Origin of the sequence: Neisseria wadsworthii 9715 (genome assembly GCF_000227765.1) — a bacterium.
GTDB lineage: Bacteria > Pseudomonadota > Gammaproteobacteria > Burkholderiales > Neisseriaceae > Neisseria > Neisseria wadsworthii.
Window position 1 is genome coordinate 1109365 of the sequence record NZ_JH165159.1, and the last position, 56240, is coordinate 1165604.

Sequence of the window (56240 nt, forward strand, 5' to 3'; positions counted from 1 at the left end):
ATATCGGGTATCTGAGGGGAATAAAGGGAGTATTTGGAACGGAAAACAGCCGAAATCCTGTGTTTGGATTTCGGCTGTTGGGTAAAGAGGTTATTTTGCAAAGGTCTCAGGCATTATTTGATTTATAGGTAATCAACTTAACTTTTACTACGGCGTTGCTGCGCCTTGCCGTTTGGCAGCCTGTCATGACTGCTAATCTATGTTAGTTCTTTTATTTATGATAGTGGAGTAAAAGTGATAGAAATGCCTGTCTGAAAAACCGTTTTCAGACAGGCATTGTTGATTGTTTGTAAAAGTTTATTTGAAGAAATCACCAAAACCGGGCGGCAGGCCTTGTGTGAATGCGCCCATGGTTTTGCTGGTTAATTCTTCGGCCTGATCACCTGCTGCGTTAACCGCAGCCAAAACCAAATCTTCCAGCATTTCTTTGTCGTCTGCGGCCTCGGCGATTAAGTCGGGGCTGATGTCTATGCTTTTTACAACGTGGTTACATGTCATTACCACTTTGACCAAACCGTTGCCTGCCTCGCCGGTTACTTCTGTAACTGCCAGTTTAGCTTGGGCTTTTTTCATATTTTCCTGCATTTTTTGGGCTTGCTGCATCAAGCCGCCCAGACCTGCTTTTCCGAACATCGCGGGATACTCCTATTAGGTAAAAATTAATATTTCTGATTGTTAAACCAGTTTTGAAACGTAATGCCTGTCTGAAAACGGGCAACGCGGTTTCTGCGAAGCCAAAACATTTATTCAAACCCGACTTGCCTGCTTTCAGACAGGCATGTTTATTCTTCGATATTTTCCGCCAGCTCTATTGTGTCGGCTTTCCACTCGTGGCAATCGAGCAGGTTCATCAATTTCTGGCAGGCGGGGTCGCTTTCTAGAATCTGTTGCGCGCGTTGGCGGCCTTCAATTTGGAGCCTGTTTTTCCGCATGACGGGGGTTTCCCAGTTGCGGCTTTCTTCCCAAGCACAGGTTTGCAGCTTGAGTTCGGGCATATCGTAGGCTTCTGCCAATGCGTTGCGGATTTTGTCGAAAAAGCCTTTGCTTTTGGCTTCTTTGGCGGCATTCGCAGTGAGTGAGAGCGTGAGCACGCTGTTTTCCGCATCAAAATCTACCCACGCGGCATGATTGGTCAGCATTTGGGCAGCACCGAGCTTGCGGGAAAGACGGAATGAAATTTGTGCCCAGTTTTCTGCCGCAAACTCGGGCATGGGTACGAAAGCGGCTTCTTCTTCAGCTTCCGTGCCGGTTTCGTCTTCTTCGTCGTGATTCGGTTGCTCAAGCTGAGATGGTTCGGGCATGGGGAAATAATCCATGCTTTCGTCATCATAAGTTGGGTAGTCGGCCGGATAATCCGGATAGGGTTCGCCTGCCGAAGTTTCGTGTTCCGGCGCAATTTCTTCCCACGGCGGGCTGTATTCTTCGGCTTGGCTTGCCGTAACCGCTACGGCATGTTCAAAAATGGCATCAACCGGCACGGCTTCTGCAAAAGACGAAGCCTCTGTAATGCTTTCAAGGGGTGTTTCAGCCTGCTCTGATTCAGTGTGTTCTGCGGTGTACTCCGCTGTGCCGGATTCCGATGCGGTTTCTGCAATGTGTGCTGTGGTCGGCTCGTTGGCAGCAGGAGGCTGCTCGGGATAATCAGGCAGGACTAAGGGCTTTTTTGGTTCGGTTTCCTTTTCGACGGAGGGGGTGTGCAGCTCGGTGCTGCTGATTTGACCGTTGGTCGGGTTGCCTGCGGCGGCAAGCGGGGCGAACGCGAGCATGCGCAGTAAGGTCATTACGAAGCCTGCGTATTCGTCGGGCGCGAGGCTGAGATCGCGTTTGCCGTGAATGGCGCATTGGTAGTAAAGCTGGATTTGTTCGTCACCTAAATGCTCGGCTAATACTTGTAAAGTATCCCGCTCGGGGTCGTCTTGGCTGATGGCAGAGGATACGGTTTTGAAGAGGGCGATGCGTTGCAGCAATACGGCCAGTTCGCTCAAGGCGCTGTCGAATCCGATGGCGCGTGCCGCCATTTCCTGTGCTTTTTGCAGCAGGGCTTCCCCGTTTTGTGCGGCAATGCTTTGCAGCAGTTCGTAAAGGTAGCGTTTGTCGACTGCGCCTATCATGTGGCGCACGTCTTCTTCACTGACTTTGCCGGAACCCATTGCGATGGCTTGGTCAAGCAGGCTCAGAGCGTCGCGCATGGAGCCTGCAGCGGCGCGACCCAATAACTGGAGTGCGGCAGGTTCGGCAGGAATGTTTTCGGCTCGCAGAACATGGGCAAGATGGTCGGCGACTTGTTGCGGAGTCATATTGCGCAACACGAATTGCAGGCAGCGGCTCAACACGGTAACGGGCACTTTGTGCGGATCGGTGGTGGCGAGAATGAATTTCACATGCTCGGGCGGCTCTTCCAATGTTTTGAGCATGGCGTTGAAAGCCGATTTGGAGAGCATGTGCACTTCGTCGATGATATACACTTTGTATTTGCCGGAAGTGGGTGCGTATTGGGCGTTTTCGAGCACCTCGCGGATATTGTCGATACCGGTGTTGGATGCGGCGTCGATTTCCAATAAATCGACAAAGCGGCCGGAGTCGATTTGAGTGCAGCTTTGGCATTGGCCGCAAGGTTCGCCGTTGCTCGGGTTTTCGCAGTTAAGGCTTTTGGCAAGAATGCGTGCAATGGTGGTTTTGCCGACGCCGCGGGTGCCGGTGAGCAGATAGGCGTGATGCAGGCGGCCTTTATCGAGCGCATTTTGCAGGGCTTTGACAACGTGCTCTTGGCCGACTAAATCGGCAAAGGTTTTGGGGCGCCATTTTCGGGCAAGAACTTGATAAGCCATAAGCTTTCTTTTTAAAGATGCGGGTTGGGATAATTGAATGTTTTCAGACAGGCATGGCGTTTGATTTAACCCCTATGCCTGTCTGAAAAAACAAAGTTGCGCTATTTTAGCAGATATGGAAGGAGAACTTAATCATCAATCAAACCGGCTCAATATTTGGCGGAATTGTCAGATAGCAGATACTGTTCAGGTTTTTGCTGCGCACGGTGTAGAAATACGCAGCAGATAGCCGTGTTGCGGAGGTTTCAGCCGATTTATTAAAGAGGCTTATGCGCCATCTGGTTGATTTTTCAGCTGCCACACGTTTTCTACGCTCTGTTTGATCAAAACAAGGGCAGGGTCGTGTTCGTATTCGTCCAGATAAATGAAATTGAGTGGTAAGGTTTGGCGGAATTCTTCAATCACGCTAACCGGTTTGCCGGCATTGATTGCGTCCTGTGCTTTGTGGCTGGGCACCATCGCCACGCCGATGCCGTCGCTCACTAAGTCGACTATGGTTTGAGGATAGTCGCAGATAATCTGCCGCTTGGGCGAAAGGCGGTTGGCGCGCCAGAATTGCTGTAAGTGTTTATTACTGGCAGACACGCCCGACATTTCGATCCAGATATAGTTTTCGAGATTTTTGGGTAGGTTGTTGCGGATGTTTTCTACTTCTGCCGTGGGGCAAATGAGTGAATATTGAATGTTTTCAAGAAAAATGCTGCGCACGCTGCGTGTGTTGACCGGGCCGAGAAAGAAACCGCCGTGCAGCTGTTTGGACAATATGCGCTCCAGAATTTCACCGCTCATGCCATATTGGATGTGTAGTTGGATATCGGGCGCCGAATCGTTTAGCAGGCGGGTTAATTTGGATACGCGTTTGCTGCTGATGGGATGTATCAGACCGATTTGTGCATCTTGCGTGTAATGTTCGGCCAGTGTTTTGGCGAAGTTGTCAAGTCGGTGTTTGTGTTGCAGAAGGGATTCGGCTTCCGGCAGGAAAATTTCACCCGCGCGGGTTAAGCTCATGCCGTTGCTGGTGCGGTTGAATAAAGGCGTGCCCAAATAGGTTTCGATGGCTTTAATCTGGGCGGATACGGCGGGTTGGGAAAGAAACAGGCGCTCTGCGGCTTGGGTGAGGTTGCAGTGGTAGGCAACTGCTACAAACGATTTTAAATGGTTGATGTCCATATCGGTATTTCTCAATTCAGCAGATAAAGGTCGGAAACATAGTGTATTCCGGCCATTTTTATTATGTATACATTATTTTTTTAATATATTAACTGATTGGAGATAAATTTGGAAATTGTTTTAAAAACAGAAAATTATTGTTAGGTCATAAGAAAAACAGATGGACGGTATCAAAAAAGAAAATACAGCATCAGCTTATCTTTGAAGTATGGTTATGAAATTTTAATATTTAGGTTATGGATAACCCCGTCGTTGCGTGTGGTTAAGCCATAGCAAATGAACTTTGTTTCCTACTACGGCGTTGCTGCGCCTTATATCAAAAATAAGTTTATTTGTTAAAAGCAGTTCGACTATATTGGCGATTCGGTTTATCCGTTATGGATTATTTTAAAGGCTAGGAGGAGAAAATTAAGATGGACAAACAAACAGCACGCAGCGTGTTGGATGATCCTGAATTTCAAAAAATGGCCCGGCAAAAAGCTTTGCTCGGCTGGGGGTTTTCGGCGGTCATCCTGTTTATGTATCTGGCTTATATATGGGTGATAGGCAGTAATCCTGATTTGCTTAAAAGCCCTGTGTCTGCAGACGGTATTACCACTTGGGGCATTTATGTCGGCATCTTTGTGATTGTATTTTCATTTATCACGACAGGGATTTATGTGACGATTGCCAACGGTAAGTTTGAAAAAATGACTAAGCAGGTAATCGACAGTGTTATGGAGGATAAAGCATGAATTTTTCAGGCAAGACTCTGTGGTTTTCAGCTTTGTCGATGCTGGCATGTTCGGGTGCGTTTGCCGATGCCATCTCCGGAGAGGTGGAAAAGCAGCCCTTAAATATGCCGGCAATTATTATGTTTTTGATTTTTGTAGGTATGACTTTGGGCATCACGGTTTGGGCGTCGATGCAGAATAAATCTACAAAAGATTATTACACCGCCGGCGGCGGTATTTCAGGCTTTAAAAACGGCTTGGCGATTGCGGGCGACTATATGTCGGCAGCATCGTTTCTCGGTATTTCCGCAATGGTGTTCACTAGTGGCTACGATGGCCTGATTTATTCGACCGGCTTTTTGGTGGGTTGGCCGATTGTGTTGTTCTTGGTGGCCGAGCGTTTGCGCAATCTGGGTAAGTTTACCTTTTCCGATGTGGCGGCTTACCGCTTGGCACAAACGCCCGTGCGTCTGTTTGCCGCTTCCGGCTCGATTCTGGTGGTGATTTTTTATCTGATTGCCCAAATGGTGGGGGCGGGTAAGCTGATTCAGCTTCTCTTCGGCATGGATTATATTTATGCCGTGATTTTGGTGGGTGTGTTGATGGTTTGCTATGTGTTGTTCGGCGGTATGCTGGCTACGACATGGGTGCAGATCATTAAGGCTGTGCTGCTGCTTTCAGGTGCGACGTTTATGTCGTTTATGATTTTGAAGCACGCCGGTTTCAGCTTTGAAACCATGTTCCAGCAGGCTACTGCCATTCACGAAAAAGGTACGGATATTTTAGGTCCGGGCGGTTTGGTGAAAAATCCGGTGGATGCTTTGTCGCTCGGCTTGGCGTTGATGTTTGGTACGGCCGGTCTGCCGCACATTCTGATGCGCTTTTTCACCGTGCCTGATGCGAAGGAAGCGCGCAAATCCGTGTTTGTGGCAACCGGTTTCATCGGCTATTTCTACCTGCTCACTTTCATCATCGGCTTCGGTGCGATTATTTTTGTGTCTAAAGAAAATCCGCACTTCTTTACCGCCGTTTTGAAAGAAGGCAAAACAGTGTATGAGATGGTGGGCGGCACGAATATGGCGGCGATCCACCTTGCCGAAGCTTTGGGCGGTAATTTGTTCTTGGGCTTTATTTCTGCGGTGGCGTTTGCCACGATTTTGGCGGTGGTGGCCGGTTTGGCTTTATCCGGCGCTTCGGCTGTGAGCCACGATATTTATGCCTCGGTTGTGCGTAAAGGACAGGCCACTCAAGAAGAGGAAATGCGCGTGTCCAAACTGACCACGCTTACGCTGGGTGTATTGGCGATTGTGTTCGGCGTGATGTTTGAGAAACAAAACGTGGCATTTATGGTGGGCTTGGCGTTTGCCATTGCTGCATCGGCCAACTTCCCTGTGTTGATGCTTTCTATGTTCTGGAAAGGTTTGACCACTAAAGGCGCGGTAGCCGGCGGCTTTACCGGCTTGATTTTGGCTTTGGTGCTGATTGTGTTGGGGCCGACCGTATGGGTGAGCGTGCTGCACAATGAATCGGCTATTTTCCCGTATGCGAATCCTGCGCTCTTCAGTATTCCTGCTGCGTTTATTGTGGGCTGGTTGGTGTCGCTAATGGATAAATCGGAGCAGGCTAGAAAAGACAAAGAAGGCTTTGAAGCACAATATGTGCGTTCGATGACGGGTATCGGCGCGGCCGATGCTTCGGATCACTAATCGGACTTGCTATAAAAAACCATCCGCCCGGTTGCGGATGGTTTTTTTTCAGACAGGCATTGCGGGGCAGTCATAACTGCCGACGCATACTTTCAGACAGGCATAGTTTGAAGTACAATCCCGCTTCGCTAAAACCGAATCTAAAGGATAACCAAGCATGTATTTTGTCGACCGAACGGCCGTAGTGCTGAAGCCTACTGAAAAATTTCTAAGCTGGCTGAAATCTTCCGATCAGGATATGCCCGACTTGACCTTGGCGCAAATCCGCACCAACTGTTCGGTTTATCTGGTTCCCCAGTTTGACGAGCCGGAAGCCGTGGTTTCTTATTTCGACGAGCGCTATCAGGAAATTTTTGAAGCCGAAATTTCCGGCTGGGACATTGAAAAAAGCAAATGGCCGCAAGATATGAGCCTGCAAGCCTTTTGGGAATTTTTCGAGGTGGAAATCCATGATATGGTGTTGGACATGGATGATTCAGACATCAGCGTCAGCCCCGTGTTTGACAATATGATGTAAACCCGATGCAGGCTTTTCAAGTCAAACTCAAACCGTCAAAGCGCGGTATGCTGCTGGCGGCGGCGTTGCATATTTATGCTTTTGTGTTGTGCTTCACTGCATTTTACGGCTGGATGCGCTGGCTGGGTGCCGCGGCATTGGCAGTAAGCTTGGTGTGGGCATGGCGGGTGCAAAGCCTGAAAGGCAAGCAGAGTGTATCCGCCATCCATATCGATACTTCGGGCCGCGCCTCGCTTTCGCAATCGGATGCCCTGTTACGCCATGCAAGCCTGTCTGAAAGCAGCTTGATACACAGAAGAGGTTGTTTTCTGCGATGGCAGCTTGAGGGTAAGCGCATATCGCACGCCGTGTTGCCCGATATGACCGATGCCGAAAGCTACCGCCGCCTGATTGTGTGGGCGAAATTCGGCAGAAGCAAAGAAGATAAAGAAGATTAAGCGTTAACCCACTTATGCCTGTCTGAAAGTTTTTCAGACAGGCATTCAGCCAATATCATCAAAACCATGAAAAAAAATCTGAACGACTGGCTCTCCCATTTAGAAACCGCCCACAGCGCGGGTTTGATTGATATGGGCCTATCCCGTGCGGGCGAAGTGAAAAATACCATGCGCCTGAACCCGCAATGCCCGGTAATCGTTGTGGCGGGCACCAACGGCAAAGGTTCGGTGTGTGCATTTTTATCGCAGATATATAAAGAAGCCGGCTTCAAAACCGGCACACTGACCAGCCCGCATCTGTTGAAATTCAACGAGCGCATTTGTGTCAACACACAGCCTGTGTCAGATGAAGAAATTGTGGCCGCGTTTGAGCGTATTGAAGCCGCGCGTGGCGATATTTCCCTCACTTATTTTGAATTCAACACGCTGGCCGCCGTGGATATTTTCATGTGGAATCAAGTGGATGTGATGATATTGGAAGTCGGGCTGGGCGGCCGTTTGGATGCCGTGAACATATTTGACGCCGACGTGTCCGTGGTAACCAGCATTGATTTAGACCACCAATCTTTCCTTGGCAACACCATAGAGCAAGTTGCTTATGAAAAAGCCGGTGTGTTCCGCAGCGGCAAACCCGCCATCTGCGGTCAGAACCCGCCACCCGAATCGCTTAGAAAACATGCTGGAAGCATAGGTGCGGATTTATTGTTGATCGGAGAAGATTTCAGCTATACCAGGCTGGAAAACCAGCAATGGTCATACCGTTTTCACTCACAGCCTAATCCGCAGTTTTCAGACAGGCATACGCGCAACCGCAATGCCTTGCCGATTCCCGCCTTGCGCGGTGCATATCAAATCCATAACGCAGCCTGTGCGCTGACCGTTATCGAGTGCCTCAACCATCAATTGCCGATAGACATAGGCGCCATCAAACGCGGTTTGTTGATGGTACATAACCCCGGCCGTTTCCAAGTTTTACCCGGCAGGCCGCTGACCGTTTTGGATGTGGGCCATAACCCGCATGCAGCCCGTGCGCTGCGTCAAGGGCTGATGGCCTTGCCGTTTGCTCAAAACCGCACGGCTGTGCTCAGCATGTTGAACGACAAGGACATTGATTCGGTTTTGGAAATTTTGAAAGACCAGTTTGACGAATGGCATATCGCGCCGCTGCATCTGCCGCGCGGCATGACTTCCGAGCAGCTTGCCGAAAAACTGGCTGCTCACGATATAAGCAATGTAAAACAGTTTGAAAATATAGCAAAAGCTTATGATGCGGCTTTTGCGGCGGCTTCGGAAAATGATAGAATTGTCGTGTTCGGCTCCTTCCATACGGTTGCCGAAGTTATGGGAACACTATAATACACTTACAGGATTAAGCAATGCTGCCTAAGCACTTGGAATCATTGGAAGAATACGAAAATCTCAAGCGCAGAAACCGCCGCCGGTTAGCCGGTGCGTCGGCTATGGTGGTTGTGGTGGGTTTGATATTTGCCAAAACTTCAGGCAAAGATGAAGCAGAGCAAGCCGCCGCTTCAGCCCCCGTTGTTGCAGCATCCAAAAAAGTTACCCAATCCGAGCAGAAAAAAGACGAAGTATCCGAAGAAGCCGACATTAAGAAAGCAGAAGAGGAAGCCGCACGAAAGGCGGAAAAATCAGAAAAGGCAGAACAAACTTCAGCTGCTGAGAACAACAAGCAACGCGTAGTGTTTCTCAGCCCGGACGACACCAATCCCCCTCCCAAAGAAGAAACACTAGATGTTAAGCCTAAATCTAAAGATAACCGGATTTATGAGCTGGCCGAAAATCAGGAAAGTGTAGAAGTTTCGGATGAAGACGGCCATTCCCGAACCGTAACTCAAAAAGCAGCCCCGGCTGAAAAAATGGATCCCAAGCCGGAAGAGTTTGCACCGATTCCGATAGTGACTATTAAAAACACCAACAAAGAAGCGGTTGTCAAAGAGCGTGAACGTAAAGCCGCGGAAGAGAAAAAGGCTGCTCAGCTGAAAAGAGAAGCTGATGATGCTAAAAAAGCAGAAGCAGAAAGAAAATCCGAGGAAGCCAGAAAGGCGGCTGACGAGAAAAAAGCCGCCCAGTTGAAGAAAGAGGCGGAGGCGAAGAAAGCGGCGGAAGAACGGAAAGCCGCCCAGCAGAAAAAAGAAACAGAAGCCAAAAAAGCAGCGGATGAGAAAAAGGCCGCCCAGTTAAAGAAAGAAGCAGAAGCGAAGAAAGCGGCGGAAGAACGAAAAGCCGCCCAGCAGAAAAAAGAAGTGGAAGCCAAAAAAGCGGCGGATGAGAAAAAAGCCGCCCAGTTGAAGAAAGAAGCAGAAGCGAAGAAAGCGGCGGAAGAACGGAAAGCCGCCCAGCAGAAAAAAGAAGTGGAAGCCAAAAAAGCGGCGGATGAGAAAAAAGCCGCCCAGTTGAAGAAAGAAGCAGAAGCGAAGAAAGCGGCGGAAGAACGGAAAGCCGCCCAGCAGAAAAAAGAAACAGAAACCAAAAAAGCAGCGGAAGCAAAAAAAGCCGAAGATGCTAAAAAAGCTGCCCAGCAAAAGAAAGATGCAGAAACTAAAAAAGATTCCGGTAGGGCGGTAATTCAGGCAGGCGCGTTCCGCGATGAAGAAGCAGCCAAGAAAACGCTGCAAACCTTGCGCCAATCCGGCATGAGCGCTTCTATTAGTAAAGTAGAAACCAATAAAGGTACGGTTTACCGCGTGCGCAGTGGTTCTTTCCCTAACAAGGAAGCTGCGGACAATGCTTTGAACCGGTTGAGAAGTAAGGGTGTAAACGGTTCTGTGGTTAGTCAGGGTAAATAGTATTGTTATGGCAACTTTTGATATTCTTGCCGCCCTCGTGGTTTTTATATGCATTATTATTTCGATGATGCGCGGCGTAATTGCCGAAATTGCGGCTTTGATGACTTGGATAGTGTCGTTTATCGCCGCGCGTATGTTCGGTCAGGATTTTGCCGAAGCATTTCTCACATCAATCCAACCCCATGCATTAAGCGTGGCGGTTGGTTTTATTTTGGTATTTGCTGCGGCGTGGTTGGTGATGTATCTGCTGCGCTCTTTGCTGACTTCGATGGCGGGGTCGCTGGGTTTAGGCAGCGTGAACCGCTTACTGGGCGGGGTATTTGGCGCGTTAAAAGGGGTTTTGATTATTACCTTTGTGGTGTTGGTGTGCTCATTTACCGATTTGCCGAAAACCCATGATTGGCGAAGCTCGATCAGTGCGCCTTATTTTGAAACGCTGGCCTCCACTGCGTTGCCGGCGCTTTCAGACTATATGACGGAAAAATTGAAAAATCCGATGATTTAATTGTTTTGGAGATATAAACAAGATGTGTGGTGTGTTTGGGTTGGTGGCGCATGAACCTGTAAACCAGTCGCTGTATGACGGTTTGCAAATGTTGCAGCACAGGGGGCAGGACGCAGCGGGCATTGTCACGGTTCAAGGTAATATGTTTCACATGCACAAAGGCAAAGGCATGGTGCGGGATGTTTTCCGAACCCGCAATATGCGTGATTTGCGCGGCAATGCGGGTATTGCGCACGTGCGTTATCCTACTGCAGGCAGTGCGGGCAGCGGTGCCGAAGCGCAGCCTTTTTATGTAAGCTCGCCTTTCGGCATTGTTTTGGCGCATAACGGTAATCTGACCAATACCGACGAGCTGTATGAAAATGTGTGTAACAGACATCTGCGCCATATCAACACGCGTTCTGATTCGGAAGTGTTGCTCAATGTATTTGCCCATGAGCTGCGCCGCGAGGTAACTTCTTCTAATGATGTTCAATTGAGCGTGGATAATATTTTTAATGCCGTTTCCCAGCTTCACCGCTGTGTGCGGGGCGCCTATGGCGTGGTTGCGCTGATTGCGGGCTATGGTTTGGTGGCATTTCGCGATCCCAATGGCATCCGCCCCTTGGTTTTGGGTGCGCAAACCGATGAACAAACAGGCAAAACGGCTTATGCCGTGGCTTCGGAATCGGTTGCGTTTAACTGCTTGGCTTTTGACTTGGAGCGCGATATTGCACCGGGCGAGGCTGTGTTTATCACGTTTGACGGCCAGTTTTATTCACGTCAGTGTGCCGAAAATACCAAACTTTCTCCTTGTTTGTTTGAATACGTTTATTTTGCCCGCCCGGATTCGGTGATTGACGGTGTGTCGGTTTATCAGTCGAGGGTCAAAATGGGTGTGGCCTTGGCGGAAAAAGTGAAGCAGCATTTATCGGTAGATGATATTGATGTGGTAATGCCGATTCCTGATACCAGCCGCCCCAGTGCAATGGAGCTGGCGCATCACTTGGGCAAACCGTATCGTGAAGGTTTGATTAAAAACCGTTATATCGGCCGTACATTTATTATGCCCGGCCAGGCTACCCGCAAAAAATCCGTGCGCCAGAAGCTCAGCCCTATGGCTTCCGAATTTGAGGGTAAAAATGTTTTATTGGTTGACGATTCCATTGTGCGCGGCACCACCAGTCGGGAGATTGTTGAGATGGTGCGGGATGCCGGAGCGCGTAAAGTTTATTTTGCTTCGGCAGCGCCTGAAGTGCGCTACCCCAATGTTTACGGAATCGACATGCCGACCCGCGAGGAATTGATTGCCAATGGCCGCTCTGCCGAAGAAATCGCGCGGGAAATCGGTGCGGATGCCTGTGTATTTCAAGAATTGGTAGAATTGGAAAATTTGGTGCGTGAGTTAAACCCGGAAATAGAAGGTTTTGAAGACTCTTGCTTTAGCGGCTGCTATCCGACCGGCGATATCGACGAAGCCTATCTAAAACGCCTGTCTGAAGGCGAATCTACCGGCTCGGCGGCTTTTGTCCAACCGAGCTTGATTGACCATAACGTACGCGTAGATATCAGCTCGGATACGGATGAATAATGATTAACCAAATGTTTTAAACCTGTTTAACCGGTAATGCCTGTCTGAAAACGTTTTCAGACAGGCATTTTGTTGTTGAACGAGGCAAGCTGTACATATATGGTTAAGCCCGAGTATGAAGAACATACTATTTTTTTAGTTTATTTGCTATATGCCTTTTCCGCGCATTGATGCATTGTACGCATATTTCATTTATTACTTAACCAAGCGCCTTGAAATCGCCTGAAAATAAGCGCAAAATCGTTGCTCCATTCAAACAACAAGAACCAAGAATAAAGGAAATCAAGCATGAGTGAGCTTCACCCCCAAACTCTGGCAATACGGGGCGCTAAAGAGCAAACCGAATTCAACGAACACAACCAAGCCCTCTTTCTTACCAGCAGTTTTATGTGGCAGGATGCTGCTACCGCCGAAGCTTTGTTTTCAGGTAAGCAAAGCGGTTATACATACAGCCGCACGGCCAACCCGACCGTGAGCGCGTTCAATAAACGGATGGCTTATCTTGAGTGTGGGGAGCAAGCGGTTTCGATGGCTACGGGCATGGCTGCGATTCAGGCTGCTTTGTTGACCTTTCTCAACGCAGGCGACCATATGATTGCCAGCCGCAGCCTGTTCGGCACCACCATGGGTTTTATTATGAACCATGTTACGCGCTTCGGCATTGAAGTAACGCTGGTTTCGCCCACCGATGTGGCCGAATGGCAGGCCGCATTGAAGCCGAATACCAAAATCCTGTTTTTGGAAACGCCTTCCAATCCCTTGGGCGAAGTGGCCGATTTGGAAGCACTTGCCAAAGTGGCGCATGACGCAGGCGCGCTTTTGGTGGTGGATAACAGTTTGTGTACGCCCGCTTTGCAGCAGCCGCTGCGCTTCGGCGTTGATTTGTCGGTGGAATCGGCTACCAAAGGCATCGACGGCCAGGGCAGGGTGCAGGGCGGTGTGGTGGTAGGCAGCGCTGAATTGATGAAGCAGGTTCAGGTTTATATGAATGCCGCGGGCATTTCGATGTCGCCGTTTCATGCTTGGGTGCTGCTCAGCGGCTTGGAAACGCTGGCTGTGCGGATGAATGAGCAAAGCCGCAATGCTGCACAGATTGCCGATTGGCTCCGCGCGCAGCCGCAGGTGGAAAAAGTGTATTACGCCGGTTTTGCCGACCATCCGCAGGCCGAGCTGGTTAAGAAACAGCAGGCTTCTGGTGGGATTGTGATTGGTTTTGAGGTAAAAGACGCAGAAACTGCATGGAAAGTGATTGATTCTGCAAAAATCTTTTCCAGAACGGCAAACTTGGGCGATGTGCGCTCCACCATCTGCCATCCGTGGACGACCACGCACGGCAAAATGGCGCCGGAAGAAAAGCGCGAAGCCGGTATTGGAGAAGGCTTGGTGCGTTTGTCGGTGGGTTTGGAGCATCCCGACGATTTGATTAATGATTTGAAACAAGCATTGTCGTGATGCGGTTTTCAGACAGGCATAGCTGATATGCCTGTCTGAAAATATTCAAACACGCTTTATTAATCAACATCATGCCTGTCTGAAAGCTTTCATCATGTCTGCTGCTAAAAAATATACTTTGCTTACCATCGCCGCTATCTTCCTGATAGCCTGCTGCCTGCGCACGCCCATTGTGTCGATGGGGCCGCTGGTGAAAATGATTCAGGCAGACATGGGCAGCGGCAGCACCTTGATGGGGATTATCGGCACGGTGCCTGTGTTGGTGTTTGCTTTTTGTTCGCCGTTTGCCGCTCCGCTGGCGCGGTGTTTCGGTTTTGAAGAAGTGTTGATCGGCGCGCTTTTGGCTTTGGGCGCAGGGATTATGTTGCGTACGGCGGGCATGTCGCCGATATTGATGCTGGTGGGTACGCTGATTTTATCGGTGGGCATTGCGATGGGCAACGTGTTGGTTTCAGGCGTGATTAAACGCAGCCTGCCTTCGCATGTGGGACGCTTTACCGCGCTTTATAGTGTGACTATGAGCCTTACGGCGGCTTTGTCTGCGGCTGTTGCAGTGCCTGTGGCGCACCGCGTGGGCTGGCAGATGTCTTTAAATATGTGGGTGTTGCCGGTGATGCTGGCTTTGGCGGTGTGGCTGGTTTTGCGTGTGAAGCAGGGGCATATGCCGGTGGCGGGCGCGGCGGAGCAGGAGCAGGTGGTGTCGGTGTGGCGTAATAAGCTTGCTTGGGCAATCAGCATTTTGATGGGCATGCAATCGCTGCTGTATTACACGTTTTCCGCCTGGCTGCCCACCATTCTGGCCGACCGGGGCGTGGGCGCCGACGAAGCCGGCTATTATGCAATGTTGATGCAGATGGCGGCTTTGCCGGCGATTTTTTGCGTTACCACGTTTTCCATGAAGATGCGTAATCAGCGCTTGCTGGTGCTGTCGGTAACATTTTTGAGTTTAATCGGTATGGCGGGGCTTTGGCTGCTGCCTTATGCAACGGCTTTATGGGTGTTCTGCCTCGGCGCAGGTGTGGCGGGCACGTTTACTTTGTGTTTGCTTTTATTCGTGCAGCGCACTGATTCGGCGGCGGAAGCGGCCATGCTTTCGGGTATGGCGCAAACAGTCGGCTATCTGCTGGCGGCAACCGGGCCCGTGGGTGCGGGCTGGTTGTTTGATAAAACACAATCGTGGAATATGGCGCTGGCTGTTATGACCATGTTGATGCTGGTAAAATGTGCTTGCGGATGGTATTGCGCCCGCCCGGTTACTTTGCGTGAGGCAGCCGGAATCAAGAAAGGATAAAGATAATGACTGAAGCGGAATTCGCAACTTGGTCTTTGAGAATCGGCCTGACCGTGTTGGTGGGCTTCTTGGGTTTTATCGTGTGGGATTTGGGTAAAAAATCCAATGCGGGTAAATTCGGCATGTTTATGCTCTTTTTGGTATTGGGCTTGGGCGTGATCGGATTCTTGTTTAAAAACGTGTTGGTTGAGCTGATGTTGCTCAATAAATAAGCAAATGCCTGTCTGAAAAGCATTATTGTGTTTTCAGACAGGCATTTGCTTAACAAGGATTGGTTGCATGCTCCGATACATCATCCAGCGATTGCTGCTGCTGGTTCCCACGCTTTTGGGGATTTTGGCGATTACTTTCGCCATCATCCAATTTGTGCCCGGCGGCCCGGTTGACCAAATGGTTGACCGGCTGACCGGTGCGGGCATGATTAGCGAAGCCGCGCAGGGCAGCGGCGTGGGCATTAACCGCAGCGGCAACCGCCTCAACGCGGAAGACATGGCAAAGCTAAACGCGCTCTACGGTTTCGATAAGCCGCCTTTGCAGCGTTTTGGCGAAATGGTGGCGAAGTTTGCCCGCTTTGACTTGGGCGAAAGCTTTTTCCACCATCAAACCGTGTTGGAACTGGTGAAAGAAAAACTGCCCGTTTCCATGAGTTTGGGGCTGTGGACATTTTTCCTTACCTACCTGATTTCCGTGCCTTTGGGCATTATGCGCGCAGTAAAAGACGGCACGCGCTTCGATGCCTTGAGCGGTATCGTGATTTTGGTGGGCTACACTGTGCCCGCTTTTGTGTTGGGCTTGGTGCTGCTGGTGCTGTTTGGCGGCGGCAGCTTTTTCGCCTGGTTTCCGCAAGGCGGCTTAACCGGCAGCAATTGGGACGAACTGAGCACCGCAGGCAAAATCAAAGACTACCTCTGGCACATCACGCTGCCGATAGCCGCTTCGGTGGCCGGCAATCTGGCCGTGGTTACCGTGTTGACCAAAAACGTGTTTCTCGAAGAAATCCGCCGCCAATATGTGTACACCGCGCGCGCCAAAGGCCTGTCTGAAAAACATATTCTCACTAAACACATCTTCCGTAACGCCATGATTCCGCTGGTAACCGGCTTTCCCGCCGCATTTATCGGCGCATTTTTCACCGGCAGCCTGCTGATTGAAACCCTGTTTTCGCTCGACGGCCTCGGCCTGCTTTCCTACGAATCCGTGATGAAACGCGATTATCCCGTGGTAATGGGCACGCTCTACGTGTTTACCCTCATGGGGCTGCTGGCCAAGCTGCTTACCGACATTTCCTACTCATGGGTTGACCCGCGTATCCATTTCGGCGGCCGGAAATAGCCTTTCAGACAGGCATAGACCAAAACGGAGACTTATGCGAAACATCTTAGCCGCAAAAGCCTGGCAATCCTTTAAAAAACACAAGCGCGGCAGCATCAGCCTGATTATCCTGCTGCTGCTTTTTGCCGCCGCCTTGCTCGCACCCTTGTGGAGCAACGACAAACCCTTGTGGGTCAACTACGAAGGCCGCCATTACTTTCCCATTTTTAAAACCTATTACGACAAAGATTTCGGTGGCGACTTCGATACACCCGCCGATTATCTCGACCCGCTTATCAAACACAATATAACCAACGGCGGCAACCGCGCGGTTTATCCTGTTAACCCCTACGCCGCCAACACCTTAAACGATTTCGACACACTGCCCGACCCCGCGCCGCCGTCTGCCAACCACCTGCTGGGCACCGACGACCGCGGCCGCGACGTGTTGGCAAGATTGGTATACGGCTTCCGCGATTCCCTGCTGTTTGCTTTGGTGTTGACCGCGGTTACCACCACCATCGGCGTGTTGGCCGGCGCCGTGCAAGGCTATTTCGGCGGCAAAACCGATTTGTTGATGCAGCGTTTTATGGAAATCTGGGGCGGCATGCCCGAGCTTTATCTGCTGATTATTCTTTCATCATTTTTCAATCCCGGCCTGCTGGTGCTGCTGTTTCTGCTCTCCCTGTTCGGCTGGATGGGCTTATCCGATTATGTGCGCGCCGAATTTCTTAAAAACCGGCAAGCCGATTATGTTTCGGCCGCCAAAAGCATGGGCGTGCCCGACCGCACCATCATGTGGCGCCACATCCTGCCCAACAGCCTAACCCCCGTGCTTGCTTTCCTGCCTTTCCGCATCTCCGGCGGCGTGCTTGCCCTTACCAGCCTCGACTTCCTCGGCTTGGGTGTGCCCGCTTCGCAAGCGAGCTTGGGCGAACTGCTGGCTCAAGGCAAAGACAATCTTGACGCCTGGTGGATAGGCCTGTCTGCATTCGGCACCCTGACCGTGATGCTGCTTTTACTGGTAATGATAGGTGAAGGGCTGCGGCATGCATTTGATGTGAGGGCGAGGGGATGAATATTCTGCAAATTGAAAACCTAAACGCCTCTTTCCCCGGCAAACAAGTGCTGTACGACATCAATCTCAACGTCAAACAGGGCAGCAAAACGGCGGTTGTGGGCGAAAGCGGCAGCGGTAAAACGGTGTTGGCGCAGGGGATTATGCGTTTGAATCCGGATGTGTCGTTGAGCGGCAGCCTGAAATTTAACGGCGAAAACCTGCTTGATTGCAGCGAACGGCAGTTGCGGCGTTTGCGCGGGCGGGAAATCGGCATGGTGTTTCAGGAGCCGATGACGGCGCTGAACCCGGTGATGCGCGTGGGTGCGCAAATCGCCGAGGTGTTGACGTTGCATTTGGGATTGGATAAGAAACAGGCATGGGCGCGGGCGGTTGGGCTGCTTGCGGAAACAGGCATTCACGATCCCGAAGAAAAAGCGTTTGCTTACCCGTTTCAGCTTTCCGGCGGGCAGCGGCAACGGGCGATGATTGCAATGGCGGTGGCAGCGGAACCGAAGCTGCTGATTGCCGACGAGCCGACCACGGCGCTGGATGTGGCGGTGCAGGCGCAGATTTTGGATTTGCTCGGGCGCTTGCAGCAATCGAAAAATATGACGCTACTCTACATCAGCCATGATTTGAACTTGGTGCGCCGCTTTGCCGATAATGTGGTGGTGATGCAGCACGGGCGTGTGGTCGAGCAAGGCAGCGTGGCGGAAGTGTTTGCGCGGCCGCAGCATGAATATACGCAAATGTTGCTGAATGCCGTGCCCGAGCGCAGGGTGCAATGCCTGTCTGAAAACGCGGAAACGGTGATGGAGGCAGAGCAAGTCAGCGTGTCGGTCAGCGAGCGGGCGGGCTGGTTTAAAAAGCGGGAAAAAGTGTTGCTGCAACCGGTGTCGTTCACCTTGAAAAGCGGTGAAACGCTGGGCGTAATCGGCGAGAGCGGCAGCGGAAAAACCACGCTGGCCAAGGCTTTGGTACAGTTGATGCCTGCAAAAGGCAGCCTGAAAATCCGGGGCGAAGCTTGGCGGCCGGATTTGCGTCGCGAAACGCAGATGGTGTTTCAGGATCCGTTCGGCGCATTTAACCCGCGCATGAATGTGTTGGAAATAGTGTCCGAGGCTTTGAACGTGTACGAGCCTGCGTTGGATGCAGATCAGAAAAAGGTGCGGGTGCTTGAGGTGCTGCAAACGGTGGGTTTGCACGGCGATATTCTGGAGCGATACCCGCACGAGTTTTCCGGCGGGCAGCGCCAGCGGCTGGCAATCGCACGCGCGATTATTGTGCGCCCGAAAATTTTGGTGCTCGACGAGCCGACCAGTGCGCTTGATGTGCAATGGCAACAGCAGATTTTGAAGCTTTTGGGCGATTTGCAGCGGGAGCATGGTTTGAGCCTGATTATCATCAGCCATGATTTGGCGGTGATCAATGCTTTGTCGCACCGGGTGATGGTGTTGAAAGACGGTGCGGTGGTGGAACAGGGCGATTGCAGGGCGGTGTTTGCAAATCCTGATAACGACTATACGAAAAAACTATTAGCGCATAATAAGGCTTGAAATTTAAGCCAGGCGGCCTTATCCTCACAGATAGGTAAGTTTTAATTTACAGATATGGCTATGAAGTTTGATTTTTCATAGCCATCTATTCCAAAAGAAAAGGAAAAAATATGAGCAATTTAGTCGTACACGCTACCGATGCTTCTTTCGAGCAAGATGTTTTGAAATCAGATGTGCCGGTTTTGCTGGATTTTTGGGCGCCGTGGTGCGGCCCTTGCAGAATGATTGCGCCGATTTTGGACGAAGTGGCGGCTGAGTTTGAAGGCAAAGTGAAAGTGGTAAAAATCAATATTGACGACAACCAGCAAACGCCTGCGCAATTCGGCGTGCGCGGTATTCCGACGCTGATGGTGTTTAAAAACGGCCAAAGCGTTGCCACTAAAGTGGGCGCATTGGCCAAAGGCCAGTTGGTGGCGTTTGTGAATGCTTCTATCGGCTAATGTGAAATAGTGTTTCAAATGCCTGTCTGAAACTTTTCAGACAGGCATTTTTCTTGCCCGCCAACCTGCAAGCAGAAACACGGCTACGCCGGCCCACACCCATAAATAGCCGATGAAGCGGTTGAAATCGAAGCTTTCGCCAAACAAAGTCAGCCCGATTAAAAACTGCAAAGTCGGTGCGCCGTATTGCAAGATGCCGAGCAATGATAAAGGGATACGTTTGGCGCTGGCGGCGAAAAACAGCAGAGGTATGGTGGTAATGGCGCCGGAGCCGAGCAGAAGGGAGATTTGCAGGTTGTTGAGTTCACCGAAAACCAATGTGCCTTGCGTATGGCACCAAGCCAAATAAGCCAGCGCGAAAGGCACGATAAGCACAGTTTCCAAAGCCAAGCCGGGTAAGGCTTCCATGGGGGCGAGTTTGCGTATCAGGCCGTAGCCGCCGAAGCTGAAGGCAAGCAGCAGAGCCACCCACGGAATCTGCCCGGCAGGCAGCGCCAGCCAAAGAATGCCGATAAAGGCGAGCACAACGGCGGCTTTTTGGGCGCGGTTTAACGGCTCCTTAAAAATCAGGCCGCCGAGCAATACGTTGAACAAAGGGTTGATGAAATAGCCGAGGCTGGCATCCAGCACATGATGGTTGACAATCGCCCACAGGTAAACCAGCCAGTTGATGCCGATCAGAAAAGATGAAAGCATCAGCAGCCCCAAAACTTTGGGTTGCTTAAACGCGGCGCGCACGGCAGCAGTTTGCCTAAATATAAGCAACATGAGCAGGGCGAATATGGCCGACCAAACGATGCGTTGCGCTAAGATCTGATCGGCGCCTATGGCAGATTGGTTGAGCGGATACCAGTAAATCGGGAACAGCCCCCAGATGGAATAGCAGCCCAGCGCATACCATAAGCCTTTGCGTTCTTCGCCGGATGCGTGGAGGTTTTCTGTTGTGTGCATGTGGGTAATGAGGGTTGCAGGTTTAAAGGTAATGCCTGTCTGAAAAAGGCGGCGTGGTTTTCAGACAGGCATCGGATTACTGCTTATGCATTTGTTTTGCAGCAGTGATCATTCAATCCCTATATCCAAACACAGGGTTTCGCCGCAATAAGCTTTGCCGGCCTCATTAAGATGCGCAGGTTTGTAGGCGGCGAACGTGTAGGTGATGTCGGCCTGAAAAGTGTCGGCATCGGCTTCGGCCGTATCGCAGTTTAAGCCGGTAGGAATATCCAGCGCGATTTTAGTGCCCGGCATGGCGTTTAAGCTGCGGCAGGTTTCTGCCACGGCCTGCGGCAGCGAGCCGGTAAAACCGGTGCCGAAAATGCCGTCGATAATCAAGGCATAAGGCTTTTTCAGACAGGTATTGAGTTCGGCAAATTCGATGCCGTGCAGATTAAGCAGCTTTTGGCGGTTGGATTCTGCCAGCGGCGACAATTCGTTGCCCAACACAAACACAATGTCTGCCTGCCAGCCTGCCGCTTGCAAAATGCGGGCGATAACCAAGCCGTCTCCGCCGTTATTGCCTTTGCCGCACACAATCAGTGCGCGGCCGGCTTGGGGAAACCGCTTGAGTAAATCTCCCGCTGCCGCGCTACCGGCATTTTCCATAAGTTGTGCAAAACTGATGCCTTTATCCACGGCCATTTGCTCGTGTCGACGCATTTCTTCTGCTGTGTAAACTTTCATGGCATGTTCCTTAGCTGGGGGTGTTGGGAAACCGCGGTTTACCGCCTAGCCGCAGCGCATCAACTGATGCGTTCGATTTTCGCGCCTACTTTGCCGAGTTTGGTTTCGATGTGTTCGTAACCGCGGTCGAGGTGGTAGATGCGTTCGACAATGGTTTCTCCGTCGGCCACCAAGCCAGCCATCACCAAGCTGGCGGAAGCGCGCAGGTCGGTGGCCATTACGGTGGCGCCGGACAATTTTTCCACGCCTTTCACAATCGCGGTGTTGCCTTCGGCAGTGATGTTCGCGCCCATACGGTTCAACTCGGGCACGTGCATAAAGCGGTTTTCAAAAATGGTTTCCACCACTTTGCCGGTGCCTTCGGCGATGGCATTCATCACCATAAACTGTGCCTGCATGTCGGTGGGGAAACCGGGGTGCGGCACGGTGCGGATATCCACGGCTTTGGGGCGTTGCTGCATATCGATGGAAATCCAGTTGTCGCCCGCTTCGATAATCGCGCCGGCTTCCACCAGTTTGTCCAGCACCACTTCCATGGTTTTCGGTGCAGCGTTGCGCAACACGACTTTGCCGCCTGTCATGGCGACAGCGCACAGGAAGGTGCCGGCTTCGATGCGATCGGGCACAACGCTGTGTTCGCAGCCGTGCAGCTCTTTTACACCTTCAATAGTCATAATGGATGTGCCGATACCGCTGATTTTCGCACCCATTTTGACTAAGCATTCGGCCAAATCCACCACTTCAGGCTCGATGGCACAGTTTTCCAAAATGGTGGTGCCTTCGGCCAAAGTGGCGGCCATCAGCAGGTTTTCGGTGCCGCCCACGGTAACCACATCCATCACCACGCGCGCGCCTTTCAAGCGGCCTTTGGCTTTCACGTAGCCGTGTTCGATGGTGATTTCCGCGCCCATTGTTTCCAAGCCTTTCAAGTGTTGGTCGACGGGGCGCGAACCGATGGCACAGCCGCCGGGCAAACTCACTTGTGCTTCGCCGAAGCGCGCCAGCGTGGGGCCGAGCACCAGAATCGAAGCACGCATGGTTTTTACCAATTCATACGGGGCAACGGTGTTATTGACCGTGCCGCCGTTGATTTCAAATTCGTGCACATTGTCGGTCAGCACGCGCGCGCCCATGCCTTGCAGCAGTTTTTGGGTGGTTTTCACGTCGCGCAGCATGGGCACGTTTTTCAAGCGCAAAGTGCCGGCGGTAAGCAGGCCGGCGCACATCAGCGGCAGGGCGGCGTTTTTGGCGCCGGATACGGTGATTTCGCCGTTTAATGGGCCGTTGGCGGAGATTTTGAGTTTATCCACAGTTTTGGTCTTTCGAAATAATAGGAGCGGCAGCGCATTTCGGCTGCTTGGGAATGAATGTTATGGCTTATGCGCCGAATTTGGAATTATAAAAGATAAAGGCGATTTTGGGATATGGGTTGGTAATGCCTGTCTGAATATTTTCAGACAGGCATGGGTTCGGATTAACGGGCTTTATTCAGAATATCCTGATAGGATTGCAGCCGTGCTTTCAAATCGTTGGCATCCACCCATTCACCTTGCTCTCGCTTGGCAAAAGAGCCGCTGCCCAAATCAGTGATGAGTGTTTCGAATGTGCCGTTTTCGTAAACGAGCATTTCCAGAAAAAAACGATGGTTGCTTTGTGACAGATAAATATGGTCGCTTTTTTCTTTAGACGGAATCTGGTTGATTTGCAAGTGAATGATGAAAGCTTGCAGGTAGGTTCGTTTATCCATCATCGCCGGAAACCTTTTATCAGTTGCCTTTGGCGGCCCATTCTTCAGGCGTGGCGGCAGTTTGAATGGAAAGGGCGTGTAATTCGTTGGAAGCGAGCTTTTCGGCCAGGCCGTCTTTAATCATGCGGTGGCGTGACAAGCGGGCTTTGCCTTGAAATTCGCTGGAAACGATGGTGGCAAAAAAATGATGGCCGTCGCCTTCCACTTCAATATGTTCGCATTTTGCGATATCTGCAATCATTTGCTTCACTTGATCGGGGGTTAACATTGTGTTTCCTTTTATCTTGGATTTGTTTCACATTATAAAACAGACGGGCGGTTTTCGTCGGCCTTATTGTATAATCGGTCAAATATTGGTTTAAATATTACATTGGCTTAAATAATTCACAGACAACCATCATGATACGATTCGAACAAGTCTCTAAAATCTATCCGGGCGGGTTTGCCGCAATTAAGAATCTGAGCTTTCAGATTAATAAAGGCGAAATGATTTTTTTGGCAGGCCACTCCGGTGCGGGTAAGTCAACCGTGCTCAAGCTGATTGCCGGAATCACCAAGCCCACCGAAGGCAAGGTTTGGATGAATAATCAGAATATCAGCGATCTTTCCGATAACCAACTTGGTTTTCTGCGCCAACATATCGGCATTGTTTTTCAAGACCATAAAATCCTTTATGACCGCAATGTGCTGCAAAATGTGATTTTGCCGCTGCGTATCACCGGCTATGACGTGAAAGCGGCGGAAGAGCGGGCGCTGATTGCGATTGAAAAAGTGGGGTTGGCGGGCAAAGAGAAGGCGGATCCGATTACCATGTCGGGCGGTGAGCAGCAAAGGCTGTGTATCGCCCGCGCGGTGGTTCACCAGCCCAGTTTGCTGATTGCCGATGAACCTTCGGCCAACTTAGACCGCGCTTATGCCTTGGATATTATGGAATTGTTTAAAACATTTCATGAAGCGGGCACCACGGTTATTGTGGCGGCGCACGATGAAAGCTTGATGGCGGATTACGGCCACCGGATTCTGCGTTTGCACCAAGGGAGGTTCGCATAATGAATCTGAAACATTATTTTTCGCTGCATACCGAATCGGCCAAGAGCGCAGCCGCTCAATTTATCCGCCAACCTTTCGGTATGTTTTTGATTCTTATCATGCTTTCAATTGCGATGACCTTGCCGTTGTCGCTTTATCTTGGTGTGCAGAGTGCGCAGGCGTTGATCGGTAAAATGAAAGAAGCGCCGCAAATTACGCTTTATATGGAGCTGAGCGCGGATACGGGCGACAATGAAGAGGTGCGCAAACTTTTGTCGCAAGACAAGCGGATTGAGAAATATGAATTTGTCGGTAAGCAACAGGGCTTGGATGAATTGCAGAAAAGCATGGGCGGGCAGGATTTGGTGTCGATGCTGGATGAAAATCCGCTGCCCGATGTGTTTATCGTAACCCCGCAAGGCCATCCTGCGCCGGAGCAGATGAAGGCGTTGCAAAATGATTTGAACCAATTTCCTATGGTGGAAAGTGCGCAGCTCGATGCGGAATGGATGCAAACGCTTTACCAAGTGAACGATTTTATCCGAAAAATATTTTATTTTCTTGCGGTTACTTTGAGCTTGGCTTTTGTGTTGGTGGCGCACAATACCATTCGTTTGCAGATTCTGAGCCGTAAAGAAGAGATTGAAATTACTAAACTTTTGGGTGCGCCTTCATCGTTTATCCGCCGTCCGTTCCTTTATCAGGCTGCGTGGCAAAGCCTTTTGGCGGCGGGCGTGAGTTTGGTGTTATGCGCTTGGCTGATGGCCTCGAGCCGGCCTCTAGTGAACCAGATATTCAAACCTTACGGTGTGAATATTGAATGGCGTTTTTTTACCTTCTCGGAAATTTTGCTGGTGTTGTTGGTGGTTACCGCGCTGGGGATGGGCGGCGCGTGGCTGGCAACACAGCAGCATTTATTGGGCTTTAAAGCTAAGAAGTCGTAAAAAACGATTGGTCATGAAGAATGCCTGTCTGAAGGTGTTTCAGACAGGCATTCTTTTGTGCCGGTATAGTTGGGAATGGTAGATTAAGCGTTTTGCTCTTGCGCCAGTTTTTGTGTGTAGGCAACCAGCTCTTGCTGCTTGGCTTTGGCGCGACCTGAATCGAGCGCTTCTTTGGCGGCTTCAAAACCTTCTGCCAAGGAGTCGGCCTTGCCGCCGGTGTAGATGGCAGCGGCGGAGTTGAGCAATACGATGTCGCGTGCGGCACCGGGTTGGCCGGCCAATACGGCGTTCATCATTTCGAGAGATTGTTGGCTGTTATCTACGCGGATTTCGTTGAGGTTTTCGCGCAGAGGAATGCCGAATTCTTCAGGTGAAATATCGTATTCGTTGATTTTGTTGTTTTTTAGTTCGGCAACACGGGTGGTCCCGGTCAGGGTGATTTCGTCCAGCCCGTCTTTCCCGCAAATAACCATCACGTGTTTGGAACCGAGTTGCTGCAAAACGCGGGAGAGGATACCGCATAAGTCGGTATGGAATACACCGAGCAGCTGATTGGGTGCGCCGGCAGGATTGGTAAGCGGGCCTAAAATATTGAACATGGTTCGGATGCCGAGCGAGCGGCGCACGGGAGCGACATAGCGCATGGCATTATGATGGTTCGGAGCAAACATAAAACCTATGCCGGTTTCGTCGATGCATCTCCCTACTTGCTCGGGTGAAAGGGCGAGCGATACGCCCATTTGCTCCATCACATCAGCCGCGCCGCTGGAAGAAGATACCGAGCGGTTGCCGTGTTTGGCGATGTGTGCGCCTGCTGCTGCGGCAACGAATGTGGTGGTGCTGGAAATGTTGAATGTTTTGGCGCCGTCTCCGCCAGTGCCGACGATATCAACCAGATTTTCATGGTTGATTACGGGTACGGGCGTGGCAAACTCGCGCATCACGGTAGCTGCTGCGCTGATTTCAGATACGGTTTCCACTTTTACCCTTAAGCCGACCAGAATGGCGGCGATTTGTTCGGAGGGAACTTGACCGCTCATAATCTGACGCATCAGGTCAGTCATTTCATCATAAAAAAGTTCATTGTTATCAATGAGGCGGGCAATTGCTTGTTGGGGGGTGATCATAATTCTTTTTACGATTGCGGATTGTAGGTTATTCGGTTTTCAGACAGGCATTGAAGGTTTTGAATGCTTCTAAAAAGTTGTTTAGCATATCATGGCCGTGTTCGGTAAGCAGCCCTTCAGGGTGAAACTGCACGCCTTCGATGGGCAGGGTTTTATGGCGCACTCCCATAATTTCGCCGTCATCCGTCCAGGCTGTGATTTCAAGGCAGTCGGGAAGGGTGGTGCGGTCGATAACCAGGCTGTGGTAGCGCGTGCAGGTTACGGGATTGGGCAGGTTGCGGAACATGCCTTGTCCGAGATGTTTTACGGGTGAAACTTTGCCGTGCATCAGGGTTTTCGCACGAACAATATTCCCGCCGAAAGCTTCACCTATGGTTTGATGCCCGAGACAGATGCCCATAATGGGGAGTTTGCCGGCGAAGTGTTGCATGGCGGCAACGGAGATGCCGGCTTCTTTGGGCGAACAAGGGCCAGGGCCGATAATGAGGTATTGAGGGGAAAGTTTTTCTATTTCTTCCAAGCTGATAGCATCGTTGCGGCGCACGAGCACTTTCTGCCCCAATTCGCCGAAATATTGCACTATGTTGTAGGTGAAGCTATCGTAATTATCAATCATTAAAAGCATTTTTGTCTTTCTGTATGCCTGTCTGAAAAAAGCCCGTACTTTTTGTACGGAGCTTATTTTACAGAGTTGATGTTTTCAGGCTTGTTAATGAAGTTCCACAGCTCTTCATCGTTTTTAAAGATATTTTTTCGGATAACATAGGTAAGGTTGCGGGGCACGAGGTTGTCGGCAGGACGGCGAACAACCCTCATGCCACATTGGTGGGCGGCAATTTCCAGAATTTTGGCGGAAAAGCGGGGCTGATGCAGACGCGGAATAATCAGGGGGTGGCGCTGAATGTAGGCATTCAGGTCGCGGCTGCTGTCATCATAGGAATGGCCTTTTTTATCGATAAATACGATGATGAAAGGCATCTTTCTCAGGTAATCCATAGCTGTACGGTATATTTGATTACTTGTTTTTACACTATACCGTGAATTGTACCGCCTGAAAAGCTTTCTTCTCCTAAGGGGAACGAAAGCCGGTTAAAAGGACGTGGGCGCCAGTGTGGCACTTAGTGGAAGATGGTCGGAAAGGTTTTGCCAGGGGGTGCCGTTGTGTAATTGGGCGTCGAGAATATCCAGATTGCGCGTATAGATTCGGTCGAGACTTAAAAAAGGCATACGTGCGGGAAAGGTTTTGGGCCGGGAGCCGAAATAGTCGATAAACACTTCTTTCAAGCCCAGCGTGCGGCCTATGTTCATGCAGGATTTGTGGCGCCAATCGTTGAAGTCGCCGGCGAGAATAAGCGGGCTTTGCGGTGCAACGTAGGTGGTAACGTATTCGAAGATGGCGGTGTATTGCTTGACTCGGTCAACTTCCAGCAGATTGAGGTGGGCACACAGGCATACGATGGGGAAAGGCCAGCCTTCGGGATGGATTTCGCAATGCAACACACCGCGCCGCTCGAGCTTGTTGACGGTGATGTTCAGATTGTGTTGGGTGTGGATGGGCAAGTGGCTCAAAATGGCATTGCCGTGGTGTTTTTCTTTATATATGGCGTTTTTGCCGTAGCTTGAGTAATAATCCAGACGGTCGCTCAAAATATCGTAATGGGGGGCTTTAGGGAAAGCGGGCAGCTTGAGCTGGCGGCGCAGGTTTTCACCTTGTACTTCTTGTAAAAATAAGATATCGGAACGTAGGCTTTGGATGGCTTCTGCCATACTGTCGACTTGCACAAAGCGGTTGAGTGGCGACATGCCTTTGTGCATATTATAGGTGGTAATAATAATGGGATTGACAGACATGGTTGTGGTGTTTTCCGTATTGTTTGTTGAAGTTATACAATTAATATATGCCTGTCTGAAAGGATATTCAATCTTTTCAGACAGGCATTTTCAATGTTTAGCCAAATTTAAAATAGCGCTGCGGTTTGACGGTGAGAATACCTTTTCGGCTGCTTCTTTTGCGGGTAGCCATCGGTAGGAAACGTGTTCCGCCAAAGTAATCTTGCTTGCTTTGGAAATGACGGCGGAAAAGATGTGTTCGGTATTGTGTGTGACACCTTCCGGGTAGCGCCAGCGCCAATGCGGGTAGATTTCATATACCGTGCTTTCTTGCCAATCATTTAAATCTTCGGCATTCAGCCAGATGCCGGTTTCTTCCCAGACTTCGCGGAAGGCGGTTTCAGACAGGCTTTCGCCGGTTTCGACACTGCCGGTTACAGACTGCCAGAACCCTGCGTTGTCAGCGCGTTCCAGCAATAAAACCTGCCCCGCGCCGTCGTGGAGCACGACCAGCACGGAGATGGGCTGTTTTAAGGGTTTGGCTTGATTCATTCGTCGCTGTCCGGGTCGATGGATTCGGTATCGCCGCGGGCTTTAAGGCCTGCCCGCAACATGGCCATATCGCTGGGTTCGGCGGTTTCGTTGAGGATGCGCACTTCGCGTTGAGGGAACGGAAATTCGATATTCTCTTCATTAAAGCGTTTCCAAATATCCAGCAGGATGGCGGAAAACAGGCCGAGAAAGCCGTTTTCCGGGTCTTTTACCCAGAAGGTAACGCGTAAATCGATGCCGTTGTCGGCGAAACCGATCAAAAATGCGTTCGGTTCGGGAGAGGTTTCAACACGCTCTTGCGCAGCCGCTGCCGCCTGCATGATTTCCATCGCGCGGACAATATCAGAGCTGTAAGAAACTTGAACATCCAAGCCTTGAGACAAGGATTTGCCGGTATAGGATTCGTTAACCACCATCGAGGTAATAAACGTTTCGTTCGGAACCAATGCTTCGGAACCGGTGGCGCTGCGCAATACTACGAAGCGGGAAGTAATTTTGGTAACGTAGCCTGTGAAGTTGTCAACGGTAAGCCGGTCGCCGGGACGGATGGAACGGTCGCCGAGAATGATGAAGCCGGAAATATAGTTGCTGGCGATTTTCTGTAAGGCAAAACCGATACCCACACCCAATGCGCCGCCGAATACAGACAATACGGTAAGGTTGATGCCGACCAAAGGCAGCGCAATCAACACGGATAAGATAACCAAAACGGTTTTGACAATATTGGAAAGCATAATCCGCAAGTTGATGTCGAGATGGTTGCTGCTCATCAATTTGCCTTGAATCACTTTTGATAACCATAAGGCCAACATCATAATTACGCCTACCCACAGCAAGCCGGTGAGTATGGTGTATAGGCTTAATGTGCCGGAACCTACCGAGAAGGTTAGGTTTTTCATCCAATTGATGATGATGTCGTCAATGCCGGAAACCCAGAGCAGGAAGTAGCCCCAAAGTGTGCTGGCAATGGTGTTTTCCAGCCAATTGCTGAATTTGTTGGCCGGCATGGCGGCATGAACGATAGCCAAGGCGGCGCGGATTAGAATCATCCATTGCGCGGCCAAGAGCAGCAGCCTCAGCCAAAGGGGGCGCAAGCCGATGGCGTTCCAGACAATCAGTGCGATAAAGGTCAGCACCAATATCAATACGGGCCAAAGAATCCGTTGCCCCAAGTGGCGCAGAAAGGCGAAGCGGGCAGAATAATCAATCGGTTTTTTGCGTATCCACACAGAAGACAGCCAGTAGGCCAGGCCCATAATGACGGCGGCCACGGCAATATCGAGCCAGCCGGAAAAGTGGCTGAAGCTGGTTTGTAAAAACTGCGAGGCAAATTCGTCTCGTGCGAAGAGGGAAAGAATGAAGCTTTTGAATCCTTCGCCGGTATTTTTAAGCAGAGCCGTACCGGTTTGGTCGGCAATTTGCGGAATAAGATGTGTGAAGTCTGAAAATAAGGGGAACATAGTTTATAGATTTAATTAGGATAAATGGTGTTGCATTATAAAGAACTTGAGCCGACTTGGAAAACGGCAGATTAGGATGCCTGTCTGAAAAATGCTTCAGCGTTCGGTTAAATTCGCCCCATCATATTTATGGAGGAGGGCGAATACTTGAGAGGAAGAAAAAGTGATGATGCCGATAACCCAGAAAGTATAACGAAAGGCGTTATGCAGGTTGCCCCCGCTGATTTCGGGAATGCTGAACCGGTTGAGCAATAAGGCGCCTAAGCGATACCGAGGCTGATTGAAAGCTGCTGGTTTACCGTCATCAGGCTGTTGCCGCTGCTGGCCTGACCCGGGCGTAGGTCGGCAATAGTCAGAGTGTTCATGGCAGAATATTGTAGTGAGTTGCACATGCCTAAAAGGAATAATAATGGTATGAGCAACCATAGAGGAGTTGTTGCCGTTGGAAGGGAAAGCATGATGATAATGATGCCGATAAGCCGAGTGTTCCAAATCAGCACATTACGGTAGCTTGCGCGGCTGATAAGGGACTTGATCAGCGGTTTGGTCATTAATGCGGCAAGGGCAATTGGTGCCAGAATCCAGCCGGATTCGCTGGGACTGCGGCTGAAGGCCAATTGCAAGAAAAGCGGCAGCAGAAAAGGCACGGCAGCCATGCCCAGCCGGCTGGCAAGGTTGCCCGCAATGCCCAAACGGAATGTTCTCACTTGCATTAAATTGAGCGGATAAAGTGCCTGTTTATCCTGCTTGGCATGTTGCAGATAAAGCCAGAAAGCAGCCATGCCGAACAATCCTAATGAGATGGAAAACCAATGTGGGCCGGGGTGCGTTAAGGTTTCTATGGCTAAGCTTAGCGAAACGGCTCTTGAGGCAAACAGAAAAAAGCAGGACACATCAAAACGAGCAACGGCGGTTTCAGGTGCATGAAAATCCGGCATGATTTTCAATGTGAACCAGATGCCGATAATGCCGATAGGCACATTAATTAAAAAAATCCAATGCCAACTTGCATATTCAACCAAGTAACCTCCCACTAAAGGCCCCAGTACCGGCCCTAAGAGGGCGGGCATCACCACGAAATTCATCACATACAAAAGCTGCGATTTATCATAAGCCCGCATCAAAACCAAGCGCGGCACCGGCATCAGCATCGAGCCGCCCATGCCCTTAACCACGCGCGCGACTACCAAAGTAACCAGATTAGGTGCTGCCGCGGCCATGATAGAGCCTGATACAAACAATCCCATAGAAACGGCGAACACTTTCCGAGTGCCATAGCGGTCGCACAAATAGCCGCTAAGCGGCATAAGCAAAGCCAAGGTTAAAGCGTATGAAATAACCGCCGACTGCATGTTTAGTGGTGATGCTTGTAAATCTTCCGCCATTTTCGGCAATGCGGTATTGAGAATAGTGGCGTCAAGCATTTGCATAAATATCGACAGCGCAAGCAGCAGGGGCAGATATTTGTGCGGTTTGACCGGAGGCATAGCGATATAGAGCGGAAAAAAATAATAATGTAATGATGAATGGGATTATGCCTTGAGGCAAGAGATGCTTTAACTTCGCCGAGTTTATTTTTATGGCTGTGAAATAAAGGATTAAAGAGATAACAGGGTTAAGCTAGAGTGTGAAAGTAAAGGGTTATGGTTATGGAAATGCCTGTCTGAAAAAGTGGTTTTCAGACAGGCATCAATAACTTTATTTGTTATTGTATTTAACTGATTTTGTTGATGATTTGGTAGTTTTCAAAATCGTTCTCTAGCAGATTTTGAGTGCGGTTGATGCCTGTCTGAAAGCTTAGTGCGATAGAAACCGTTACCGGCAGAAACTCAGTATGGCATCTACGTTTTTTTCGGTTTGCTCTGATAGGGTTTGTAGCGGAATATTTCGTAGTTCGGCCACAATTTCAGCAATGCGTCGCACATTGGCGGGAACATTGGTTTTATTTCTCAGCATAAAGGGGCTGTCGGTTTCCAAAACAATGCTTTCCAAAGGCAACCCTGAAGCTGCTTTGCGGACTTTTTTTGCCATCGGATTCAGCAATAAAGAACCGATGCCTATTTTAAAACCAAGCTTGATGAATTCGTTTGCCTCTTCAAGGCTGCCTGAAAAGGCATGGGCGAAACCGCCTTGTGAGAAGCCGGTTTCTTTAATCATGCGGATAAGATCATTACCCGAGTGCACATTGTGCAGAATAACGGGGCGGCTGTGGTACATGGCAAGCTTGAGCTGCTGTTTGAACACATTTTTTTGTTGATTGAGAGATTCAGGCGCTTGTTTTTTATTGGCATAATCCAAGCCAATTTCACCAATCAGCGCGTGCGGATGAAATTGCAAAAGTTTATCGAGTTTGCCTAAAGAAACCTGATCGGCTTCTTTTGCAAACCATGGATGAATGCCGAAAGCGCAATGAACAGAGTGCGCTCGTAATTGCGCTACTCTGTTCCAATCATTAACGGATGCGGAAGGAACAATGAAACGCCAGACACCAACATTGCCTGCTTGTTGTAGAACCGGCTGAAGCTGATCGTATAGCTGGGTATCAGCAAGATGTGTGTGGGTGTCGGTAAACTTCATAGTAAAAACATTGGGATATATTGAATAAGGCGGCTATAAGAGCCGCCTTAAAGTGTATGAAAAACTGCATCAGTTGGCAAACGGATGTTGCAACAAGATGGTTTCGTCGCGATCCGGGCCGGTAGAGATAATAGCAATCGGTGCGCCGCATACTTCTTCGATGCGCTTCAGATATTTTTTCGCATTTTCAGGCAGCTTGTCATATTCTTTTACACCGAAAGTCGTTTCACTCCAGCCGGGTAAAGTTTCATAAATCGGTTCGCAACCTGCAACTGCATCTGCACCGAAAGGCAGAATATCGGTTGTGCTGCCATCGGGCAACGTGTAGCCTACACAGAGCTTGATTTCTTGAATGCCATCCATGACATCCAGCTTGGTAATACACATGCCGGTGATACCGTTAATTTGGATAGAACGTTTCAGAGCTGCGGCATCAAACCAGCCGCAACGGCGAGCCCGGCCGGTTACTGAACCAAACTCATGGCCGCGCTCCGCCAAACCTTTACCCACCTCATCAAATAACTCGGTAGGAAACGGGCCGGAACCTACACGGGTAGTGTAGGCTTTAACGATGCCCAAAACATAATCCAGCATATGCGGAGGTACGCCTGCTCCCGGTGCTGCGGCACCTGCCGAGCAGTTGGATGAAGTTACAAACGGATAAGTGCCGTAATCAATGTCGAGCAAAGTACCTTGCGCGCCTTCAAACAGCAGGCATTCGCCTTTTTGTCCTTTTTCATGCAGGGTGCGCGATACATCGGAAATCATGGGCAGAATACGGTCTTTGAAACCTTTGATGGTTTCCATGATTTTTTCATAGCTTACCGGTTCTGCATTGTGTAGATATTTCAGTTGAACATTATATAGCTCAACGTTGGTTTTGATTTTTTCGGCAACTTTTTCAATATCGAATAAGTCGCCGGCACGAATCGAACGGCGGGCTACTTTGTCTTCATAGGCAGGCCCTATACCGCGTCCGGTTGTGCCGATTTTTCCTGCGCCTCGTGAGGCTTCGCGTGCTTGGTCCAATGCGATGTGATAAGGCAGAATCAATGGGCAGGTCGGTGCGATTTTTAAGCGGCCTTCCACATTTTTTACACCCGCTGCATTCAGTTCGTCAATTTCGGCCAAAAGCGCTTCTGGGCTTACTACGACACCGGAACCGATAAAGCAATCAAGATTTTCATGCAGAATGCCGCTTGGAATCAGGCGTAAGATCGTTTTTTTGCCGCCTACAACTAAAGTGTGGCCTGCGTTATGGCCGCCTTGGAAGCGCACTACGCCGGTGGCTTGCTCAGCCAACCAGTCTACTATCTTACCTTTACCTTCATCACCCCATTGGGAGCCGATCACTACTACATTTTTAGCCATGTTAAATAACCTGTGTGAATAATATGAATAAATTGTTGGAATTACTGAACTTCCCAGTTGCCGTTTTTTAATATTAATCGGCGGGAAGCAATGCTATCGTTAGATTCAACGCCATAATCAATGATAACGCGCTCGCCGTTTGCACGTAGATGATTAACCGCATCGCGTGCTGTTTCTAGGTCTTGATAAGCAACACTGATAGGAGGGTTACGTTGCTCGGTAAAGCTACCGGTGAACCGACGTAAGTCGAAGCTGAAGCCGGTAGCCGGCCGGTTACGGCCAAAATGCTTGCCTAATCCGTCATATCGACCGCCGCGGGCAATTGCGTCATGACTGTGTTGGCCATAGGCAGCGTAGAGCAGGCCGGTGTGGTAATTATCGACACGCAATTCAGAGAGGTCTATATGCATCGGTTGATCAGAAAATGCGTTGCACACCGTTTCAAGCTGGTCTAATGCGTTGTTGACATTGAATAAGTCAGGCAAGCGTTGGCGGGCCTCTGCGATTACTTCGCGACCACCGTATAAAGACGGGAGCAGGGTGAATGCTTTGGCCCACATGCCGTCAAGTTTCCATTCGCCAACTAATTTTTTGATCACATCGGTGTCTTTATTCTGCATTAAAGCCAATAATTGTTGAGATTGGCCCTCACTCAGTTCGGCAGCGCTGGCAAGCGAACGGAAAACGCCGATATGGCCGAGAGAAAGTAATACATTGTTAATATTGCCTATTTGCAGGCTCTTGAGCATTAATTCGATGATCTCGATGTCAGCTTCCACCCCTTCGTAACCATACAGCTCTGCACCTGTCTGAAAAGGCTCGCGCGTTGTCAGAAAGCCTTCGGGTTTTGCATGTAGTACGGAACCGGAATAACATAAACGGTTGATTCCGTTGTTAGCCGATAAAAGGTGGGCATCGATACGGGCGACTTGGGGTGTGATGTCGGCACGAATGCCTAATTGGCGGCCGCTTATTTGATCCACTACGCGTATGGTTTTGAGTGAGAGGCCGGCATCAATATGGGTAAGCAGCGAAGCACTGTATTCCATAAGGGGCGGGTGCACAAGTTCGTATCCGTAAGAACGGAAGAGAGCCAATAATCTTTCTTTCGCGCTTTCAAGATGCCGTGCGCGGTCAGGCAGAATGTCGGCAATATGTTCGGGAAGTTGCCAAGACTGCATACTAAGAATATCTTTCTCAAAGCACAATAAAAAAAGCGGCATCGACCGCTTGTGCCCAATGAAGTTATTAAAACCAAACTTTAACACAAAAAAGATTTTTTTTGCAGCCACGATTCGAGTTATGGCTAATCTGTGCCCTATTTTTCTTGTAAAAATGGTTGCAAATAAATTATGCCTGTCTGAAATGGTTTCAGACAGGCATTGTGCTTCTTCGTAACTTAATATCAAATTACTTGATAGGGGTTGGGTATGTGCCCGGAACCAGAATCTGTTCGTCTACATCGTGGATGTCGCGATGGCCGGTAAATGCCATAGAAATATCCATTTCTTTATAGAGAATCTCCAGCGCACGGGTTACGCCTTCTTCGCCATAAGCGCCCAAACCGTAGAGGAAGGCACGGCCAATCATGGTGCCGCGGGCACCCAAAGCCCATGCTTTTAGAATATCTTGACCGCTGCGGATACCGCTATCCAACCAAACCTCAATGTCGCTGCCCACGGTGCTGACAATATCCGGTAAAGCTTTAATACTTGAAATGGTGTCATCGAGCTGGCGGCCACCGTGGTTGGAAACAACAAGGGCATCTGCACCACTCTTAACAGCAAGTTCAGCATCTTCAGGCATCATAATGCCTTTGATAATCAATTTGCCGCCCCACAAATCTTTGATGCGTGCTACATCATCCCAGCTCAAACGCGGGTCGAATTGCTCGGAAGTCCAAGATGATAAAGATGATAAATCGCCTACGTTTTTGGCATGACCTACGATATTGCGGAATGTGCGGCGCTCAGTGTTGAGCATTTTCATACACCATTCGGGTTTGGTGGCAAGGTTAATCAGGTTAGCCAATGTTGGTTTGGGAGGTGCGGAAAGGCCGTTTTTAATATCTTTGTGGCGTTGGCCTAAAACCTGCAAGTCGGCAGTTAAGATAAGCGCAGAACATTTTGCCGCCTGGGCGCGCTTAATCAGATTTTCCATAAACTCACGATCGCGCATCACGTAAAGCTGAAACCAGAAAGGTGCGCTGGTGTTTTCTGCAACATCTTCAATCGAACAGATGGACATGGTAGATAATGAAAATGGAATGCCAAATTTTTCTGCTGCGCGCGCTGCCAGAATCTCACCGTCGGCATGCTGCATGCCGGTAAAGCCGGTAGGGGCGATGGCAACAGGCATTTTTACGTCTTGGCCAATCATCTTGGTGGCCAAACTGCGGCCTTCCATATTCACTAAAACACGTTGATTGAATTTAATGTCTTTAAAGTCAGTTGTATTCTCACGATAAGTCGCTTCAGTCCACGAACCAGAATCAGCGTAATCGTAAAACATTTTCGGCACTTTACGTTGAGCTACCCTGCGCAAGTCTTCAATGCAGGTCATTTTGCTTAAATCTCGTTTCATTTTTATTACCTATAAGGATGTTATAAGTGGGTATTTACAAATAGCACTGTTTAACAGGGTTTGTTTGCTATTAATGCTTATACTCAGGTATTTGTGCAAATAAAATTCGCCTCATTCTATACTAAGAAAAAAAATATTCCAATTTTTTTTGCCTGAATGGTGTGAGTGGGTATTTTAATTAATCAAATGATTTCAAACCATATAATTGGCGGTGTGCAGTAGTTTGAAAATTAGTAAGTAAATTTAAGAGCATTTTATCTCAATACTTGACTAAAACACTCGGATATTGGACAATTTCTTCTCCCTGAAAATTTTAGAGTCGGACTAAATCTTAACGAAATGCTTTAAATTTCGTTTAATACATTATAGAGTAAAGAATTTATGCGACTGACTACGAAAGGCAGGTTTGCCGTAACTGCCATGCTGGATTTGGCTATGCATGCCAATCATGGGGCAGTAAAGCTTAATGCTATCAGCGAAAGGCAGAATATATCTTTATCGTACCTCGAACAGCTATTTAGCAAATTAAGGCGGGCGCACTTGGTAGAAAGCGTGAGAGGACCGGGGGGAGGATATATTTTGTCTGCAGGTGCGGATAAAATTAATATCGCTCAGATTATTTCGGCAGCTGAAGATAGCTTGGATGCCACACAATGCAATGGAAAAGCAAATTGTCATAAAGGCGCCCCTTGTCTTACTCATTATTTATGGGAAACATTAAATCAAAAAATTGATGAATATTTGTGTAATGTGACATTGCAGAATGTTTTAGATCAATACGCTGCTGAAAATACCTGGAATATACAAACAATCAGTTTTCCGCAGATGCGCTAATCTGAATCAACTAAATTCTTCTGAAGAAAAATCAAATATATATAAAATTAGATCATTAGGAAAGAACAAATACCATGGCCATTAAAACACCGATTTATCTCGACTATGCAGCTACTACTCCTGTTGACCCGCGCGTGGCCGAAAAGATGATTCCTTATTTAACCGAAATATACGGAAATCCTGCTTCAAATAGCCACGGTTTCGGATGGGTTGCAGAAGAAGCTGTTGAAAATGCACGTGCAGAAATTGCGAAACTTATTAATGCAGATGCTAAGGAAATCGTTTTTACCAGCGGTGCCACTGAGTCTAATAATCTTGCGATTAAAGGGGCGGCCAACTTCTATAAGACCAAAGGCAAACATCTAATTACAGTAAAAACCGAGCATAAAGCTGTTTTGGATACCATGCGTGAGTTGGAGCGCCAGGGTTTTGAAGTTACTTATCTTGGCGTGAAAGAAAATGGTTTGCTTGATTTGGAAGAGCTGAAAGGAGCTATCCGACCGGATACCATTTTGATTTCGGTTATGTGGGTAAATAATGAAATTGGCGTAATTCAAGATATTCCGGCTATCGGTGAAATCTGCCGCGAAAATAAGATTATTTTTCATGTTGATGCGGCACAGGCCGCAGGTAAAACACCTGTTGATGTGGAAGCGGCTAAAGTTGATTTGTTAAGCCTTTCTGCTCATAAAATTTATGGGCCTAAAGGGATTGGTGCGCTTTATGTACGCCGAAAACCACGAGTGCGCCTAGAGGCGCAAATTCATGGTGGCGGACATGAGAGAGGTTTCCGCTCCGGAACTTTGCCGACACATCAAATTGTCGGTATGGGGGAAGCTTTCCGTTTGGCTCGAGAAGAATTGGAGCAGGATTATGCTCATGCTTTGAAATTGCGCGACCTTTTCTTAAAAGGCATTGAAGGTATCGAAGAAGTATACATCAATGGCGATTTAGAACATAGGGTGCCAACAAATCTGAATGTAAGCTTTAACTTTGTTGAAGGTGAGAGTCTGATTATGGCTGTGAAAGAGTTGGCTGTATCCAGCGGTTCGGCTTGTACTTCAGCCAGTTTAGAGCCGTCTTATGTACTACGTGCATTAGGTCGCAATGATGAATTGGCACATAGCTCGCTGCGTATAACCTTTGGCCGTATGACCACAGAAGAAGAGGTAGCTTTTGCAGCAGAACTGATTAAATCGAAAATTGATAAATTAAGAGAGTTGTCTCCCTTGTGGGAAATGTTTAAAGAAGGTGTTGATTTAAGCACGGTAGAATGGGCTGAACACTAAACTCTGTAATAGTTTATAATAAAAAAATTACAACATGGAGAAACGGAAAGATGGGTCATGGTTGATTTAGCCAAATGTCATTGCTATGCCGCAAGTTTTCCTGATGGAAGCCCTTGCATTATTAGAGTTCGTACCGACTTAGCTGAAAAGGCGCCGTTAGCCGACAAACCTATATTATGCAACATTGCCTTGGGATATAAAGGTGAAGCAAACGGCTTGCCGACAGAGCAAGAAGTGGTGCGTTTGCAAGCTTTTATAGAAGGTATTATAGAACATGCCGAAGCGAAACAAAGCGGCATTTGGGTGGGTTCAATTACTTCACACGGGCAGCGTATCGTCTTTTTCTATTCAGATGATGCGGATCTGTTCCACAAAACCAATGCTGTATATTTAAACAGCCTGTCTGAAATCCCGTTTGTTCTGGGAGGAAATGCAGAAGACGATCCTGATTGGCAGCTCTACCGAAATACCTTGTTACCGAGCAGGGAAGCGCAGGCTTATGAGCGTAATGCTCCTATGATTGAAGCTTTGCAAAATTATGGGGATAATCTTTCCCAATTGAGGCCAATTCACCACTATGCTTATTTCGATACCTTGGCAGATGCAGAGGCATTTGCGTGTGCTGCGGAAAGTTTAGGTAAATACCTAAATGATATTAATCGCTCAAGGGATAATGCAGAAGTGTATAGAGTAACGCTGACCCATGTTGATTACATTGATGCAGAGAAAATGGCGAAGATAGCTGCTAATTTAGAAGCACTCGCTGAACAATACAACGGAGAATATGATGATTGGGAAGCTTTATTGGTGAAATAAGGTAACCCCACCATCTCAATAAACATACTATATATCATGAAGGAAAAAAACCATGGCATACAGCAATAAAGTAATTGATCATTATGAGAATCCGCGTAATGTCGGTTCGTTTGATAAGAACGATGAATCAGTCGGTACAGGTATGGTCGGAGCCCCTGCTTGTGGTGACGTGATGAAATTACAAATTAAGGTAAATGATGAAGGTGTAATTGAAGATGCCAAATTCAAAACGTATGGCTGCGGTTCGGCTATTGCATCTTCGTCTTTGATTACAGAGTGGGTAAAGGGCAAAAGTCTGGATGAGGCTTTGGCTATTAAAAACAGTGAAATTGCCGAAGAATTAGAGTTGCCTCCGGTAAAGGTGCACTGTTCTATTTTGGCGGAAGATGCGATTAAAGCAGCTATTTCTGATTATAAAAAGAAAAAAGGCGTTTAAGTTTTTCAGACAGGCATTATTTAATTTGTAACGTATCAAACGAATGTCAAACGAATGTTTAGTGAGGTATGTGATGGCCTTTACTGAAACACAAATCCAATCATTATTGGCGCAGAAAGGTATAGGCACAACAGTATTGAAACGCTTGCAGCAAATGGGCTTGGATGACGTTACGCAGCTGGCTGCCGCCAATGTGGAAGATATTTTGCGACAAGGTGCTGTGTTAACCGGTTCTGCTTGTTGGAAAAATAGCCCTCAGGCTAAAAGTGCTATTCGAGCAGCGGTAGAATGGGCGAAGCAACAGTCCGAAACTGCTGGATAAACATAAACACAATGCAGGCTTTCTAAGTAACTAAATTAATTCTTATGGTTTTTTTACTTTGCAAGCAACTCTGAAATGCCAGATTGATTATGATTAAATGAGGATCAAATTATGATTACCCTTACTGAAAAAGCGGCCAACCATATCCAAAGCTTTCTTACTAAGCGCGGAAAAGGCGAGGGTATCCGCTTGGGAGTAAAAACCAGTGGTTGTTCGGGTATGGCTTATACTTTAGAGTTTGTTGATGAGATTCAACCAGAAGATTTGATATTCGAGGGGTTCGGTGTAAAAGTGTTTGTCGATCCGAAAAGCCATGTTTACCTCGATGGTACTGAGTTGGATTACGCAAAGGAAGGCTTACAGGAAGGTTTCAAATTTAAGAATCCGAATGTGAAAGATGAATGTGGTTGCGGTGAGAGCTTTCACGTTTAACTAAGCCGGTTCATTTTTTGCGAATGCCTGTCTGAAAATTAAAAGGTATGTTGCCTAATTTTTCAGACAGGCATTACTTGTTTCTTAATAGACGTACTAAATAAGGTGGATTGGATTGGCGAAAATTTTGCTTTTCAGCTACAATGCCGCCAGATTTTATGACAAAAAAACTAAATCATTATTTGGTTTGAATTTCAAAAGAATAAGATTTGGTTTTGTCACTATTAGAGATAATTTCCGATACATTGCTTCTCTTTGAAATTTGAAGATTAATGCATTGTTGGAATGGATAAAAAACATTCTAACTAATCAACGCTTGGACTTTATCAACAAAAAACAGCAGATTTAAGGAATCTATAAAAATATTTGTTACCCTAAAATAGGAAACGAAAATGACCCAAGAAACCGCTTTGGGCGCAGCATTGAAAACCGCTGTGCAAACCATGAGCAAGAAGAAACAAACTGATATGATTGCCGATCATATCTACGGTAAATATGATGTCTTTAAACGGTTTAAACCGTTAGCTGTTGGTATTGATCAGGATTTGATTACTGCCATGCCACAATATGACCCGGCTTTAATTGCACGGGTTTTGGCAAATCATTGCCGCCGTCCCCGTTATCTGAAAGCTTTGGCTAAAGGTGGTAAACGCTTTGATTTGAATAACCGCTTTAAAGGTGAAGTTACGCCGGAAGAGCAGCAAATTGCTGCGCAAAACCCTGCCGTAAAAGAATCTCTTGAACGTTTGGCGGTAAAAAAAGCTGAAGCAGCGGCAAAAGCAGCAGTTAAAGAAACGGAATTGCAAGAGCAAGATGCGGCTACGCAAAGCGATACGTTTGAGGCCTCAGAATAAATCAATTATTATCTGGATGACTGACGATTGATCTCTGCAATGTCTATGTTTTATTAACAAATAAGATGTTCATTCAATTCGGGCGTTTGTGCGTAAAAAACTAAAATACGTTACAATGCCCTTTTTTATATTCTAATTATTAGTATGTTCTATACCATAGAAAAATACAGTGGCTTAGCCAAGGTTATTATTGGCTTGATTGCTTTAACATTTGTCGGTTTTGGTGTGAATAGTGTGGCATTTGGTGAGTCTGATTACATCACGAAAGTCGGCGACCAGAAAATCAGCCGGGAGCAAATCGATCAAGCTTTGAGAAATCTACAAAATAGTGGAAATGCGGGCGTGGCTCCCGCCAGTATTTATCAAAGCTTGTTGCAACACGCTTACTTGATAGAAGGTGCACGTTTAATGGGTATCGGTGTTTCTATGGAAACGCTTAAAAAGAATATCGCTCATGCACCGATATTTCAGGAAAACGGGCAATTCAGCCAAGTCAAGTTTAATGAATATCTTAAACAAATCGGTATTTCAGAAGATCAGTTGGTTGAGCAAGAACGTGATGCTTTGGCTTTAGAAACTTTGGAAAATCTGTCGAGAGATGGTGCGATTGTCAGCGACGCCCAAGCCAAGCAGATTGTCAGTATCTTAAATGCAGCGCGTATTGTGCGGATGACCACAATCAATCCAGAAGCTTTTTTGGCAAAAGTAAGCTTGGATGATGCGACACTGAAAAGTTACTACGAAGCTAATAAAAAAAATTATATCTTGCCGCAGGCTGTGAAGTTTCAATATATCGCATTGGCGCCGGAAGATTTGATCGGCAAACAAACGGTTAGTGAAGCAGAACTAAAAGAAGCATATGAAAAGTCTGCCAATGATGGAAAACCACGTCGCTCTGTGCAGCATATCCTTATTCCCTTGGGTAATTCAGACGAAGAAAAAGAAGCCAACAAAAAGCTGGCTGAGAAAGTTGCCGCAGAAGCGAAAGCCAGACCTGAATCATTTGGAGAACTAGCCAAACAATACTCTTCAGATGCTGCAACTGTTGGAAACGGGGGGAACTTGGGTTTTATTCAGAAAGGCGGTCAGTTGCCTAAGGCTTTTGAAGATGCAGTATTTGCGATGGAGCAGGGCAAAGTGAGCGGGCCGGTTCAAGTTGACTATGGCTATCATATTATCAAGCTGAATGAAATCCGCGATAAGCCGAATTTCGAACAAGATCGTGCTTTATTGGCGGAAGAAATCAAGCTGAAAAAAGCCCAGCAAGCCATGATTAAAGCGCGTGAAGAGTTGGAAACCGCAGCATTCGACAATCCTACTGATTTGGCTAAAGTTGCCGAAAAAATGGGAGTTAAACTCAATACGATTGGCCAATGGGTAACCAAAGCTGAAGCGGAACGTGAAACAGAAAAGATGGGTTCGCCTGAAATGGCCAAAACGCTATTTAGTGAAGAATCTTTGAAGAGTAAGCACAATTCCGAACCAATCACTGTGGGCAATGGTGTGATTACAGTGGTGCGCGTAACAGATGTTCGCCAGGAAACAACGGAATCGTTTGAAGCTGCAAAAGAAAAAGTGAAATCAGCTTATCTGGCTTCTCAAGCACGCAAATTGGCGCTCGATCAAGCCAAACAAACTTTGGCAGATTTGAAAACCGGAGAGAAGGTTGATGTACAGTGGTCTCCTGTACAAAAACTGACTCGGGCCGAAGCAGGCCGTGTGTTAGGTCCGGAAGAGGTGAATGCGCTTTTGAAAGCTAAGCCCCAAAAAGACAAACCGGTTTATGTATTGGCCGAGAATCTACCTCAGCCGGTATTGATTGAAGTACAAGGCATTGAAGAGCCTGAGAATATTGAGGCTCAAATGCCGCAAGCACGTGCCGCTTTAGTACAGAGTATGAATATCAATATTTATGATGCTTTTTTGCGTTACTTGCAACGTGAAATCAAACAGAAAAACGGGTCGCAGAAATTAAGCTCTGAGAGCGAAACTTCTTAAAACAGGCGTATGATGGAACTGTAACAATGCCTGTCTGAAAACTTGTTTCAGACAGGCATTATTTTATTGTGATGAAAGTCTGTTCAACGTAAGCATATTCTGGGGGAAAGCTTACTCCAAGACATTTCCATTTTCATCCCATACGGTTCGGTTTATTAACACATCATCCTGATATGCAGATTCGGATTTTTTTTCGCCGTTGGGGTACCAATCCAAAACGATCCCGCTGCGTTTGCCGTTGGCAATGCTTAATTCGGAGGTTAAGCGGCCATCTTCATCCCAAGTGACTAAAGTGGTTACTTCGTCATTGTGGATGATGCTTTCGCTTTTAGGATTCCCGCTTGGATACCATTGCTTATGCAACCCGTTGGCTTTGTCATTTCGAAAACGGATTTCGCTTTCTTTACGGCCATTACGGAAAAAACGCTCGCCCAAGCCTTCTGTTTTACCATTTACATAAGGCATAACGGCAGATTTTTTACCATTGGGATACCAATGAATCCAATTGCCGTGCGGTTTTCCTTGACGGTAAGAGCCTGCCATTTTTTTTGTTCCGTTAAAATGCCAAAGCGTTAGCGTACCGTTTTGCAGATTGGGTACGAATTTTTTAATTTCCGATACTGGAATTTCATACGGATCAGAATATTTTTTCATCGATGGGTAATAGAAATCGCGCACTTTTGCGGTGGCTCCGTCAACTTCATATTGACGTTCGTAAGCTGCGTTTACGGTTTCTGTGATATATTGTCCGCGCTCAGTAAAATATGCTTTTTGCAAGTCAGACGCATGCAACATTAGCGGAAGTGATGCTAATGCAGCCAAATAAGTCTGTTTCCATTGTGTATTCATTATTTTTTATTTCTGCCAATAAGTTTTTATGTTTACGAATTCATATAAACCGAATTCGGATAATTCTCTTCCGAAACCCGATGCTTTCACGCCGCCAAAGGGCAGACGCAGATCGCTGCTGGTATGTCGGTTAATGTACACGGCGCCGGTTTGTAGCTTCTGCGCATATTGCCATGCGGTTTCTTCATCTTGGGTATAAATACTGGCGCCCAAGCCAAAAGGATTGTCATTGGCCAGATCAACAGCATCTTCCGCATCGCGAGCGAGCAATAAAACGGCGACGGGGCCGAATACTTCTTCATGATATACGCGGCAATCAGGGGTTACGTCAGCCAAAACCGTTGCCGGGTAAAACCAGCCCGTGCCTTCGGGGAGAAAGCCGCCGTACAAAACTTTTGCACCGTTATTCACTGCATCAAGCACCTGCCCGTGAACTTGTGCGCGTAAATCTTCCCTGTGCAATGGTGCCAGAGTTGTTTCGGAAAGCATGGGATTATCCATTTTCAGATAGGCAGTTTCTTTTAAAAACAATTGGATAAACTCATCTGCTACAGCTTCGGTGACAATAATTCGTTTTGCGGCATTGCATGATTGGCCGGCATCACGAAAGCGCGAATAGCAGGCATCTTTGGCGGCTTGTTCTAAATCGGCATCCGGCAACACAATAAAAGCATTACTTCCGCCCAGTTCCAACACGGTTTTTTTCAAATGTCTGCCTGCATATCCGGCCAAAATACGGCCGGTTTCGACCGAACCTGTAAAAGCCAGTGCGTCTGTATCCGCAATGGCTTTTTCCAAATCTTCATGCGCAAGCCATGCCGGGATAAAAGGCAAATCATCGCCGACTAAATCAAACAAAGCCGCAGTTACTCGGGCTACACTTGGTGCAGGTTTGACCACGCAGCCATTTCCTGCACATAAAGCAGACACGGCAAAGCGCAAAATTTGCCATACCGGGTAATTCCACGGCATTACAGCCAATACTATTCCCAAGGGCTCAAACCGAACTTGACTCAAACTGGCTTGGGTTGCAATGGTTTTGTATGCGAGTAATTCGGGAGAAAGATGGCTGTAATAATGAATCAGCTCAACCGATTTATCCAGTTCTGCTTCACATTCTCTTAAGCAGCGTCCAACTTCTTCGCACACCATGCGGGCAAGTTCGGCTCGTTTTACTTTTAATCTGCTGCCGAATTCCGAAAGCAAAGCAGCCCGCTTGGTTACGGGAAGGGCAGCAAATATTTGCTGCCGAGCTTTCAAGTTTGCCAGATTTTGCGCGAAAGCGGCGTAAGAATCGGCAGCGCGTTCAAACAACACTTCTTGCGTAATAACATGCTCGCTGCGAAACACAGATTCTCCGGTATTTTATTTAATATCTAGGATATTGAATCATATCCTATTTACACTCTTTTTACATTGCTTTTTCTTTAGTTAGCGCGTTTTCAGACAGGCATTGTTATTTTTTGTTTAAAACTATCGGCATAATTTACAATCCCAATACTTGCAATAAAAACTGTTTGCATTTATATTTACGAACAAGATTAAATCTCATTTACGATTACAAGCAATAACACTGCAAAACATCACGTGGAGGAGCCATTATGTTTGTATGTATCTGCAATGCCATTACCGATCACCAAATTAAAGAAACCGTTGCTGCCGGTGCGATGACCTTGAGTGATTTACAGGCTCAGTTGGGTGTGGCTACCTGTTGTGGTTGTTGCAGTGACTTGGCTTCTTCTTTCCTTTCGGCTACCGGCTCACAAAGCCAGAATGCCGTTACTGCTGGTATTAAAGTATCTGTTTAGGATATTCTGGATTTTAACAATGCCTGTCTGAAACCGTTTTCAGACAGGCATTTTCACGTTCTTTAACGATATAACGAAACTTAAACTAATTCTCTTATAGAATGCCAGCCTATTATTTCCCTAGTCTCAAATCGAAAGCAGAATATGAAACAAACTCTTAAATTCAGCGCTTTGGCGATGGCAGCTGCACTATCCCTCGCTGCATGCAAGCAAAGCAGTACCGCCGAACAAGCGGCTTCCGGCTCATCAGCTCCGGCTGCTGCATCAGGTGCCGGTGCGGCCAATATGGCGCCCACCACCGTAGGTTACGCATTGGGCTTGCAATTGACTGATTTCGTGACCTCCGCCTATAAGCAGCGCGGTGTGAAATTCGATAATGCCTATCTGTTGGAAAATGTGAAAGCCGTTGCACAGGGTAAAGAACCTTTGTTTAGTAAAGAAACCTTTGCCAAGCTTTCAGCAGAAGTGCCTGCAATCATGCAGCAGGCATCTTCAGGAACGGAGCCTAAATTTAGTGCAGAACAGCTGAAAAATCTCAGCGGCTTGCTTGGCGCTCAAATCGGCAGCGGTTTTTTAAATGCCAAAGAAGCCGGTGTTGATGTGGATCTCGATAGCTTCACTATAGCAATTTCCGATACATTGGAAAGCAAAAAAACGCAGATGTCGCTGGAGCAGGCAGGCCAAACCCTGCAAGCGGTTGAAGACAATTTCTCGAAAAAAGAGCTGGAAAAAGGCCAAGCTTTCTTAAAAGAGAATTCAACCAAAGAGGGTGTGAAAACCACAGCCAGTGGCCTGCAATACAAAATCACCAAAGAAGGTAGTGGCAAACAGCCTAAGGCAACAGATGAAGTGAGCGTTGTATATGTCGGTAAGCTGGTTGACGGCACGGAATTCGACAATAGCAAAGGCCAAGCCGTTACTTTTCCTCTTAACGGCGTGATTAAAGGCTGGACAGAGGGGCTGCAATTGTTGAAAGAAGGTAGCGAAGCAACTTTTTACATTCCTGCAGAATTGGCTTATGGCAAAAATCCACCGCCCCAAAGCAATATCATGCCGAACTCCGTTTTGGTATTTGATGTGAAACTGGAAAAAGTGGGTAAATAATTAAATAGTGCCTAAATTTTATAATGCCTGTCTGAAAATGTTTCAGACAGGCATTTTTAGCATCACCTCTTAAAGCGGGTATAGTGTTGAAGTTTACTGCCTATGGTTTAAAATACGCATTTATTTCAATCCCATTTTGAAGGATTCCTCATGCTAGACATTCAACAGCTCCGTAATAACACAGCAGCCGTTGCCGGGCGCTTGGCCGCGCGCGGTTATGAATTCGACACAGCACGCTTTGAAGCGCTTGAAAACAAACGCAAACAATTGCAAGTGAAAACCGAAGAATTACAGGCTGCACGCAATAGCGAGTCCAAAAAAATCGGCGCATTGAAAGGTCAGGGCAAACACGAAGAAGCTGAGCAGGCAATGGCGGAAGTGGCGCAGATTAAAGCAGACTTGGAACAAACTGCTGTGGATTATGAAGCTGTGCAAGCTGAGTTGGATGCTTGGTTGGCAACGATTCCCAATTTACCGCACGAAAGCGTGCCATTGGGTGAAGATGAAATGCAGAATATTGAAGTGCGTAAAGTCGGTTCACCGCGTGAGTTTGATTTTGAAGTGAAAGACCATGTAGATTTAGGCGCACCATTGGGCTTGGATTTTGAAACCGGCGCCAAGCTTTCCGGCGCGCGTTTTACTGTGATGAAAAATCAGGTTGCCCGCCTGCACCGCGCGCTGGCGCAGTTTATGCTGGATACCCACACGCAGCAGCACGGTTATATTGAATGTTACACGCCTTATATCGTGAATGACACTACGCTGTTCGGTACCGGCCAGCTTCCGAAATTCGGAGAAGATTTATTTCATGTAACCCGGGGAGGCGATGAAAGCAAAACCACGCAATATTTGATCCCTACTGCAGAAGTTACCCTTACCAATACCGTGGCAGACAGCATTTTGGCTGAAAACGAATTGCCGGTGAAATTGACCGCACATTCCCCTTGTTTCCGCAGCGAAGCGGGCGCTTACGGTAAGGATGTGCGCGGCTTAATCCGCCAGCATCAGTTTGATAAAGTGGAAATGGTGCAAATTGTTCATCCAGAGCAATCTTATGATGCTTTGGAAGAAATGGTCGGCCACGCAGAAAAGATCCTTCAATTACTGGAGCTGCCTTACCGGGTGATTGTGCTTTGTACCGGCGATATGGGTTTTGGTGCGGCTAAAACTTATGATTTGGAAGTATGGGTGCCGGCACAAAATACCTACCGCGAAATTTCCAGCTGTTCCAATTGCGAAGACTTTCAAGCCCGCCGCATGAAAGCACGCTTTAAAGATGAAAACGGCAAAAACCGTTTGCTGCATACTCTTAATGGTTCCGGTCTTGCTGTGGGCCGCACATTGGTCGCTGTATTGGAAAACCATCAGAATGCCGATGGTTCAATCAACATTCCCGCAGCATTGCAGCCTTATTTGGGCGGAGTGGGTAAGTTGGAAGTGAAATAAACTTTGATGCCAAAAAGCCGGGCCGTTTGAGCCGGCTTTTTTGTTGGTAAAAGGTGTTGTATTTTTTGGTTATCTTTTCAGACAGGCATTCAGAATCACAAACTATGCCTGTCTTAAAAAGTTGGAAGCTGTTGACGTGGTGTTAATATAGAAACACAGTAATATTTTTGTTTATATTCTGCTCCGTGCTGATACATTTGGGCGGGATTTGACCATAATTCCAATATCTGCAGGAATGATGAATTGGTATGGAAACAGCCGTTTATGTTGAACATTATGTTCAAGACTGATTTCTTAATTCATCTACAAAAGAATGGATATTTGGTAAATCACTTAATTTTGATTGAGTGAAATTTCCATATTTAATACAATAGAAAAATTGTTTAAAAACTATAAAAGGCCACGCCATGCAATATGCGAAAATTCTCGGTTCGGGATCTTATCTGCCCGCCAAGCGTGTCAGTAATGATGATTTGGCGAAGTTTATTGACACCTCGGACGAATGGATTACCAGCCGCACCGGTATTAAAAACCGGCATATTGCCGCGGATAATGAAAAAACCAGCGATTTGGCTGTTTTTGCAGCGAAAGCCGCATTGGCTGATGCAGGGTTGAGTGCATCTGACATTGATTTGATTATTGTAGCAACGGCTACACCCGATATGCAGTTTCCGTCTACTGCTACGATTGTCCAGCAAAAGCTTGGTATTGGCGGTTGCCCAGCTTTTGATGTTCAGGCGGTGTGCGCGGGCTTTATGTATGCGCTGACGACGGCAAATGCCTATATTAAAAGCGGCATGGCACAAAAGGTGTTGGTCATCGGTGCTGAGATTTTCAGCCGCATTTTGGATTGGAATGACCGTTCAACCTGTGTTTTGTTCGGAGACGGCGCCGGAGCGGTAGTCCTGGGCGTTTCGGATGAAGCCGGTATTATTCACAGCAGATTACAAGCCGACGGAAATTATCTGGATTTATTGAAAACACCGGGATGGATTGCCAACGGGCAGATTTGCGGTACGCCGTTCCTGACTATGGATGGGCCGGGTGTTTATAAATTCGCCGTAAAAAACCTTTCACAGGTTGCCGAGGATGTTTTAGAGGAAGCAGGCATGACTGCCGACCAAGTGGATTGGGTTGTACCGCATCAGGCCAATAAACGCATTATTGAAAGTACAGCCAAACATTTGGGTTTGAGTATGGACAAGGTGATTTTAACGGTTCAGGATCATGGTAATACTTCCGCTGCTTCTGTTCCATTGGCTTTGGATGCGGGTATTAAATCGGGAAAAATCAAACGAGGGCAAGTCTTGCTGTTAGAAGGTATCGGCGGCGGATTTGCTTGGGGTGCGGTTTTGGTTAGGTATTAAAGTTTGCTCAGATTGATAATAGGTTGAGATTTAACTTTTATGTTGTTTTCTTTCGGTAATTTGAGGGAAACGGGTTGAAGTCAAAATATATAATACTGATTCTTTAAATAAGAAGTTATAATAAATATTAAATACTATGCCTGTCTGAAAAGTGACGGCAGACAAAGTTTACGGGTTAGCTTACGGATGAATCAAACATTAGAAAATACTCAAGAACATTACGGTACGATTGCTCATTGGTTCAACCATCAAAAAATCGGTTCTATCAAACCGGACAGCCAAAGCATCAGTGAAAATATCTTACTGATTGCTGAAAAGTTGCCGGAATTTTATATTTCACCCAAAGTAGGGGATGAAGTTTGCTACCGGGTGCAAAAAGACGATAAAAACCGGTTGTATGCAACTTCAATCGAACCGCTTCCACCGCCCAAAGAAGGCGGTTTGATAAGGATTACGGTTAAGTCATGGGATCTCAGGCACAACGGTGGCTACGGCATCTATGGCCTACGCAAGCAGGTGCCTGTTTTCGTTTTAGGCCAATGTTTGACAGATAGAACCCGTGTTCCCGAAATAGGAGATGTATTACAGGGTTATCTGACCAAGCATGAAAACCAGCATTGGATGCTTACCGAAATCAACATCATTGATAAGGTAGACATGCCGGATGAAAAAAATTTAGAAGAAGAGCGCTTGGCCGCAGAGCTCAAATATGCCGGTTCCAGTTATGCGGGAAGAGTTTACGCCGCGCGAAAAAAACAGGCTCCGCCGAGTTTTACTCCTCCGGTAGTGCCTGCCGATAAAAGTAAGCAGAAAATTAAAGAAAATATGGTATTTCCCGCTTTTATGTCGTTGAGAGGCCGTATTGTTAAATGGGACGATGAGAAGGGTTTCGGGTTTATACAGAGCGGTGCAGCAGAAGACAAGCAGGTTTTTTTTCATATTAAAGCGTTTCACTACACCAAGCTGAGGCCGAAAGAAGGCCAGTCGGTTAGTTTTTATTGCAATAAGCCGATATCGGAAGCCAGGCAGCAAGTCGTTAGGGTGGTATTAAGTGAGCATGAGGAATGGCTTTATTGCGATGTGCCCAATGAAATGGGAGAGGTAGGTGATAAAGTGAAACGGCTGTTGTTTTCAGTACCGATTGTTGGTGCCTATTTTTATTGGGTTTACACCCTTTCTTCCATCACAGCCCTTTTCTATGCGTTGATCAGTTTGATTGCGATGACTTGTTATCATACAGATAAATGTACGGCGTTAGAGAATGCAAAATTATCAAAGTCAGAGCAGAAAAGAAGAATACCGGAAAATATCTTGCATTTTATCGGATTGATCGGCGGCTGGCCCGGAGGTTTGTTGGCCAGAATGATATGCAACCATAAAACCTCAAAACAAAGTTTTATTACCATGTTTTGGCTGGTAGTATTGGCAAATATAGCGATAACTTACACATTGCTGATTGTTTTTGCCAAAGATCCGATGCTCGCATTTTTAAGAAACTAAAAGGAATGATATGTCTTTTGCATTTTTCTTCCCCGGTCAAGGCTCGCAAAGCCTGAATATGATGAACGGCTTCGAAGGTCAGGCTGTGGTAAAAGCGACTTTTGACGAAGCTTCCAATGTATTAGGCCAAGATTTGTGGGCAATGATAAATGGTGAAGATGCCGAGATTATCGGTCAAACCGTGAATACACAGCCTTTAATGTTGGCCGCCGGTGTGGCAACTTATCGTGCCTATCTGGAAGCAGGCGGTAAAGAGCCTGCCGTAGTGGCGGGGCACAGTTTGGGCGAATACACAGCTCTCGTTGTTGCGGGTTCTTTAGATTTCCCCGATGCCGTAAAACTTGTGCGTTTACGTGCGGAGCTGATGCAGAACGCCGTGCCTCAAGGCGTGGGTGCAATGGCCGCGGTTTTGGGGCTGGAAGATGAACAAGTTAAAGCTATTTGTGCAGAAGCCGCGAAAGGCGAAGTTGTGGAAGCGGTAAACTTCAATTCTCCGGGTCAGGTTGTGATTGCCGGTAATGCGGCAGCAGTAGAGCGGGCGATGGAGCTGGCGAAAGAGGCCGGAGCGAAACGTGTGTTGCCTTTGCCTGTGTCCGTGCCTTCGCATTGCAGCTTGATGAAACCTGCTGCTGAGAAATTAGCCGAGGCTTTGAAAGAAGTTCAAATCCGAGAGCCGAAAATCCGTGTGATTCACAATGCTGACGTTGCTTCGTACAGTGATGGCGAAAAAATCAAAGATGCTCTTGTGCGCCAGCTTTATAGCACTGTGCGCTGGACTGAAACAGTGAATGCTTTGGTAGAAGAAGGTGTTGCGGAATCTGCCGAATGCGGCCCGGGAAAAGTGCTGGCAGGATTGGCAAAACGCATTAACAAAGCGGCTGTCTGCTCGGCGCTGACGAATGCCGAACAAGTGGTAGCGTTTATCGAAGCACACTAATTCAAACAGAGATTATATTTTTCAGACAGGCATAATAAACACTATGCCTGTCTGAAAACATTGAATATTCCAAATACCAAAGATTTTGAATTTTTCCAACTGAAATAAATAGGAAACCAATTATGACAACTCAAGATTTATCCGGCCGTATTGCTCTGGTAACCGGCGCGTCGCGTGGTATTGGTGCAGCGATTGCCGATACTTTGGCACAAGCGGGTGCTACGGTTATCGGTACGGCTACGAGTGAGAGTGGAGCCAAGGCTATCGGAGAGCGTTTGGCGCAGTGGGGCGGGCACGGCCGCGCATTGAATGCGGCGGAAGAAGGCAGTATCGAAAACCTGATTGCCGAGATTGAAAAAGAATTCGGCAAATTGGATATTCTTGTGAACAATGCCGGCATTACCCGAGATAACTTATTGATGCGTATGAAAGAAGAAGAGTGGGATGAGATTATGCAGGTGAATCTGAAATCTGTGTTCCGTGCTTCCAAAGCTGTGTTGCGCGGCATGATGAAGCAGCGCAGCGGCCGTGTAATCAATATCACTTCTGTAGTGGGCGCAATGGGTAATGCAGGTCAGGCCAACTATGCGGCGGCTAAAGCCGGCTTAATCGGCTTTTCTAAATCTATGGCGCGCGAAGTGGGTAGCCGTGGCATTACCGTAAACTGCGTGGCTCCGGGCTTTATTGATACCGACATGACCCGTGCCTTGCCGGAAGAGACCCGTAAGATGTTTGAAGCGCAAACTTCGTTGGGCAAATTCGGTGAAGCGCAGGATATTGCCAACGCGGTGCTGTTTTTGGCCGGCGACCAAGCTAAATACATTACCGGCCAAACCATTCATGTAAACGGCGGTATGTTGATGCCTTAATTCAAATGCCTGTCTGAAAAAGTTTTCAGACAGGCATTTCATAGTTAACCAACACAAGGCAGCAAGCCGGAAATGCTGATTGTGTTGCCGCTTCAATAGATTAAAAGATTACTCTTTTGACATTAAGTTGCCGAAATGCCGTAGCAAAAGCTCGTGGCACGTAGATATAGTGAACCGACTTAAAAAATAGTACGCTCGTCATACTCGGGCTTGACCCGAGTATCTTTTAAAGTTACTGGAACTCAAGATACTCGGGTCAAGCCCGAGTATGACGGTATTGTTATTAAACTTAGAGTGAATTGACTTATAGAGGAAACAATTAAGAATGCCTGTCTGAAAACTTTTTCAGACAGGCATTCTGTATAATGAACCCGATTTGAAATTTATAAGGAATAACCATGCAGCAAAATACCGTTCATTATTTGAAAGATTACCAAGCGCCTGATTATCAAATCCGCCAAACCGATTTAACTTTCGATATTTTTGATGAAGAAACCCGGGTAAGCTCGCGTTTGAATGTTGAGCCGGTGCATACAGGCAAGCCTTTGGTGTTGGACGGTTCCACCGAATTGGTTTCCGTGAAGCTTAACGGGCAGGCAGTTGAGCAATATGGCTTGGCGGACGAGCGTTTGATATTGGAAAACGTGCCAGCCGAGCCGTTTATATTGGAAGTTGAAACCAAAGTATTTCCCGATAAAAATAAATCGCTTATGGGCCTATATGCCTCGGGCGGCAATCTTTATACACAGTGCGAACCGGAAGGTTTCCGCAAAATCACGTTTTACCCCGACCGGCCTGATGTGATGAGCAAATTCACCACCACCATTATTGCTGACCAAACGCGTTTTCCTGTGATGCTTTCCAACGGCAACAAAATTGACGGCGGTAAGCTGGAACACAACCGCCATTGGGTGAAATGGGAAGATCCGTTTAATAAGCCGAGCTACCTTTTTGCGTTGGTAGCGGGGGATTTGGCATTAACCAAAGACACGTTCACTACCATGAGCGGGCGAGAAGTGGCGATTGAATTTTATACCCGTGCAGAAGATGCCGATAAGGTGGGTTTTGCGGTGGAATCGTTGAAACATGCGATGAGGTGGGATGAAACCCGCTTCGGCTTGGAATACGATTTGGATATTTACATGATTGTGGCCGTAGGCGATTTTAATATGGGCGCAATGGAAAACAAAGGTTTGAATATTTTCAATACCAAATTCGTGTTGGCCGACAGCCGCACTGCAACCGATGCGGATTTCGACGGAGTGGAGAGCGTGATTGCACACGAATATTTCCATAACTGGACGGGCAACCGCGTTACCTGCCGCGATTGGTTTCAACTTTCCTTGAAAGAAGGGCTGACCGTGTTCCGTGATCAGGAGTTTTCTGCCGACCGTGCGGGGCGTGCTGTGCGCCGGATTGAAAACGTGAGCCTGTTGCGCCAGCATCAATTTCCCGAAGACGCAGGGCCGATGGCGCATCCGATACGTCCGGCTTCTTATGTAGAAATGAATAATTTCTACACCATGACTGTGTATGAAAAAGGTGCGGAAGTGGTGCGCATGTATCACACTTTACTGGGCGAAGCCGGCTTTCAGACAGGCATGAAGCTTTATTTCGAGCGGCACGATGGGCAAGCGGTAACATGCGATGATTTCCGCGCCGCGATGGCAGACGCAAACGGCATTGATCTTGAACGGTTTGAACTTTGGTACAGTCAGGCAGGCACACCGGTTTTGGACGTGGATGCCTGTCTGAAAAATGATGTGTTGAGCCTTAAAGTGAAACAAACCGTGCCGCCCACCCCCGATATGGCGGAAAAGCAGCCGATGCTGATGCCTGTGAAAGTGGGTTTGCTCAACCGGCAAGGCAGAGCGGTGCCGTTTGAATACAACGGTAAAAAAATGGAAGAAGCCGTTTTGGTGTTGGAGCAGGCAGAGCAGGTTTTTGAACTGAAAGGTGTGAAAGAGCCGGTTATGCCTTCCCTGCTGCGCGGTTTTTCTGCACCGGTGCATCTGAATTATTCCTACAGCGATAACGACTTAAGTTTGCTTCTCGCGCACGACACCGATTCGTTTGCGCGTTGGGAAGCGGGGCAAACGCTCTACCGCCGCGCGATTGCAGAAAATGAAGCGGCTTTGGCGGCAGGAAAACCTTTACCGCAGCACGATGCTTTGATAGATGCGGTGAAAACGGTTTTACAATCGGATGTTGATCCGGCATTTAAAGCCGTGTTGTTGCAGATTCCGGCAGAAGCCGAGTTGTGGGCAGACGGTGAAAATATCGAACCTTTGCGTGTACACCAAGCGAGGGAGGCGCTGTTGGACAAAATTGCCCAGTCGTGTGAAGCAGAATGGTTGGCGCAAAACGAACTGGCTAAAAATCAGGAAGAAAACAGCGGATTGGCGCAACCTTATGAATATGAGCCGCAGCAAGCCGCTTGGCGGACGCTGCGCAATGCATGTCGTGCGTTTTTGCTGCGGGCAAATCCGCAACGCATCGGGGAAGTAGCCACCAAGTATGATGAAATGGCAAAAAACATGACGCATGAGTGGGGCGTTTTAAGCGCGATCAATCATGTGGAAGACGAAAAACGCAATGTTTTGTTGGAACAGTTTGCTGAAAAATTCAGCGAAGAAGCGCTGGTAATGGATAAATATTTTATGCTCACCGCTTTGAGCCGCCGCAGCGACACTTTGGTCAAAGTCAAAGCTGCTTTGCAACATCCGAAATTCAGCTTGGAGAATCCGAATAAAGCCCGTTCGCTGCTGGGTGCGTTTAGCCGAAACGTGCCGCATTTCCATGCGGAAAATGGCAGCGGCTATGAATTTTTAGCAGAAAAAGTGATGCAGATTGATACGTTTAACCCGCAAGTGGCGGCGAGATTGGTGCAGGCATTCAATATTTGCAAACGTTTGGAGCCAAAGCGCCGCGCATTGATGGAACAGCAGTTGCAAAATATTGCGGGAAAAGAAGGTTTGTCGAAAGATGTGGCCGAGATTGTGGGCAAGATTTTGTCTTAAAAAGTGGTATTGCTGCGAAACATAATCATTATAAGGCTCTATTTGGTTTTGCGATTTGTAGTAATGATTGGATTTCATGGCGATACATAAACAATGCCT

General features: G+C 47.9%; 53 protein-coding genes and 1 pseudogene. 33 read left to right on the forward strand and 21 right to left on the reverse strand.

Features of this window, described 5'->3' with window-relative positions; genetic code table 11:
* Positions 1 to 297: 297 nt before the first annotated feature.
* The 3 genes from HMPREF9370_RS05050 to HMPREF9370_RS05060 all read right to left on the reverse strand — a co-directional run bounded on the left by HMPREF9370_RS05050 (position 298) and on the right by HMPREF9370_RS05060 (position 3998).
* Entirely contained in the window at positions 298 to 633 is a 336-nt protein-coding gene (locus HMPREF9370_RS05050; RefSeq protein ID WP_009116285.1) for a YbaB/EbfC family nucleoid-associated protein, read from the reverse strand.
* 149 nt (positions 634 to 782) lie between these two features.
* Positions 783 to 2828: a DNA polymerase III subunit gamma/tau gene (dnaX, locus tag HMPREF9370_RS05055; RefSeq protein WP_009116286.1), complete on the reverse strand. Its 2046-nt coding sequence runs from the start codon at positions 2826 to 2828 to the stop codon at positions 783 to 785.
* A 267-nt stretch (positions 2829 to 3095) separates the two neighbouring features.
* Entirely contained in the window at positions 3096 to 3998 is a 903-nt protein-coding gene (locus HMPREF9370_RS05060; RefSeq protein WP_009116287.1) for a LysR family transcriptional regulator, read from the reverse strand.
* Between the two features lie 413 nt (positions 3999 to 4411).
* Between HMPREF9370_RS05060 and HMPREF9370_RS05065 the strand changes: the two genes are divergently transcribed.
* The 15 genes from HMPREF9370_RS05065 (at position 4412) to trxA (ending at position 19363) form a co-directional block, all read left to right on the forward strand.
* Entirely contained in the window at positions 4412 to 4732 is a 321-nt protein-coding gene (locus HMPREF9370_RS05065; protein WP_009116288.1) for a DUF485 domain-containing protein, read from the forward strand.
* Positions 4729 to 6417 carry a cation acetate symporter gene (locus HMPREF9370_RS05070; protein ID WP_009116289.1) on the forward strand — a complete coding sequence of 563 codons (1689 nt, stop codon included), beginning with the start codon at positions 4729 to 4731 and terminating at the stop codon, positions 6415 to 6417. The genes HMPREF9370_RS05065 and HMPREF9370_RS05070 overlap by 4 nt, the downstream gene beginning before the upstream one ends.
* A 157-nt stretch (positions 6418 to 6574) precedes the next feature.
* Positions 6575 to 6934 (forward strand): hypothetical protein, encoded by a 360-nt coding sequence (locus tag HMPREF9370_RS05075; protein WP_009116290.1) that lies wholly within the window; start codon positions 6575 to 6577, stop codon positions 6932 to 6934.
* A 5-nt stretch (positions 6935 to 6939) separates the two neighbouring features.
* Positions 6940 to 7371, forward strand: coding sequence for a protein YgfX (locus HMPREF9370_RS05080; RefSeq protein ID WP_009116291.1), 432 nt, complete (start codon positions 6940 to 6942; stop codon positions 7369 to 7371).
* A gap of 66 nt (positions 7372 to 7437) precedes the next feature.
* Positions 7438 to 8727: a bifunctional tetrahydrofolate synthase/dihydrofolate synthase gene (folC, locus tag HMPREF9370_RS05085; protein ID WP_009116292.1), complete on the forward strand. Its 1290-nt coding sequence runs from the start codon at positions 7438 to 7440 to the stop codon at positions 8725 to 8727.
* 20 nt (positions 8728 to 8747) lie between these two features.
* Positions 8748 to 10178 carry an SPOR domain-containing protein gene (locus tag HMPREF9370_RS05090; RefSeq protein ID WP_009116293.1) on the forward strand — a complete coding sequence of 477 codons (1431 nt, stop codon included), beginning with the start codon at positions 8748 to 8750 and terminating at the stop codon, positions 10176 to 10178.
* Between the two features lie 7 nt (positions 10179 to 10185).
* Positions 10186 to 10683 (forward strand): CvpA family protein, encoded by a 498-nt coding sequence (locus HMPREF9370_RS05095; RefSeq protein WP_009116294.1) that lies wholly within the window; start codon positions 10186 to 10188, stop codon positions 10681 to 10683.
* Positions 10684 to 10705: 22 nt separating this feature from the next.
* Positions 10706 to 12253 (forward strand): amidophosphoribosyltransferase, encoded by a 1548-nt coding sequence (purF, locus tag HMPREF9370_RS05100; RefSeq protein WP_009116295.1) that lies wholly within the window; start codon positions 10706 to 10708, stop codon positions 12251 to 12253.
* A 288-nt stretch (positions 12254 to 12541) separates the two neighbouring features.
* The gene (metZ, locus tag HMPREF9370_RS05105; RefSeq protein ID WP_009116297.1) at positions 12542 to 13705 is read left to right on the forward strand and encodes an O-succinylhomoserine sulfhydrylase; all 1164 of its coding nucleotides are present in this window, start codon (positions 12542 to 12544) and stop codon (positions 13703 to 13705) included.
* 94 nt (positions 13706 to 13799) lie between these two features.
* A complete protein-coding gene (locus HMPREF9370_RS05110) occupies positions 13800 to 14996 on the forward strand; it encodes a CynX/NimT family MFS transporter (protein ID WP_009116298.1) in 1197 nt (398 codons plus the stop codon).
* A gap of 5 nt (positions 14997 to 15001) precedes the next feature.
* Entirely contained in the window at positions 15002 to 15208 is a 207-nt protein-coding gene (locus HMPREF9370_RS05115; protein WP_009116299.1) for a DUF2788 domain-containing protein, read from the forward strand.
* A 67-nt stretch (positions 15209 to 15275) separates the two neighbouring features.
* On the forward strand, positions 15276 to 16328 hold the full coding sequence (locus HMPREF9370_RS05120; protein ID WP_009116300.1) for an ABC transporter permease subunit: 1053 nt from the start codon (positions 15276 to 15278) through the stop codon (positions 16326 to 16328).
* A 34-nt stretch (positions 16329 to 16362) separates the two neighbouring features.
* Complete coding sequence (locus HMPREF9370_RS05125; RefSeq protein WP_009116301.1) at positions 16363 to 17385, forward strand: ABC transporter permease; 1023 nt, start codon at positions 16363 to 16365, stop codon at positions 17383 to 17385.
* Positions 17382 to 18923 carry an ABC transporter ATP-binding protein gene (locus HMPREF9370_RS05130; protein ID WP_009116302.1) on the forward strand — a complete coding sequence of 514 codons (1542 nt, stop codon included), beginning with the start codon at positions 17382 to 17384 and terminating at the stop codon, positions 18921 to 18923. Before HMPREF9370_RS05125 ends, HMPREF9370_RS05130 begins: the two co-directional genes overlap by 4 nt.
* 110 nt (positions 18924 to 19033) lie before the next feature.
* Positions 19034 to 19363 (forward strand): thioredoxin TrxA, encoded by a 330-nt coding sequence (gene trxA, locus HMPREF9370_RS05135; RefSeq protein WP_009116303.1) that lies wholly within the window; start codon positions 19034 to 19036, stop codon positions 19361 to 19363.
* A gap of 36 nt (positions 19364 to 19399) precedes the next feature.
* Here the strand turns inward: trxA and rarD are convergent, their stop codons facing one another.
* From rarD to HMPREF9370_RS05160, 5 genes are all read right to left on the reverse strand, one after another.
* A complete protein-coding gene (gene rarD / locus HMPREF9370_RS05140) occupies positions 19400 to 20314 on the reverse strand; it encodes an EamA family transporter RarD (protein WP_009116304.1) in 915 nt (304 codons plus the stop codon).
* Between the two features lie 108 nt (positions 20315 to 20422).
* Positions 20423 to 21040, reverse strand: a complete 618-nt coding sequence (locus tag HMPREF9370_RS05145) for an NAD(P)H-hydrate epimerase (protein ID WP_009116305.1) — start codon at positions 21038 to 21040, stop codon at positions 20423 to 20425.
* A 59-nt stretch (positions 21041 to 21099) separates the two neighbouring features.
* Complete coding sequence (murA, locus tag HMPREF9370_RS05150) at positions 21100 to 22350, reverse strand: UDP-N-acetylglucosamine 1-carboxyvinyltransferase (RefSeq protein ID WP_009116306.1); 1251 nt, start codon at positions 22348 to 22350, stop codon at positions 21100 to 21102.
* A 164-nt stretch (positions 22351 to 22514) separates the two neighbouring features.
* The gene (locus tag HMPREF9370_RS05155) at positions 22515 to 22790 is read right to left on the reverse strand and encodes a hypothetical protein (protein ID WP_009116307.1); all 276 of its coding nucleotides are present in this window, start codon (positions 22788 to 22790) and stop codon (positions 22515 to 22517) included.
* A gap of 16 nt (positions 22791 to 22806) precedes the next feature.
* Positions 22807 to 23055: a BolA family protein gene (locus tag HMPREF9370_RS05160; RefSeq protein WP_009116308.1), complete on the reverse strand. Its 249-nt coding sequence runs from the start codon at positions 23053 to 23055 to the stop codon at positions 22807 to 22809.
* A 131-nt stretch (positions 23056 to 23186) separates the two neighbouring features.
* Here HMPREF9370_RS05160 and ftsE point away from each other — a divergent pair, with 131 nt between their 5' ends.
* Both ftsE and ftsX read left to right on the forward strand, forming a co-directional pair.
* On the forward strand, positions 23187 to 23837 hold the full coding sequence (ftsE, locus tag HMPREF9370_RS05165; RefSeq protein ID WP_009116309.1) for a cell division ATP-binding protein FtsE: 651 nt from the start codon (positions 23187 to 23189) through the stop codon (positions 23835 to 23837).
* Positions 23837 to 24760, forward strand: a complete 924-nt coding sequence (gene ftsX / locus HMPREF9370_RS05170) for a permease-like cell division protein FtsX (RefSeq protein WP_009116310.1) — start codon at positions 23837 to 23839, stop codon at positions 24758 to 24760. The genes ftsE and ftsX overlap by 1 nt, the downstream gene beginning before the upstream one ends.
* 83 nt (positions 24761 to 24843) lie before the next feature.
* Here the strand turns inward: ftsX and trpD are convergent, their stop codons facing one another.
* From trpD to HMPREF9370_RS05225, 11 genes and pseudogenes are all read right to left on the reverse strand, one after another.
* The gene (gene trpD, locus HMPREF9370_RS05175) at positions 24844 to 25887 is read right to left on the reverse strand and encodes an anthranilate phosphoribosyltransferase (protein WP_009116311.1); all 1044 of its coding nucleotides are present in this window, start codon (positions 25885 to 25887) and stop codon (positions 24844 to 24846) included.
* Between the two features lie 28 nt (positions 25888 to 25915).
* Complete coding sequence (locus tag HMPREF9370_RS05180; protein WP_009116312.1) at positions 25916 to 26512, reverse strand: aminodeoxychorismate/anthranilate synthase component II; 597 nt, start codon at positions 26510 to 26512, stop codon at positions 25916 to 25918.
* Positions 26513 to 26565: 53 nt separating this feature from the next.
* Positions 26566 to 26883, reverse strand: a complete 318-nt coding sequence (locus HMPREF9370_RS05185; RefSeq protein ID WP_009116313.1) for a hypothetical protein — start codon at positions 26881 to 26883, stop codon at positions 26566 to 26568.
* A 93-nt stretch (positions 26884 to 26976) separates the two neighbouring features.
* A complete protein-coding gene (locus HMPREF9370_RS05190; RefSeq protein ID WP_009116314.1) occupies positions 26977 to 27738 on the reverse strand; it encodes an endonuclease/exonuclease/phosphatase family protein in 762 nt (253 codons plus the stop codon).
* A gap of 90 nt (positions 27739 to 27828) precedes the next feature.
* The gene (gene nudB / locus HMPREF9370_RS05195; protein ID WP_009116315.1) at positions 27829 to 28269 is read right to left on the reverse strand and encodes a dihydroneopterin triphosphate diphosphatase; all 441 of its coding nucleotides are present in this window, start codon (positions 28267 to 28269) and stop codon (positions 27829 to 27831) included.
* The gene (locus HMPREF9370_RS05200) at positions 28266 to 29729 is read right to left on the reverse strand and encodes a mechanosensitive ion channel family protein (RefSeq protein ID WP_009116316.1); all 1464 of its coding nucleotides are present in this window, start codon (positions 29727 to 29729) and stop codon (positions 28266 to 28268) included. Before HMPREF9370_RS05200 ends, nudB begins: the two co-directional genes overlap by 4 nt.
* Positions 29730 to 29825: 96 nt before the next feature.
* Positions 29826 to 31216 (reverse strand): annotated as a pseudogene (locus HMPREF9370_RS05205) (MFS transporter).
* Between the two features lie 328 nt (positions 31217 to 31544).
* Entirely contained in the window at positions 31545 to 32306 is a 762-nt protein-coding gene (locus HMPREF9370_RS05210; RefSeq protein ID WP_009116319.1) for a TatD family hydrolase, read from the reverse strand.
* 69 nt (positions 32307 to 32375) lie between these two features.
* Positions 32376 to 33677 (reverse strand): adenylosuccinate synthase, encoded by a 1302-nt coding sequence (locus HMPREF9370_RS05215; protein ID WP_009116320.1) that lies wholly within the window; start codon positions 33675 to 33677, stop codon positions 32376 to 32378.
* A 41-nt stretch (positions 33678 to 33718) separates the two neighbouring features.
* Complete coding sequence (locus tag HMPREF9370_RS05220; RefSeq protein WP_040667475.1) at positions 33719 to 34858, reverse strand: ATP phosphoribosyltransferase regulatory subunit; 1140 nt, start codon at positions 34856 to 34858, stop codon at positions 33719 to 33721.
* A 229-nt stretch (positions 34859 to 35087) separates the two neighbouring features.
* The gene (locus tag HMPREF9370_RS05225) at positions 35088 to 36260 is read right to left on the reverse strand and encodes an alpha-hydroxy acid oxidase (protein ID WP_009116322.1); all 1173 of its coding nucleotides are present in this window, start codon (positions 36258 to 36260) and stop codon (positions 35088 to 35090) included.
* A 381-nt stretch (positions 36261 to 36641) separates the two neighbouring features.
* On the opposite strand from HMPREF9370_RS05225, the gene iscR reads away from it, so the two are divergent.
* The 8 genes from iscR to HMPREF9370_RS05265 all read left to right on the forward strand — a co-directional run bounded on the left by iscR (position 36642) and on the right by HMPREF9370_RS05265 (position 43241).
* The gene (gene iscR / locus HMPREF9370_RS05230) at positions 36642 to 37094 is read left to right on the forward strand and encodes a Fe-S cluster assembly transcriptional regulator IscR (RefSeq protein WP_009116323.1); all 453 of its coding nucleotides are present in this window, start codon (positions 36642 to 36644) and stop codon (positions 37092 to 37094) included.
* Between the two features lie 74 nt (positions 37095 to 37168).
* Positions 37169 to 38383, forward strand: coding sequence for an IscS subfamily cysteine desulfurase (locus HMPREF9370_RS05235; RefSeq protein WP_009116324.1), 1215 nt, complete (start codon positions 37169 to 37171; stop codon positions 38381 to 38383).
* A gap of 57 nt (positions 38384 to 38440) precedes the next feature.
* The gene (locus HMPREF9370_RS05240) at positions 38441 to 39199 is read left to right on the forward strand and encodes a DUF695 domain-containing protein (protein WP_009116325.1); all 759 of its coding nucleotides are present in this window, start codon (positions 38441 to 38443) and stop codon (positions 39197 to 39199) included.
* A gap of 52 nt (positions 39200 to 39251) precedes the next feature.
* Positions 39252 to 39635, forward strand: coding sequence for a Fe-S cluster assembly scaffold IscU (gene iscU, locus HMPREF9370_RS05245; protein WP_009116326.1), 384 nt, complete (start codon positions 39252 to 39254; stop codon positions 39633 to 39635).
* A 73-nt stretch (positions 39636 to 39708) separates the two neighbouring features.
* Positions 39709 to 39957: a hypothetical protein gene (locus HMPREF9370_RS05250; RefSeq protein WP_009116327.1), complete on the forward strand. Its 249-nt coding sequence runs from the start codon at positions 39709 to 39711 to the stop codon at positions 39955 to 39957.
* Positions 39958 to 40068: 111 nt separating this feature from the next.
* Positions 40069 to 40389 carry an iron-sulfur cluster assembly protein IscA gene (gene iscA / locus HMPREF9370_RS05255; RefSeq protein ID WP_009116328.1) on the forward strand — a complete coding sequence of 107 codons (321 nt, stop codon included), beginning with the start codon at positions 40069 to 40071 and terminating at the stop codon, positions 40387 to 40389.
* A 392-nt stretch (positions 40390 to 40781) separates the two neighbouring features.
* Complete coding sequence (locus tag HMPREF9370_RS05260; protein WP_009116330.1) at positions 40782 to 41243, forward strand: ProQ/FINO family protein; 462 nt, start codon at positions 40782 to 40784, stop codon at positions 41241 to 41243.
* 144 nt (positions 41244 to 41387) lie between these two features.
* Positions 41388 to 43241, forward strand: a complete 1854-nt coding sequence (locus tag HMPREF9370_RS05265; RefSeq protein WP_009116331.1) for a SurA N-terminal domain-containing protein — start codon at positions 41388 to 41390, stop codon at positions 43239 to 43241.
* A gap of 111 nt (positions 43242 to 43352) precedes the next feature.
* Here HMPREF9370_RS05265 and HMPREF9370_RS05270 read toward each other — a convergent pair whose 3' ends face one another.
* Positions 43353 to 44090 (reverse strand): toxin-antitoxin system YwqK family antitoxin, encoded by a 738-nt coding sequence (locus tag HMPREF9370_RS05270; protein WP_009116332.1) that lies wholly within the window; start codon positions 44088 to 44090, stop codon positions 43353 to 43355.
* A gap of 6 nt (positions 44091 to 44096) precedes the next feature.
* Complete coding sequence (locus HMPREF9370_RS05275) at positions 44097 to 45440, reverse strand: aldehyde dehydrogenase family protein (RefSeq protein WP_009116333.1); 1344 nt, start codon at positions 45438 to 45440, stop codon at positions 44097 to 44099.
* A gap of 251 nt (positions 45441 to 45691) precedes the next feature.
* On the opposite strand from HMPREF9370_RS05275, the gene HMPREF9370_RS05280 reads away from it, so the two are divergent.
* The 8 genes from HMPREF9370_RS05280 to pepN all read left to right on the forward strand — a co-directional run bounded on the left by HMPREF9370_RS05280 (position 45692) and on the right by pepN (position 56141).
* Entirely contained in the window at positions 45692 to 45898 is a 207-nt protein-coding gene (locus HMPREF9370_RS05280; RefSeq protein WP_009116334.1) for a (2Fe-2S)-binding protein, read from the forward strand.
* A gap of 144 nt (positions 45899 to 46042) precedes the next feature.
* The gene (locus HMPREF9370_RS05285; RefSeq protein WP_009116335.1) at positions 46043 to 47002 is read left to right on the forward strand and encodes an FKBP-type peptidyl-prolyl cis-trans isomerase; all 960 of its coding nucleotides are present in this window, start codon (positions 46043 to 46045) and stop codon (positions 47000 to 47002) included.
* Between the two features lie 150 nt (positions 47003 to 47152).
* Positions 47153 to 48448 (forward strand): serine--tRNA ligase, encoded by a 1296-nt coding sequence (gene serS / locus HMPREF9370_RS05290; protein ID WP_009116336.1) that lies wholly within the window; start codon positions 47153 to 47155, stop codon positions 48446 to 48448.
* A gap of 407 nt (positions 48449 to 48855) precedes the next feature.
* Positions 48856 to 49815, forward strand: coding sequence for a beta-ketoacyl-ACP synthase III (locus HMPREF9370_RS05295; protein WP_009116338.1), 960 nt, complete (start codon positions 48856 to 48858; stop codon positions 49813 to 49815).
* A gap of 318 nt (positions 49816 to 50133) precedes the next feature.
* Positions 50134 to 51315, forward strand: a complete 1182-nt coding sequence (locus tag HMPREF9370_RS11615) for a DUF1294 domain-containing protein (RefSeq protein WP_169311361.1) — start codon at positions 50134 to 50136, stop codon at positions 51313 to 51315.
* A gap of 10 nt (positions 51316 to 51325) precedes the next feature.
* Entirely contained in the window at positions 51326 to 52252 is a 927-nt protein-coding gene (fabD, locus tag HMPREF9370_RS05305) for an ACP S-malonyltransferase (RefSeq protein ID WP_009116341.1), read from the forward strand.
* A gap of 122 nt (positions 52253 to 52374) precedes the next feature.
* Complete coding sequence (gene fabG, locus HMPREF9370_RS05310) at positions 52375 to 53121, forward strand: 3-oxoacyl-ACP reductase FabG (RefSeq protein WP_009116342.1); 747 nt, start codon at positions 52375 to 52377, stop codon at positions 53119 to 53121.
* Positions 53122 to 53519: 398 nt separating this feature from the next.
* Entirely contained in the window at positions 53520 to 56141 is a 2622-nt protein-coding gene (gene pepN, locus HMPREF9370_RS05315) for an aminopeptidase N (RefSeq protein ID WP_009116343.1), read from the forward strand.
* Positions 56142 to 56240: the final 99 nt, after the last annotated feature.

Excerpts from the sequence above, each read along its gene's own strand:
- folC (WP_009116292.1), top strand. The coding sequence starts at position 7,438 with ATGAAAAAAAATCTGAACGACTGGCTCTCCCATTTAGAAACCGCCCAC.
- ftsX (WP_009116310.1), top strand. The coding sequence starts at position 23,837 with ATGAATCTGAAACATTATTTTTCGCTGCATACCGAATCGGCCAAGAGC.
- HMPREF9370_RS05160 (WP_009116308.1), bottom strand. The coding sequence starts at position 23,055 with ATGTTAACCCCCGATCAAGTGAAGCAAATGATTGCAGATATCGCAAAA.
- HMPREF9370_RS05130 (WP_009116302.1), top strand. The coding sequence starts at position 17,382 with ATGAATATTCTGCAAATTGAAAACCTAAACGCCTCTTTCCCCGGCAAA.
- iscU (WP_009116326.1), top strand. The coding sequence starts at position 39,252 with ATGGCATACAGCAATAAAGTAATTGATCATTATGAGAATCCGCGTAAT.
- HMPREF9370_RS05125 (WP_009116301.1), top strand. The coding sequence starts at position 16,363 with ATGCGAAACATCTTAGCCGCAAAAGCCTGGCAATCCTTTAAAAAACAC.
- HMPREF9370_RS05225 (WP_009116322.1), bottom strand. The coding sequence starts at position 36,260 with ATGAAACGAGATTTAAGCAAAATGACCTGCATTGAAGACTTGCGCAGG.
- HMPREF9370_RS05120 (WP_009116300.1), top strand. The coding sequence starts at position 15,276 with ATGCTCCGATACATCATCCAGCGATTGCTGCTGCTGGTTCCCACGCTT.
- HMPREF9370_RS05065 (WP_009116288.1), top strand. The coding sequence starts at position 4,412 with ATGGACAAACAAACAGCACGCAGCGTGTTGGATGATCCTGAATTTCAA.
- pepN (WP_009116343.1), top strand. The coding sequence starts at position 53,520 with ATGCAGCAAAATACCGTTCATTATTTGAAAGATTACCAAGCGCCTGAT.
- HMPREF9370_RS05280 (WP_009116334.1), top strand. The coding sequence starts at position 45,692 with ATGTTTGTATGTATCTGCAATGCCATTACCGATCACCAAATTAAAGAA.
- trxA (WP_009116303.1), top strand. The coding sequence starts at position 19,034 with ATGAGCAATTTAGTCGTACACGCTACCGATGCTTCTTTCGAGCAAGAT.
- HMPREF9370_RS05075 (WP_009116290.1), top strand. The coding sequence starts at position 6,575 with ATGTATTTTGTCGACCGAACGGCCGTAGTGCTGAAGCCTACTGAAAAA.
- HMPREF9370_RS05250 (WP_009116327.1), top strand. The coding sequence starts at position 39,709 with ATGGCCTTTACTGAAACACAAATCCAATCATTATTGGCGCAGAAAGGT.
- HMPREF9370_RS05110 (WP_009116298.1), top strand. The coding sequence starts at position 13,800 with ATGTCTGCTGCTAAAAAATATACTTTGCTTACCATCGCCGCTATCTTC.
- HMPREF9370_RS05215 (WP_009116320.1), bottom strand. The coding sequence starts at position 33,677 with ATGGCTAAAAATGTAGTAGTGATCGGCTCCCAATGGGGTGATGAAGGT.
- ftsE (WP_009116309.1), top strand. The coding sequence starts at position 23,187 with ATGATACGATTCGAACAAGTCTCTAAAATCTATCCGGGCGGGTTTGCC.
- fabG (WP_009116342.1), top strand. The coding sequence starts at position 52,375 with ATGACAACTCAAGATTTATCCGGCCGTATTGCTCTGGTAACCGGCGCG.
- HMPREF9370_RS05200 (WP_009116316.1), bottom strand. The coding sequence starts at position 29,729 with ATGTTCCCCTTATTTTCAGACTTCACACATCTTATTCCGCAAATTGCC.
- fabD (WP_009116341.1), top strand. The coding sequence starts at position 51,326 with ATGTCTTTTGCATTTTTCTTCCCCGGTCAAGGCTCGCAAAGCCTGAAT.
- purF (WP_009116295.1), top strand. The coding sequence starts at position 10,706 with ATGTGTGGTGTGTTTGGGTTGGTGGCGCATGAACCTGTAAACCAGTCG.
- HMPREF9370_RS05050 (WP_009116285.1), bottom strand. The coding sequence starts at position 633 with ATGTTCGGAAAAGCAGGTCTGGGCGGCTTGATGCAGCAAGCCCAAAAA.
- HMPREF9370_RS05090 (WP_009116293.1), top strand. The coding sequence starts at position 8,748 with ATGCTGCCTAAGCACTTGGAATCATTGGAAGAATACGAAAATCTCAAG.
- HMPREF9370_RS05095 (WP_009116294.1), top strand. The coding sequence starts at position 10,186 with ATGGCAACTTTTGATATTCTTGCCGCCCTCGTGGTTTTTATATGCATT.
- iscR (WP_009116323.1), top strand. The coding sequence starts at position 36,642 with ATGCGACTGACTACGAAAGGCAGGTTTGCCGTAACTGCCATGCTGGAT.
- HMPREF9370_RS05070 (WP_009116289.1), top strand. The coding sequence starts at position 4,729 with ATGAATTTTTCAGGCAAGACTCTGTGGTTTTCAGCTTTGTCGATGCTG.
- HMPREF9370_RS05155 (WP_009116307.1), bottom strand. The coding sequence starts at position 22,790 with ATGATGGATAAACGAACCTACCTGCAAGCTTTCATCATTCACTTGCAA.
- HMPREF9370_RS05115 (WP_009116299.1), top strand. The coding sequence starts at position 15,002 with ATGACTGAAGCGGAATTCGCAACTTGGTCTTTGAGAATCGGCCTGACC.
- HMPREF9370_RS05210 (WP_009116319.1), bottom strand. The coding sequence starts at position 32,306 with ATGAAGTTTACCGACACCCACACACATCTTGCTGATACCCAGCTATAC.
- HMPREF9370_RS05190 (WP_009116314.1), bottom strand. The coding sequence starts at position 27,738 with ATGTCTGTCAATCCCATTATTATTACCACCTATAATATGCACAAAGGC.
- trpD (WP_009116311.1), bottom strand. The coding sequence starts at position 25,887 with ATGATCACCCCCCAACAAGCAATTGCCCGCCTCATTGATAACAATGAA.
- iscA (WP_009116328.1), top strand. The coding sequence starts at position 40,069 with ATGATTACCCTTACTGAAAAAGCGGCCAACCATATCCAAAGCTTTCTT.
- HMPREF9370_RS05240 (WP_009116325.1), top strand. The coding sequence starts at position 38,441 with ATGGTTGATTTAGCCAAATGTCATTGCTATGCCGCAAGTTTTCCTGAT.
- HMPREF9370_RS05220 (WP_040667475.1), bottom strand. The coding sequence starts at position 34,858 with ATGCAGTCTTGGCAACTTCCCGAACATATTGCCGACATTCTGCCTGAC.
- HMPREF9370_RS05060 (WP_009116287.1), bottom strand. The coding sequence starts at position 3,998 with ATGGACATCAACCATTTAAAATCGTTTGTAGCAGTTGCCTACCACTGC.
- HMPREF9370_RS05270 (WP_009116332.1), bottom strand. The coding sequence starts at position 44,090 with ATGAATACACAATGGAAACAGACTTATTTGGCTGCATTAGCATCACTT.
- HMPREF9370_RS05295 (WP_009116338.1), top strand. The coding sequence starts at position 48,856 with ATGCAATATGCGAAAATTCTCGGTTCGGGATCTTATCTGCCCGCCAAG.
- metZ (WP_009116297.1), top strand. The coding sequence starts at position 12,542 with ATGAGTGAGCTTCACCCCCAAACTCTGGCAATACGGGGCGCTAAAGAG.
- serS (WP_009116336.1), top strand. The coding sequence starts at position 47,153 with ATGCTAGACATTCAACAGCTCCGTAATAACACAGCAGCCGTTGCCGGG.
- HMPREF9370_RS05260 (WP_009116330.1), top strand. The coding sequence starts at position 40,782 with ATGACCCAAGAAACCGCTTTGGGCGCAGCATTGAAAACCGCTGTGCAA.
- HMPREF9370_RS05235 (WP_009116324.1), top strand. The coding sequence starts at position 37,169 with ATGGCCATTAAAACACCGATTTATCTCGACTATGCAGCTACTACTCCT.
- HMPREF9370_RS05265 (WP_009116331.1), top strand. The coding sequence starts at position 41,388 with ATGTTCTATACCATAGAAAAATACAGTGGCTTAGCCAAGGTTATTATT.
- nudB (WP_009116315.1), bottom strand. The coding sequence starts at position 28,269 with ATGAATCAAGCCAAACCCTTAAAACAGCCCATCTCCGTGCTGGTCGTG.
- HMPREF9370_RS05285 (WP_009116335.1), top strand. The coding sequence starts at position 46,043 with ATGAAACAAACTCTTAAATTCAGCGCTTTGGCGATGGCAGCTGCACTA.
- dnaX (WP_009116286.1), bottom strand. The coding sequence starts at position 2,828 with ATGGCTTATCAAGTTCTTGCCCGAAAATGGCGCCCCAAAACCTTTGCC.
- HMPREF9370_RS05180 (WP_009116312.1), bottom strand. The coding sequence starts at position 26,512 with ATGCTTTTAATGATTGATAATTACGATAGCTTCACCTACAACATAGTG.
- HMPREF9370_RS05080 (WP_009116291.1), top strand. The coding sequence starts at position 6,940 with ATGCAGGCTTTTCAAGTCAAACTCAAACCGTCAAAGCGCGGTATGCTG.
- rarD (WP_009116304.1), bottom strand. The coding sequence starts at position 20,314 with ATGCACACAACAGAAAACCTCCACGCATCCGGCGAAGAACGCAAAGGC.
- HMPREF9370_RS05185 (WP_009116313.1), bottom strand. The coding sequence starts at position 26,883 with ATGGATTACCTGAGAAAGATGCCTTTCATCATCGTATTTATCGATAAA.
- HMPREF9370_RS05145 (WP_009116305.1), bottom strand. The coding sequence starts at position 21,040 with ATGAAAGTTTACACAGCAGAAGAAATGCGTCGACACGAGCAAATGGCC.